This is a genomic window from Gelidibacter sp. (genome assembly GCF_035577925.1).
Classification (GTDB): Bacteria; Bacteroidota; Bacteroidia; order Flavobacteriales; family Flavobacteriaceae; genus Gelidibacter.
Genome location: NZ_DATJCY010000034.1, coordinates 1 through 45,917 on the forward strand (window position 1 = coordinate 1; position 45,917 = coordinate 45,917).

At 36.3% G+C, this 45,917-nt stretch carries 62 protein-coding genes and 1 pseudogene; 45 read left to right on the forward strand and 18 right to left on the reverse strand.

The window, feature by feature from the left end; genetic code table 11:
* From VNJ50_RS00960 to VNJ50_RS00995, 8 genes are all read right to left on the reverse strand, one after another.
* Positions 1-381: DUF4369 domain-containing protein (locus VNJ50_RS00960; RefSeq protein ID WP_325578174.1), on the reverse strand; the 381-nt coding region annotated here is incomplete at its 3' end.
* 46 nt (positions 382-427) lie between these two features.
* Positions 428-811, reverse strand: coding sequence for a DUF3037 domain-containing protein (locus VNJ50_RS00965; protein WP_325578176.1), 384 nt, complete (start codon positions 809-811; stop codon positions 428-430).
* On the reverse strand, positions 801-1,580 hold the full coding sequence (locus VNJ50_RS00970; RefSeq protein WP_325578178.1) for a HipA family kinase: 780 nt from the start codon (positions 1,578-1,580) through the stop codon (positions 801-803). Before VNJ50_RS00970 ends, VNJ50_RS00965 begins: the two co-directional genes overlap by 11 nt.
* A gap of 72 nt (positions 1,581-1,652) precedes the next feature.
* On the reverse strand, positions 1,653-2,441 hold the full coding sequence (locus tag VNJ50_RS00975; protein WP_325578180.1) for a YoaK family protein: 789 nt from the start codon (positions 2,439-2,441) through the stop codon (positions 1,653-1,655).
* Positions 2,442-2,491: 50 nt separating this feature from the next.
* Positions 2,492-3,058, reverse strand: a complete 567-nt coding sequence (locus VNJ50_RS00980) for a GNAT family acetyltransferase (protein ID WP_325578182.1) — start codon at positions 3,056-3,058, stop codon at positions 2,492-2,494.
* Positions 3,055-3,627, reverse strand: a complete 573-nt coding sequence (locus VNJ50_RS00985) for a GNAT family N-acetyltransferase (protein WP_325578184.1) — start codon at positions 3,625-3,627, stop codon at positions 3,055-3,057. The genes VNJ50_RS00980 and VNJ50_RS00985 overlap by 4 nt, the downstream gene beginning before the upstream one ends.
* 120 nt (positions 3,628-3,747) lie before the next feature.
* Entirely contained in the window at positions 3,748-4,452 is a 705-nt protein-coding gene (locus VNJ50_RS00990; protein ID WP_325578186.1) for a hypothetical protein, read from the reverse strand.
* Positions 4,453-4,888: 436 nt separating this feature from the next.
* A complete protein-coding gene (locus VNJ50_RS00995) occupies positions 4,889-5,377 on the reverse strand; it encodes a DIP1984 family protein (RefSeq protein WP_325578188.1) in 489 nt (162 codons plus the stop codon).
* A 289-nt stretch (positions 5,378-5,666) separates the two neighbouring features.
* Between VNJ50_RS00995 and VNJ50_RS01000 the strand changes: the two genes are divergently transcribed.
* Complete coding sequence (locus VNJ50_RS01000; RefSeq protein WP_325578190.1) at positions 5,667-6,572, forward strand: mechanosensitive ion channel family protein; 906 nt, start codon at positions 5,667-5,669, stop codon at positions 6,570-6,572.
* Between the two features lie 563 nt (positions 6,573-7,135).
* On the opposite strand, the gene VNJ50_RS01005 is transcribed toward VNJ50_RS01000, so the two are convergent.
* From VNJ50_RS01005 to VNJ50_RS01015, 3 genes are all read right to left on the reverse strand, one after another.
* A complete protein-coding gene (locus VNJ50_RS01005) occupies positions 7,136-8,341 on the reverse strand; it encodes a class I SAM-dependent rRNA methyltransferase (protein ID WP_325578191.1) in 1,206 nt (401 codons plus the stop codon).
* 118 nt (positions 8,342-8,459) lie between these two features.
* The gene (locus VNJ50_RS01010) at positions 8,460-9,122 is read right to left on the reverse strand and encodes a transglutaminase family protein (protein WP_325578193.1); all 663 of its coding nucleotides are present in this window, start codon (positions 9,120-9,122) and stop codon (positions 8,460-8,462) included.
* A 183-nt stretch (positions 9,123-9,305) separates the two neighbouring features.
* Complete coding sequence (locus VNJ50_RS01015) at positions 9,306-9,722, reverse strand: DoxX family protein (RefSeq protein ID WP_325578195.1); 417 nt, start codon at positions 9,720-9,722, stop codon at positions 9,306-9,308.
* Positions 9,723-10,013: 291 nt separating this feature from the next.
* On the opposite strand from VNJ50_RS01015, the gene VNJ50_RS01020 reads away from it, so the two are divergent.
* A complete protein-coding gene (locus VNJ50_RS01020) occupies positions 10,014-10,508 on the forward strand; it encodes a nuclear transport factor 2 family protein (protein WP_325578197.1) in 495 nt (164 codons plus the stop codon).
* Between the two features lie 2 nt (positions 10,509-10,510).
* Here VNJ50_RS01020 and VNJ50_RS01025 read toward each other — a convergent pair whose 3' ends face one another.
* The 4 genes from VNJ50_RS01025 to VNJ50_RS01040 all read right to left on the reverse strand — a co-directional run bounded on the left by VNJ50_RS01025 (position 10,511) and on the right by VNJ50_RS01040 (position 14,775).
* The gene (locus tag VNJ50_RS01025) at positions 10,511-11,332 is read right to left on the reverse strand and encodes an SDR family oxidoreductase (protein WP_325578199.1); all 822 of its coding nucleotides are present in this window, start codon (positions 11,330-11,332) and stop codon (positions 10,511-10,513) included.
* 69 nt (positions 11,333-11,401) lie between these two features.
* The gene (locus VNJ50_RS01030) at positions 11,402-13,309 is read right to left on the reverse strand and encodes a S9 family peptidase (RefSeq protein WP_325578201.1); all 1,908 of its coding nucleotides are present in this window, start codon (positions 13,307-13,309) and stop codon (positions 11,402-11,404) included.
* Positions 13,310-13,562: 253 nt separating this feature from the next.
* Complete coding sequence (locus VNJ50_RS01035; RefSeq protein ID WP_325578203.1) at positions 13,563-14,231, reverse strand: membrane or secreted protein; 669 nt, start codon at positions 14,229-14,231, stop codon at positions 13,563-13,565.
* Between the two features lie 91 nt (positions 14,232-14,322).
* A complete protein-coding gene (locus VNJ50_RS01040) occupies positions 14,323-14,775 on the reverse strand; it encodes a DUF1569 domain-containing protein (protein WP_325578204.1) in 453 nt (150 codons plus the stop codon).
* Between the two features lie 143 nt (positions 14,776-14,918).
* Here VNJ50_RS01040 and radC point away from each other — a divergent pair, with 143 nt between their 5' ends.
* The 4 genes from radC (at position 14,919) to VNJ50_RS01060 (ending at position 18,651) form a co-directional block, all read left to right on the forward strand.
* Positions 14,919-15,617, forward strand: coding sequence for a RadC family protein (radC, locus tag VNJ50_RS01045; RefSeq protein ID WP_325578206.1), 699 nt, complete (start codon positions 14,919-14,921; stop codon positions 15,615-15,617).
* A 77-nt stretch (positions 15,618-15,694) separates the two neighbouring features.
* A complete protein-coding gene (locus VNJ50_RS01050; protein WP_325578208.1) occupies positions 15,695-16,996 on the forward strand; it encodes a polysaccharide deacetylase family protein in 1,302 nt (433 codons plus the stop codon).
* On the forward strand, positions 16,986-17,675 hold the full coding sequence (locus VNJ50_RS01055; protein ID WP_325578210.1) for a YjjG family noncanonical pyrimidine nucleotidase: 690 nt from the start codon (positions 16,986-16,988) through the stop codon (positions 17,673-17,675). The genes VNJ50_RS01050 and VNJ50_RS01055 overlap by 11 nt, the downstream gene beginning before the upstream one ends.
* Positions 17,676-17,724: 49 nt before the next feature.
* On the forward strand, positions 17,725-18,651 hold the full coding sequence (locus VNJ50_RS01060; RefSeq protein WP_325578212.1) for a hypothetical protein: 927 nt from the start codon (positions 17,725-17,727) through the stop codon (positions 18,649-18,651).
* A gap of 171 nt (positions 18,652-18,822) precedes the next feature.
* On the opposite strand, the gene VNJ50_RS01065 is transcribed toward VNJ50_RS01060, so the two are convergent.
* Entirely contained in the window at positions 18,823-20,103 is a 1,281-nt protein-coding gene (locus tag VNJ50_RS01065) for a replication-associated recombination protein A (protein WP_325578214.1), read from the reverse strand.
* Positions 20,104-20,337: 234 nt separating this feature from the next.
* On the opposite strand from VNJ50_RS01065, the gene VNJ50_RS01070 reads away from it, so the two are divergent.
* Positions 20,338-21,105 carry a rhomboid family intramembrane serine protease gene (locus tag VNJ50_RS01070; protein WP_325578216.1) on the forward strand — a complete coding sequence of 256 codons (768 nt, stop codon included), beginning with the start codon at positions 20,338-20,340 and terminating at the stop codon, positions 21,103-21,105.
* A gap of 36 nt (positions 21,106-21,141) precedes the next feature.
* On the opposite strand, the gene rlmB is transcribed toward VNJ50_RS01070, so the two are convergent.
* Positions 21,142-21,888: a 23S rRNA (guanosine(2251)-2'-O)-methyltransferase RlmB gene (rlmB, locus tag VNJ50_RS01075; RefSeq protein ID WP_325578218.1), complete on the reverse strand. Its 747-nt coding sequence runs from the start codon at positions 21,886-21,888 to the stop codon at positions 21,142-21,144.
* A 166-nt stretch (positions 21,889-22,054) separates the two neighbouring features.
* Positions 22,055-23,740, reverse strand: a complete 1,686-nt coding sequence (locus VNJ50_RS01080) for a ShlB/FhaC/HecB family hemolysin secretion/activation protein (protein WP_325578220.1) — start codon at positions 23,738-23,740, stop codon at positions 22,055-22,057.
* A gap of 174 nt (positions 23,741-23,914) precedes the next feature.
* Here VNJ50_RS01080 and rpsL point away from each other — a divergent pair, with 174 nt between their 5' ends.
* The 38 genes and pseudogenes from rpsL to VNJ50_RS01270 all read left to right on the forward strand — a co-directional run.
* Entirely contained in the window at positions 23,915-24,289 is a 375-nt protein-coding gene (gene rpsL, locus VNJ50_RS01085; protein WP_325449940.1) for a 30S ribosomal protein S12, read from the forward strand.
* Between the two features lie 83 nt (positions 24,290-24,372).
* Positions 24,373-24,849, forward strand: a complete 477-nt coding sequence (rpsG, locus tag VNJ50_RS01090) for a 30S ribosomal protein S7 (RefSeq protein WP_325578222.1) — start codon at positions 24,373-24,375, stop codon at positions 24,847-24,849.
* A 4-nt stretch (positions 24,850-24,853) separates the two neighbouring features.
* Positions 24,854-26,980 (forward strand): elongation factor G, encoded by a 2,127-nt coding sequence (gene fusA, locus VNJ50_RS01095; RefSeq protein ID WP_325578224.1) that lies wholly within the window; start codon positions 24,854-24,856, stop codon positions 26,978-26,980.
* 11 nt (positions 26,981-26,991) lie between these two features.
* Entirely contained in the window at positions 26,992-27,297 is a 306-nt protein-coding gene (rpsJ, locus tag VNJ50_RS01100) for a 30S ribosomal protein S10 (RefSeq protein WP_129018480.1), read from the forward strand.
* Positions 27,298-27,534: 237 nt separating this feature from the next.
* Positions 27,535-28,149 (forward strand): 50S ribosomal protein L3, encoded by a 615-nt coding sequence (rplC, locus tag VNJ50_RS01105; protein ID WP_325578226.1) that lies wholly within the window; start codon positions 27,535-27,537, stop codon positions 28,147-28,149.
* Positions 28,149-28,778, forward strand: a complete 630-nt coding sequence (gene rplD, locus VNJ50_RS01110; protein ID WP_325578228.1) for a 50S ribosomal protein L4 — start codon at positions 28,149-28,151, stop codon at positions 28,776-28,778. Before rplC ends, rplD begins: the two co-directional genes overlap by 1 nt.
* A 6-nt stretch (positions 28,779-28,784) precedes the next feature.
* Entirely contained in the window at positions 28,785-29,075 is a 291-nt protein-coding gene (gene rplW, locus VNJ50_RS01115; RefSeq protein WP_325578230.1) for a 50S ribosomal protein L23, read from the forward strand.
* A 10-nt stretch (positions 29,076-29,085) separates the two neighbouring features.
* Positions 29,086-29,913 carry a 50S ribosomal protein L2 gene (rplB, locus tag VNJ50_RS01120; RefSeq protein ID WP_325578232.1) on the forward strand — a complete coding sequence of 276 codons (828 nt, stop codon included), beginning with the start codon at positions 29,086-29,088 and terminating at the stop codon, positions 29,911-29,913.
* 10 nt (positions 29,914-29,923) lie between these two features.
* Entirely contained in the window at positions 29,924-30,202 is a 279-nt protein-coding gene (gene rpsS / locus VNJ50_RS01125; RefSeq protein ID WP_163517581.1) for a 30S ribosomal protein S19, read from the forward strand.
* An 8-nt stretch (positions 30,203-30,210) separates the two neighbouring features.
* A complete protein-coding gene (rplV, locus tag VNJ50_RS01130) occupies positions 30,211-30,618 on the forward strand; it encodes a 50S ribosomal protein L22 (RefSeq protein WP_325578236.1) in 408 nt (135 codons plus the stop codon).
* Between the two features lie 8 nt (positions 30,619-30,626).
* A complete protein-coding gene (rpsC, locus tag VNJ50_RS01135) occupies positions 30,627-31,361 on the forward strand; it encodes a 30S ribosomal protein S3 (protein WP_325578238.1) in 735 nt (244 codons plus the stop codon).
* Positions 31,362-31,380: 19 nt separating this feature from the next.
* Positions 31,381-31,806 (forward strand): 50S ribosomal protein L16, encoded by a 426-nt coding sequence (gene rplP, locus VNJ50_RS01140; RefSeq protein WP_325578240.1) that lies wholly within the window; start codon positions 31,381-31,383, stop codon positions 31,804-31,806.
* A 13-nt stretch (positions 31,807-31,819) separates the two neighbouring features.
* Positions 31,820-32,011: a 50S ribosomal protein L29 gene (gene rpmC / locus VNJ50_RS01145; RefSeq protein ID WP_325578242.1), complete on the forward strand. Its 192-nt coding sequence runs from the start codon at positions 31,820-31,822 to the stop codon at positions 32,009-32,011.
* Positions 32,012-32,030: 19 nt separating this feature from the next.
* A complete protein-coding gene (rpsQ, locus tag VNJ50_RS01150; RefSeq protein WP_325578243.1) occupies positions 32,031-32,288 on the forward strand; it encodes a 30S ribosomal protein S17 in 258 nt (85 codons plus the stop codon).
* Positions 32,289-32,290: 2 nt separating this feature from the next.
* Positions 32,291-32,659: a 50S ribosomal protein L14 gene (gene rplN, locus VNJ50_RS01155; protein WP_325578245.1), complete on the forward strand. Its 369-nt coding sequence runs from the start codon at positions 32,291-32,293 to the stop codon at positions 32,657-32,659.
* 12 nt (positions 32,660-32,671) lie between these two features.
* Positions 32,672-32,986 (forward strand): 50S ribosomal protein L24, encoded by a 315-nt coding sequence (gene rplX, locus VNJ50_RS01160; protein ID WP_325578247.1) that lies wholly within the window; start codon positions 32,672-32,674, stop codon positions 32,984-32,986.
* A gap of 2 nt (positions 32,987-32,988) precedes the next feature.
* A complete protein-coding gene (gene rplE, locus VNJ50_RS01165) occupies positions 32,989-33,540 on the forward strand; it encodes a 50S ribosomal protein L5 (RefSeq protein WP_325578249.1) in 552 nt (183 codons plus the stop codon).
* 3 nt (positions 33,541-33,543) lie between these two features.
* Positions 33,544-33,813 (forward strand): 30S ribosomal protein S14, encoded by a 270-nt coding sequence (gene rpsN / locus VNJ50_RS01170; RefSeq protein WP_325578251.1) that lies wholly within the window; start codon positions 33,544-33,546, stop codon positions 33,811-33,813.
* Positions 33,814-33,877: 64 nt separating this feature from the next.
* Complete coding sequence (gene rpsH / locus VNJ50_RS01175; protein ID WP_325578253.1) at positions 33,878-34,276, forward strand: 30S ribosomal protein S8; 399 nt, start codon at positions 33,878-33,880, stop codon at positions 34,274-34,276.
* A 12-nt stretch (positions 34,277-34,288) separates the two neighbouring features.
* Positions 34,289-34,831 carry a 50S ribosomal protein L6 gene (rplF, locus tag VNJ50_RS01180; RefSeq protein ID WP_325578255.1) on the forward strand — a complete coding sequence of 181 codons (543 nt, stop codon included), beginning with the start codon at positions 34,289-34,291 and terminating at the stop codon, positions 34,829-34,831.
* Positions 34,832-34,841: 10 nt separating this feature from the next.
* The gene (gene rplR, locus VNJ50_RS01185) at positions 34,842-35,198 is read left to right on the forward strand and encodes a 50S ribosomal protein L18 (protein WP_325578257.1); all 357 of its coding nucleotides are present in this window, start codon (positions 34,842-34,844) and stop codon (positions 35,196-35,198) included.
* A gap of 6 nt (positions 35,199-35,204) precedes the next feature.
* Positions 35,205-35,729, forward strand: coding sequence for a 30S ribosomal protein S5 (gene rpsE, locus VNJ50_RS01190; RefSeq protein WP_325578260.1), 525 nt, complete (start codon positions 35,205-35,207; stop codon positions 35,727-35,729).
* Between the two features lie 11 nt (positions 35,730-35,740).
* Positions 35,741-35,923: a 50S ribosomal protein L30 gene (gene rpmD / locus VNJ50_RS01195; RefSeq protein WP_325578262.1), complete on the forward strand. Its 183-nt coding sequence runs from the start codon at positions 35,741-35,743 to the stop codon at positions 35,921-35,923.
* Between the two features lie 12 nt (positions 35,924-35,935).
* Positions 35,936-36,388 (forward strand): 50S ribosomal protein L15, encoded by a 453-nt coding sequence (rplO, locus tag VNJ50_RS01200; RefSeq protein WP_325578264.1) that lies wholly within the window; start codon positions 35,936-35,938, stop codon positions 36,386-36,388.
* Between the two features lie 13 nt (positions 36,389-36,401).
* On the forward strand, positions 36,402-37,742 hold the full coding sequence (gene secY / locus VNJ50_RS01205; RefSeq protein ID WP_325578266.1) for a preprotein translocase subunit SecY: 1,341 nt from the start codon (positions 36,402-36,404) through the stop codon (positions 37,740-37,742).
* Between the two features lie 86 nt (positions 37,743-37,828).
* A complete protein-coding gene (gene infA, locus VNJ50_RS01210) occupies positions 37,829-38,044 on the forward strand; it encodes a translation initiation factor IF-1 (protein ID WP_013549436.1) in 216 nt (71 codons plus the stop codon).
* A 12-nt stretch (positions 38,045-38,056) separates the two neighbouring features.
* Positions 38,057-38,173: a type B 50S ribosomal protein L36 gene (gene ykgO, locus VNJ50_RS01215; protein ID WP_008269159.1), complete on the forward strand. Its 117-nt coding sequence runs from the start codon at positions 38,057-38,059 to the stop codon at positions 38,171-38,173.
* Positions 38,174-38,175: 2 nt separating this feature from the next.
* On the forward strand, positions 38,176-38,550 hold the full coding sequence (gene rpsM / locus VNJ50_RS01220; protein WP_325578279.1) for a 30S ribosomal protein S13: 375 nt from the start codon (positions 38,176-38,178) through the stop codon (positions 38,548-38,550).
* A gap of 106 nt (positions 38,551-38,656) precedes the next feature.
* Positions 38,657-39,046 (forward strand): 30S ribosomal protein S11, encoded by a 390-nt coding sequence (gene rpsK / locus VNJ50_RS01225; RefSeq protein ID WP_325578280.1) that lies wholly within the window; start codon positions 38,657-38,659, stop codon positions 39,044-39,046.
* Positions 39,047-39,222: 176 nt separating this feature from the next.
* Positions 39,223-39,828: a 30S ribosomal protein S4 gene (gene rpsD / locus VNJ50_RS01230; protein ID WP_325578282.1), complete on the forward strand. Its 606-nt coding sequence runs from the start codon at positions 39,223-39,225 to the stop codon at positions 39,826-39,828.
* Positions 39,829-39,850: 22 nt separating this feature from the next.
* The gene (locus VNJ50_RS01235; RefSeq protein WP_325578284.1) at positions 39,851-40,843 is read left to right on the forward strand and encodes a DNA-directed RNA polymerase subunit alpha; all 993 of its coding nucleotides are present in this window, start codon (positions 39,851-39,853) and stop codon (positions 40,841-40,843) included.
* A 124-nt stretch (positions 40,844-40,967) separates the two neighbouring features.
* On the forward strand, positions 40,968-41,474 hold the full coding sequence (rplQ, locus tag VNJ50_RS01240; protein ID WP_325578286.1) for a 50S ribosomal protein L17: 507 nt from the start codon (positions 40,968-40,970) through the stop codon (positions 41,472-41,474).
* Positions 41,475-41,692: 218 nt separating this feature from the next.
* On the forward strand, positions 41,693-42,796 hold the full coding sequence (carA, locus tag VNJ50_RS01245; RefSeq protein WP_325578288.1) for a glutamine-hydrolyzing carbamoyl-phosphate synthase small subunit: 1,104 nt from the start codon (positions 41,693-41,695) through the stop codon (positions 42,794-42,796).
* Between the two features lie 204 nt (positions 42,797-43,000).
* A complete protein-coding gene (gene eno, locus VNJ50_RS01250; RefSeq protein ID WP_325578290.1) occupies positions 43,001-44,293 on the forward strand; it encodes a phosphopyruvate hydratase in 1,293 nt (430 codons plus the stop codon).
* Positions 44,294-44,359: 66 nt separating this feature from the next.
* Positions 44,360-44,608 carry a type II toxin-antitoxin system Phd/YefM family antitoxin gene (locus tag VNJ50_RS01255; RefSeq protein ID WP_325578292.1) on the forward strand — a complete coding sequence of 83 codons (249 nt, stop codon included), beginning with the start codon at positions 44,360-44,362 and terminating at the stop codon, positions 44,606-44,608.
* Complete coding sequence (locus VNJ50_RS01260; RefSeq protein WP_325578294.1) at positions 44,609-44,869, forward strand: Txe/YoeB family addiction module toxin; 261 nt, start codon at positions 44,609-44,611, stop codon at positions 44,867-44,869.
* Positions 44,868-44,990, forward strand: a pseudogene (locus VNJ50_RS01265) (hypothetical protein); the annotation flags it as partial. The gene VNJ50_RS01260 and the pseudogene VNJ50_RS01265, both read left to right, overlap by 2 nt.
* Before the next feature lie 181 nt (positions 44,991-45,171).
* The coding region (locus VNJ50_RS01270; RefSeq protein WP_414652850.1) for an amidohydrolase family protein at positions 45,172-45,917 on the forward strand (746 nt) is incomplete at its 3' end.

Below are 45,917 nucleotides of genomic sequence, written 5' to 3' on the forward strand. Positions count from 1 at the left end.
TTCATCTAATAAGTCTGTTTGATCTGATCCTGTTACTTTGGCATTAAAAAAGTCTGAATATTCTCCGACAATGGAAATGGGCTTGTTTTCTACAAATAAGTATTTATAATGTTCTATTGGTTTGTTTTCACCATCATAAAAAAACAAGTAAGAAAGAGATGGCAAATCAACTTTTCCGGAAAGTTTAAAACTTTCGTTTATAACATAAGTTGAATCTATATTGGTGTCAATATCTCTATTATAAAGAACTACTTTAGTACTGTCAGGGAAGTTTTTTGCAGTTACCGTAAGTTCAAAACCATCGTTATTGGTTTTTTTATTTTCTTTCGCACAAGAAACAGCTAACAAAATGAGAGTTAATATTGTTATTGTGTTTTTCATAAAACTTATTTTTTTAAATTCAATATTGCGTTGATTTAAATGCCATTTATAAAACAAAAGCATTGAACAATCTTTCCAATTCCTCTTGAGGATCTGTACATAATCCCGAGTGTGTTTTAGAACTTTGTATGATAGTACTTCTTGAAGCGGCCAACCACCTGAACCGATCGGATATTTCAAAATTCCCAATGCAACCGCCTTTTGGATGTCCTTTGCAGATGTCTTCCCATGCTTTGAGATGGGCGTTTAACATGGCAATGTCCAAATCTTCTGAAAAAGCGTCCAATTTCTTTTGATCGATTTTATATTTGACGCCCAGAAATTTTTTTCGTTTTGAAAAAAGAAGCACACCCACATTAAAGAATTCTTCCCGTTCTACTTTAGGGACCACTCTGATAACGGCATATTCGTAAGTGACTTTATCTTGCATCTTGAGCTTCTTTTACCAATGCATCAATCATTGAAAGTTTTGTGTTGAGATATTGAATATAAGCAGTTCGCATTTCATCGGGAGTAAGCGTATCGCCTTCATTTATCAACCATTCTTCTGGGATGTTCGTTATGATATCTTTAATTTTTGACGGCGTCAATGCCAATGTGATTTCTTTTGCAGCCGTTTCCAATTCCGAGGCCTGTGCTAATAAGACATGGTCTTTAATCAGAGGGAAAGTTCTCGTCAAATGATTTTCCCATGTGGGCCAGTTATGATGAAAGTAAAAACTGGCACCATTGTCTATCACCCAAAGTTCTTTGTTCCAAATAAGAATGTTCGGGTTTTTTGGCGTTCGATCAATATTACTAATAATGCTGTCCAGCAAAACCACTTTAGAAGCTAATAAACCATCTATTTGTGTCACCAAAGGATCAAAAGTAATGGCTTGCGATAAAAAATGCAATCCTAAATTTAAGCCGACACTAAATTTCAGTAAATCCTGAATTTCTTCATCGGGTTCGGTTTTGCTGAAGGAATCGTCAAGGTTCATAAACACCAATTCTGGCACTTTTAAACCAATGGCACGCGCCAATTCGCCACCAATAAATTCGGCAACAAGTGCCTTTTTTCCTTGCCCTGCACCACGAAACTTAAGGACGTACATAAAGCCATCATCGGCTTTAACAATGGCTGGCATGGAGCCGCCTTCGCGCAACGGCGTAATATATTGTACCACATTAACGGTGCGAATATCGAGTGTTTTCATAAGAACGAAGGTACTAAAAATGTAAATTGCTCAGACCTCATAAAACAGCTTATTATGACGACTTTCTTTTTGTTATTTTTTACTGGAAAACCTGGTAATAACACGTTTTGTTTCTGGTTTAGTGTTTTTTCTCAAACGATTGTACCGTCTTTTGGCCATTATGAGTCGCAGTCTTAAATCGTCGTAAAATAGACTAATAATCAGAATGGCTGCGGCAATAACAAGTGTATTTAATTTTAATTTCATGGTCGAAAAGAAAAAACCTCCAACTAAACCACCCAGAAAAAAGAAATTAATGATATACAAACGTAGTTTTATGGTAGACCATATTTTTTTTGTGTTGGGATGTGATTTTGGAAACAATAATTGTGAAATCTCAATGCCCAGATCGGTAAACAATCCGGTGAGATGCGTGGTCCTGACTACGGCATTTGAAATTTTCGTAACGAATGAGTTTTGTAATCCCATGGCAAAAAGTAAAGAGCAAACCATGAGTTTAGGATTTTGAAGTTGTTCGAAATTACTCCAAACTGCAAGGCCAATTAAAATCACACTTTCAATAAGTGTTGGCAACACATAAATATTAAGTCTTTTGGTTTCTTTGAACATTTCAATAAGAAAACTGGAGGTGAAAGATCCAAAGAGAAAGGAAAAAATATACAAAAAATAAATGGTTCCTTTCCATATTTGAAAATCGGCCACGTCTCTAATAAACAGTGCAAAATGTCCTGTTACATGTGTGGTGGATTCAAAAAAGGCTAAAAATCCAGTCACATTCACAATACCCGCAATAAAAGAGAGAATTGTGGCAATGTGCAGGTTGTGTTTTAGAGTTCTGCTTTTGCCTTGATGTCTGAACATTTAATTTTGGTTTGATCAAATGTTAACTTACGATTTTATATTGAAAAACCTTATTTAAGGACCGAGTTTTTCATGTCGAAAGCCAATCCGATGTATGTATTGCTGTTAAAATCAAATTCGTCGATAATTTCCCAGCCCAGTTTTTTGGTATGTGCCTTTTCAGATATGACATTTATTTTATTGATGAAAGTGATTGAAATGGGATATTTTTTAAAGAATTCAATCCGCATTTCTTCAAAAAGTTGGTTCAATAAACCTTTGCTTCTGTAAAGTTCATCGATGCAAACCGGACCATATTGAAAACTGTTTTCGGTGGTAATTCGATTCTCATGAAAAGATAATTTAGGAAAACGAGAGGTCATGAAGTTGAAAATTTCCCATTGCTCAAAATATTTCCAATTTCCCGCAAAGGCATAAGCAACAATTTGGTGGTTTTCATTTTCGGCAACAAATACCCCGTTTTGCAGAATTATATCTTCAATTTGCGAAACCGTAAAAGGCGTTGTTACAAATCCTTTTTCGCGTTCTTTTACGTTTAAATTTCGATATAGATATTTTTCCTGAAGAGCTAAAATTCCGGGAATGTCATTGTTATGCCCAATGCGCGTTTGTATCATTCTGGACGTATTTGAAGATGTTCCATCTGTTTGCCCACCAATGTTTTTTGCCCAACGGATTTAAAACCTAATCTTAAATATAGTTTTTTTGCCATTGGGTTTTCTTCATCTACCAGCAAACCGATAGTTTGATGGTTTTGGTGAACATAATGATCAATTACGAATTGCAGTAATTTTGCACCAATGCCTTTGCCTTGTTGGTTGGGATTTACACCTAAAGAGTCAATATAGAATTCACCAGATTGTGTTTCATCCTCTGGATTAAATTCTGTTTTGAAATGTGAATTGATATAACTAGCAATCGGATTTCTAAGTTGATTTAATTGTGATCCATCGTATATATTGACAGCTGCGATAATTTTGCCGTCATCTTCTACTACAAAACAATTTTGATAGGAATACTGATTGTTTTCTTCTTGAACAAAATGCAGCAAAAAATCAATCGCTTTGTTAGAATCATTTTGACCTATAAATTGGTAAACTATGTCTTCCATTGCCAATAGTAAATTTGCGGCAATGGCCGCTGAATCTGCTTTGTCGGCTTTTCTTATTTTTATTGAAGTTGTCATGTTTTACTAATATTTTAGCGTATAGAAGCGATTGTGATAATGAGAAATCCGTTTTCGAGCTCATCAAAAACGGATCTCATCTATGTTTTAATTCACCTTAATAGTGAAGGTCAGAACTTATTATTCCGTTTCATCAATAATATGTTCTACGGCACTTTCTTTGTTTTTTAATGCTCTTTTTTCGCAAGTTTTGCAAAGTTCAGAAATGCCTTTTTGTTCCCATGATTCTTTAACGGTTCCGTTAGAAATTCCTTCTCGACCTTTAATGTGCTGGCAATCTTCAAAAATATGATATTTATTGCCGGCAGTAGTCCAATATACATTGTCGTTATCAAAATTAAGGTCCTTTAAAACGGTGGTTTGCTCATTGATTTCCTTGGTGTATTGCTCAATGGACGGCGGATTGAAATCTACTCCAGAAATTCCCGCAATCAATAAAGCAACGACAGCAATTGAACCTGCAATTCCTTTCGTTTTTCCATTGACATCTTTGTTCATAAAAATAAGAATGACCAAAGGTAAAAATGCCAATACGCCCATAATAGCACCCAATTGATTTTGGATAAAGAACTTGGTTTTGTCTTTTTCGGAGGCGGGATCCAAACGGTTTGCTTTTTTCCAAAGCATGGAGGCAATGATGGATAATGCCAAAATGCCCACTATAACAACGATGAGCCATACCAAAGTATCATCATGGATGAGTTTGAAAATGGCAAAGATTTGTCCGGCGATGGCAATGATCCACGCTAGAAATGCAAAAAGGCGTAACTGTTTTGCTTTCCCTTTACTTTCAGGACTAGCTTCAAATACTTTTTGTTCTGACATAATTTTGTTTTTTTGGTTGTTGCTGTTGGTTAGATATTAGGATTTTAAGAGTATTATATAAAAATAGATTGCTTTAAAACCCTGTATTTTGCATAAACATCAAATATAATATAAGTTCAACTATTTTGAAATACTATGCATTCATTTTCAGCATATTTTAAACCTTTTTGATTAGTGATAAAACAAGGGTATGGATTGCGTTTTATTAGCGCAGTAGATTTATTGGGATTGGTATTAAAATTAAAAATTATGGTCGGTCAGTACCTGGTAGTAAATTTTACGTTTTACTGATGTAATTGGTAATTGGTAATGGGGCCTAAATTATACGTTTTTGCCACACCCCAAGTGGCCCATAGGTGATAGCGTTTTCAATTTGCCCCGAAAACCTATCAGGAAAAAGGGCTGGTACTCGCCCCGACCAATTTTGTATTAATACTTAATCTTTTAATTCAGTGAGCCAATTAATTTCTTGTATTTTACTGTCAATTTCTCTAAAAGCTCTTCCAGTTTGATCCATTTCAATTTGAAGGTTTTTAATGCTGATGGTGGCTTTAAGATTGGTTTCTCCCGTATTATAAATTTGAGCGGCTTGTCTTATATTTCTTAGTTTTTCAGAAAGCATTTTCAATGAATCTCTCTTGGCAAGTGCTTCATAAAGCAATCCTTCACCTTCAACAATGGTGTCGTTATTTGTCTTATTTATTCGAACAATAATCAATTCCAAATCTTGGATTGCTTTCCTTAATTGAGCCAGTAATACGATAGGATCTTCTTGGGGTTGCTTGTCATCAGATACGATCAATACAGGTTTTATTCTGTTTTGAAGGTGTTCTATTTTTTTTAGAAGATCTGCTCGCAGCAAAAGGCCTTCAGCAAGTTTCATCTTTTTGTTTTCTCTGGATTCGTTTGTTATTTCCTCTGCCATTTCCTAACTTTTCTAATGATGATACAACTTAAGTAATTTGTTGTAAAATAAAGAAATTACTTTTAGATGTCATCGAAAATACATTTTTAATTTTGCTCAATTCCATCCATATCGTAAATGTGTTTTCTACAGTAGATGCTGATGAGCAAAGTTTATTTGCTTTTGTAGGATCTTCTTTTTAGGTAAATTGCAATATATAAGATATTCAAAAAGTCTTAATTATTCTATCAATATGTCTTAATTTCGTAAATCTCAATTGAAATATATAATGATGAAAAGTCAAAGTAAAATGCGTGGGATTATAATTTATGTTATCGTGGCGGTATTGCTAATTACCATGCATTATGTGTTGGAACTTGAGTTTTTTCAGAAATGGAATAAATTAGTGCCTTTCCTACAGAAATTAAGCTTGAGTCTATTTTTGATTTCACTTATTTTTCTGGTCAGCAAAATTATTGAGCGTGTCATTCATGCACAAGCACGGACGGAAGGCGATAAATATAATTTACTGCGAATCATTAGGTTTCTTACCATTGTGTTCAGTCTTATCGTGGTGGTTTCCTTTTTGTTTAAGAGTTTGTATGCGGCTGCTCTTAGTGTCGGATTATTTTCATTGGTTGTTGGTTTTGCTTTACAAGCGCCCATCACTTCTTTTATTGCGTGGGTTTATCTGATTTTTAGACGCTCTTATTTGGTGGGCGATCGGATTCAGATAAAAGGCATTCGTGGCGATGTTGTAGAAATAAGTTATCTCGATACTTCAATTTTGGAATGTAGTGGTGATTATTTGGGCAATGATAGAATGAGTGGAAGAATTATCCGTTTTCCCAATAGTTTGATCTTGAATGAGGAAGTTATTAACTATTCAGGGCCGCAAGTTCCATTTATTTGGGATGAAACCGCTCTTCAGGTTTTATATACCAGCGATTTGGAATTCGTGGAAAAATGTCTGTTGGAAGCCGCAAGACAGGACTTTCAAAAACGTTATCCAAAACGCATTGGTAAAATGGATACACTATGGAAACCAGAAGTTTATTTTAGGGTAAACGTTAGAGCTTGGCTGGAAGCTGTGATTTCTTATCCTGTTGAACCACAAGACACTACAGGTAAAAGAAAACGTATTTTAAAACATGCCTTAATGTTGCTCAACGAGTCGCCAGATAAGGTCCAGTTTCCCGATACGCCAAAACGTTAATTAGAATAGTGGATTATTTTTGACACGTCCCGATAGCTATCGGGATCACGGATTTCCAATGATTTTCTTTGCGTCTTTGCGAGAATAAGAACGCTGATGACGCTGATTTAATTGATTGTCACTGATTTTCTCGAGTTTATCTCAATTTACTTGACTTCGACTTCAATTTTAACTTTCACAGATTGTTTCTTCGCGTCTTTGCGACTTGGCGAGAATAAGAACGCTGATGACGCTGATTTGATTGATTTACACTGAATTTTGTCGGTATATCTCAATTTACTTGACTTCCTCTTCAACTTCAATTTTAACTTTCACAGATTGTTTCTTTGCGACTTGGCGTCTTTGCGAGAATAAGAACGCTGATGACGCTGATTTAATTGATTGTCATTGATTTTTTCGGATATATCTCAATTTACTTGACTTCGACTTCGACTTCAATTTTAACTTTCACAGATTGTTTCTTCGCGTCTTTGCGAGAATATGAATGCTGATTTAATTGATTGTCACTGATTTTCTGGAGTTTATCTCAATTTACTTGACTTCGACTTCAATTTCACGAAGTGCTAGCTTCCTTTCTGATAAAAGATGGTTTTTAAATAATTACTTTCAGGAAAGGTGATGGGATGGTCATCATCATGTAAAGTATAATGTAAATATTTCCAGCCATGAGATGTTGTAATTTTTGCGTTTTGATGTATTTTTTCAAAGTCTTCCAAACTGATCCGGCTAGAGCATGATCCTAAAATTAATATGCCTTTTGGTGCGACGAGTTCTTTTCCCAAACGTGCCAAACGTTCATATTGCTTGGAAGCGCTAACCACCTCACTGGCTTGTTTAGCGAATGACGGCGGATCAATAACAACAATATCAAATTGTGCTTTTTGTTGGATTAATTCATTCAATGCCATAAAAGCATCGTCGGCCATTGGCGTCCATTTTGAAATAGCCATTTGGTTGAGTGCAATGTTTTCAGAAGCCACTTCCATAGCCTGTGGGCTAATGTCTATTGAGGTCAGTGATTTGGCATTTCCTTTTAACGCATGTATTCCAAAACCTCCAACATAGCTAAACACATCTAAAACTCTCTTTCCTTTGGCATGTTGCTGAACCCACAATCTGTTGGGACGTTGATCCAGAAAGAAACCTGTTTTGTGTCCAGATTGCGTATAGGCGTAAAATTTTACACCGTATTCTTCAAAAGCTACTTTTTCGGAAGAAAGTGCGGTGCCAATAATATCACCTTCTTGATATGGGAACGTATTGTTTTGCGCTATTTTTCGGCTAAATCTTATGATGATGGTTTCAAGATAAAATTGACTTTTTATTTCTTCGATCAGCACCTCCAGATAAGGTTTCCAAATTTCAGAGTAAATTTTTAGAACGCCTATGTTCGTGTAAACATCAAGGATGAGGCCTGGAAAACCATCATTTTCACCATGAATTCCACGATAACCTGTAACGCCTTTATCCATTAAATTTATTCTTTTTGAATAGGCAGATTTAAGTTGTGATGTCCAGAAATCGGTTGTGAGTTGCAGTCGATTGCCTTTAAAAATAATTTTTATACGGATAATCTCTTTGGGATCCCATAATCCAAAGGCAAAAGGTTTGTTTGTTCTTTGATCAAAGATGACACATAAACTTCCTGGTGCAGGATTATGGTCTGGAACTTTATCAATACTTTGCTCAAAAATCCAAGGATGACCTTGTTTTACTGCGCGTTCCGCAGTTTTGTTTAATTTAATTGCAATCGTTTTTGGCACTTTCATCGGTTGGATTTCTGATTGCAAAAGTAGTGAAAAATAGAGAGTTTAAAGATCGGAATTGGTGGTCTTCGAGGTTTTTGATAGAAAAAGAAAGGGATTAGTTTTTATGTCATTATGCTTGTTATATTTTTTTGAGGTCTAAAATCATTCCTAATTCAAAGTCACCAGTTTGTAATGGTGGGTAGGTGGTTTTCATTAAATCAAACATATAGGCTAATGGAACATGGTCAAAACCGCCATAATCTTCTAAATATTCCATGAACTTTATGTTGCCCGAACAATCATAAGCTTGAAATAAGGAATCCTCAATACCATCAAATTCCAGTGGTCTGACATTTAGTTTTTCGCATAATGTTTTATTAAATGCCGGTGTAGCTTTTACCCATTTATCGTTTAAAAACATTTCAACATAACCGTGGGGTACAAGGACATCATTGCCAAACTTCTCAATGATATCGTCAACGGCAATATGGTTTTTAACTTTAGCCAAACCCAATCGAGCAGGGATGTTTTTTGCACGTAATATACTGATGAGCAGGATGGCTTTATCCAAACAATGGCCTGATGGACGTTTACTAATCTTGGAAGCTCGCCAGTCGTTTTCAATTAAACTGAATCGATACGGGTTATATGGCCAGGTATCACGAATATAATAATATGCTTTTAGGGCAAAATCGAGCGGCGTGTCATCAGAAATGTTGTTTTCAATAGTCTTAATTAGGTTTTGAATGGCATCAGATGAAAAGTCAAAATTAGTATTCTCGTCTAAATAGGTCGTTTGCATGGTTGTTTAATAGATGTTGTTTGTCTAGTATCTTTTTTGAAAAAAGTACATTAATAATGGTATAAAACTTATTTGTTGTTAAAACTATTCTCACGAGAAAAGTCATTTTCTATATGTTGGTCGAATTAAATTTCAATAATTTACTTCGAGAGAAGAAATAAAAGAATGATACTTGAGTTATTTTCAAATGACCTGATCTAATTCCAAATACTTTTCTTTCATCGTGCTTAATGCAAACGCACCAGCCGATGCAATAAAAACAGAATAATCGAACGTACCTTTTATGCCAATTGAAAAGGTCATGGATAATGCGAAAATCAGTAAAAGAAACCCGCTTAATTTGGCGAACAGTTCTGTTTTAAATCCGATCAACAAAAAGAAGGCAAATAAAATTTCGGCTGTTGTTGCAATGATCGCCAGTGTTGGAACTAATGAAGTCGGAAACCACGGATTTATGACTTCGGTATATTGTACAAAATTACCCCAATTGCCCCAAACAGAAGCTTCTGCACTCCATATTCCAAAACGATCGGCAACTGCTGAAAGGAATCCTGCTGAAATGGCTAATCTCAAAAAGAGTTTGATGATTGTTTTTGTCATGTTTTTCTGATGGTTTTATTGGTTTTTTTGAAGTGTTTTCTTAGATTATTTTGAACAGTAATCGTTTTCAAAGAACCTCTTGAGCTATTAAAGGTAAAACAATTTATAGCATTATATCGGTAAAATCTAATTTTTATAGCGTTTAAAACTATCACGTGATTTAGCGATTAGAACTTAAATGTAGGATGTTTAGCTTGACCAATATGTTGAATTAATCAATGTTTTATTGGATCGCGCATCGGTCATAAAACTAATTTATTGTAGATTTGCTTCGTATTAAAAACATAAAAAATGTATAGAATTAAATTATTGCCCATTCTTTTTAGTTTATTGTTAGGTGTGTCACTTGTTGGTTGTGGTTCAGGAAAAAGAGCAAAAAATCAAATTACGGATAGGGATAAGGCCATTATAAAAGCACAACGTTTTAGCGATATTGCAGATAGTTATTTACGCTATTTAAATGAAAAAGATGTGGATCGGATTTTGTCGTTATATGCTGATAATGCTACAATTGAAAATCCTGTTGGCAGTGATGTTTTATTGGGAAAAGTGTCGCTTCGTGTATTTTATACGAATGCCGTTTTAAAAAATTTATTGGCTACAAAAACGGGAGAAGTTCGAGTTGCCGGAAATGAAGTTGCTTTCCCATATCAATTGCGAAAAAATGTTGATGGCGTTCCGATGATGATCGATGTTATTGATATTTTTGTTTTTGATGATACCGATAAAATCATTTCCATGCGATCATTTTGGGGACCTTTTAATGAAAAACCCGCCAACGAATAATCTTATTTTAATAAATCCTGTATCTTGAAATTTGGATCGATAACTTCTTGTGTGACTTCTGTTGGATGGAAAAAATCTTTGGAGGCAGATGAGTAATAGGTTCTTACAATGCCTTTTTTTTCATAATATCCTACACGCACATCGCGCGTAGGTGTGTTATCCAAAAGTATGTCAATAGCTGTATCTGCTATAGTTTTTGTGCTAACAGCATCTTTCACATGATTAGCTCTAACGGCGTCCATCATTTTTTCGGTAGCAACGGTATTGGGATATAATCTATAAAGTTGAATGTTCTGAACGGCTTCTTTTTGGAGTTCTTTTTCAATATGAAACAGACCGGAAGCAAGTCCCATTTTGGCAACGCCATAACCAAGTGATCCACTCATTACTTTAAGTGCAGCTTGTGAAACAACAGTCAGGATTTTTAAATTGTTGTTTTTCTCACTTCGGAATCGGGAAGCTAAGTAATGGGCAATTTGGTAAGGTGCTTTCATATCAAACTCAATGAGTTTCCAAATAGCGTCAAAAGCACTATCTAATGAATGGCTTTGCCAAGTGCCGGCATTATTTATAAAGAAATCAAGGCGATTGTGGGTGTTGTAAATACTTTCAACCAACTCTTTTATTGCATCTATATTAGTAATATCCGCTTGTTTGATGGCAACTTTTCCACCTTGTTGAAGTAGGCTTTTTTGTGCGTTCTCCAACTTCTCTAATGTTCGAGCCACTAAATAAACATGGGCACCTTTAGAAGCCAAGGCCGAAGCGATGGCAAAACCTATGCCTTCGCTTCCACCTGTTATTATGGCTACTTTGTTGTTCATTTTTAAAGTTTTGTGTTCAATTTAAGTAAGGAATGATTTGACGATCCCTTACTTAAATCAAATGGTTTTTTAAAGCGTTTCCTTGAGCCACTTAAAAAACTCATGTTGCCAAACCAAGGCATTTTGAGGCTTTAAGATCCAGTGATTTTCTTCAGGAAAATATAGCAATTTGCTTTTTATTCCCAACAATTGCGCTGCCTGAAAAGCGCTTAAACCTTGCTCAATCGGAACGCGATAATCTTTGCCACCTTGGATAATTAGCATTGGAGTATCCCAATCAGAAATCTTGGTGATCGGATTAAACTCATGATAGGCTTTTTGGGCTAAGACGTTGTTTTTGTCCCAATACGAACCTCCGAAATCATTGTTTACAAAAAATAGTTCTTCGGTGGTGCCGTACATTGTACGTGTATCAAAAACACCATCGTGCGAGATAAAAGTTTTAAAACGTTTGTTATGGATTCCTGCCAAGTAAAAAACAGAATACCCACCAAAACTGGCGCCAACAGCTGCCAATCGGTTTTTATCCACATAAGGTTCCTTTGCAAGATCATCAATAGCCGATAAATAATCGTCCATCACTTGGCCGCCCCAATCTTTGCTGATGGCTGCGTTCCATTCTACACCATGACCGGGCATGCCACGTCGGTTGGGTGCCACTACAATATAGCCTTGTGAAGCCATTAATTGAAAATTCCAACGGTAAGAATAAAACTGCGATAATGCCGATTGCGGCCCACCTTGCGCATATAATAAAGTTGGATATTTTTTGGAAGCATCAAAATTAGGAGGTAAAATAACCCAAACCAACATTTGTTTGCCATCGGTTGTAGTGACGTAGCGTTTTTCCACTTTAGGCATGGCAATGCTATTATAAAGCTCGTCGTTGATGCTCGTTAATTTTGTAAAGCTTCTATTTTTTAGATTAAAACTATAAATTTCCGCAGCATGGTTCATGTCCGTTCTGGTGACCAAAAGCGTATTGTTTTTTTCAACAATAATACTTGCGATGTCAAACTGACCTTCAGAAAGTTGTTCTACCACGGGAGCGATGCGTTTTTTTCCAGGATGGTTGACTCTAAAAAGTTGAACGGTTCCATCAACTGGAGCAGTAAAATAAATGTGGTTTCCTGTGTTATCCCATAAAAAACTGTTGACAGTACCGTCCCAATTAGCAGTTAGATTTTGCTGAATGCCATCGCTTAAAACAACAATGTCATTCTTATCACTTTCATTGCCATCGGTTTTCATTTGCAACCATGCCAAAGATCCTTTTGAAGAAAATGCAGGATTGGTATCATAACCTTTATTGTTTTCCGAAATATTTTCAGTCGTTTTTGAATCTAAATTATATTTGTAAATATCGGTATTGGTGCTTGTGGCGTAAGCTTTGCCTTTGAGTTTTTTGCTAACATAGTAAATGCTTTTACTGTCGGGCGACCAGATATAATCTTCATCGCCACCAAAAGGACGTTGCGGCGTATGGTAAGGTTCATTGGGCATGATGTCGATGCCGGTTTCATCTTCAGCTTCCGTTTTTTTATAAAACAAGTGGTTGTAACTCCCATCTTGCCAAGTGTCCCAGTGACGAATATCTAAATCTGAATAAATATAAACATCTGACTTTGCCAAGTTTTTATAAACATCAGCGCCTTTGATATCTTCAATATGGACTTCTTTATGGAACAATTTGTAACTTCCATCTGGCGCAATATTTTTGTCTTTGGTTTTGACGTTTTCCTTTGCGATTTCGGTGGCTATACCTCCAGTTACAGGCATTTTATAATATTTGGAATCGAAATTGTCATTTTCAATATTTGGAGTTTTTAATTCGTAAAAAAGTGTTGAGCCATCGTCATTTAATCCCAAAACACTTAAGCGTTGTACTTGCCATAAGAGTTCTGGGGTCATTTTTTGCTGCGCCATAGTTATGCTGCCTGTCAAGATTAAACTTATAATTAAGAGGTTTTTTTTCATGTGTGCTATTTTTTTATAATTAAAACGATGAAGCAGAAATTATTTGTAATAGTTTTTTAATAAAAAAATGGATTTTAAGGGATTGCAATCATCGCAATATTCAGAATGTAAATTTAAACTTTTACTTTTGGATAGCCCTATAATTAGTAGAAATACATCCTTATTAGTTTACTTTTCTAGATGCATTCAATAGTTTTGACTTCAGTTTTTTTGAGGTTTTGTATTAAGATAACGAAATTTAGAAATCAAGAAATCAGTTTCTTAAGCTCCAAATTTCGTGTATGGGATCGCCTTTGCTTGAAAGTCCCGAATGGTGCCAATGACCATCAATCAAATCATAATTAAATTTCAGGACGGCGCCAACTCGGGTTTGGTCTCTTGAAAAGAATTCTATGGTTTCGGTGTACTCGCCGTTTATAGTAGTGTACGTGCCGCCTCCTGTACCCATAAATTGTTTGGTTTCTGTGTTATAGGCAATCCATTGAAAACGTGTTCCTGATAAAATCTTCATTGTTTTGCGTGGTCCGTCTGTATTTCTCAATTGGGTTTCACCATTGGTAACTCGACCTGACATTAACCAAGCGCCGCCCAGCTTGCCAGGTTGACCATCATCAATTCTATTAAAACGAATTTTATCTTTACCAAGTGTAAATGTGTTATTGCCAATTGAAATTTCAGAATTCATTTCTGTGCCAACGTTTTCAGGATGTTCAGTGTCAAACTCAAGTTTTTCGGTTAGCGTATTGTTTGATAGTGTCCAAGATCCGCCATTCGTGCTTAGGAAATGTCCTGTTTTAGAATTGTAGATGGTTTTCGATTGATAATGTTCGGAAAAGATATACACGGTTTTAAGTTCTTCGCCCGAATCTAATTTATGATAGCTTTCCCAGGCGCCAACAAGGTTTTGCGCTTTTGATGCCATTGTTAATGCGCAGCAAAAGATTAATAGTGCCATTGTATTTTTCATGATTTTATGAGTTATAGGTTGATTTTGTTTTTAAATGTTTTTACTGTTAAACGCCAAACTGTCTCAAATGATGGTCTAAATGTTTGTATTGCATTTTGCCCCATTCGTCGGTTTTAAAATTCCCAAAAAATGGATGTTTGGGCCAATAGATGTTTAATGCTTTATTATGAAACTCGGTAATTATAATTTTTAATTGTTCACGTTCAACATTCAGATCATAATGACCTGTAATTTTATAATCCTTTGAGGTAGATACGTTTTCGGGCCATGGTTTGTCATTGTACATAATGGGTTTATAGAGTTTAAGAAGCATTTTTTTAAAAAAACCAACCTCGTCCGAAAGTTGAATTTTTCCACAGGCCATCAATAATGGCATTTGACAATGTTTGACCATTTGTGCCACATCCATTTGTCCCCAAATAGGTTTGGAGTTTTCCTTTAATTGGTCTATTCGTATTAAAATGTCTTTATGCGTTTTTTGGTCAAAAAGCGTTTGCATTTGTTGATTATAAATATATTGGCATATAAAATTACACTATATTATCTGTTGTTTGATAATTAATGCCTATTTTTTGACTTCATAAAATTACGATTGTGCGATTATCACTAATTTTATGACCCATTAAAATATTTAGCACGACTATGTCAGAAAAGCAGAATTCGTTTTCCATAAAAAATTGGTCAGAAGCCGATCGGCCTCGTGAAAAATTAATGGATAAAGGAAAAGCCGCGTTAAGTGATGCCGAGTTAGTGGCCATTTTGATAGGTTCTGGAAATCGTCAAGAAAGTGCCGTCCAATTATGTAAGCGTATTTTGGCAAGTGCGGACCACAATTTGGGGACTTTAGGAAAAATGTCTATCGCACAACTTATGGATTTTAAAGGAATTGGCGAAGCAAAGGCGATTACCATTGTAGCCGCATTAGAACTTGGAAGACGCCGAAGGGCAGGAGAAACCTTGCAATTGGATAAAATTACTTCGAGCCAATCTGCTTTTGAGTTGATGCAACCCATAATTGGTGAGTTGCCGCACGAAGAGTTTTGGATTATCTATTTGAACAATTCCAATAAGGTCATTCATAAAAGTCAATTGAGCAAGGGCGGAATTACAGGCACCTTGGTTGATGTCCGATTAGTATTTAAAACGGCCTTTGAAGTTGGTGCCGTTGGTCTAATACTTACCCATAATCATCCCTCAGGAACACTGAATCCTAGTGATGCCGATAAGCAAATTACCAAAAAATTGAAAATTGGTGGAGAAAGTTTGGATATAAAAGTTTTAGATCACCTAATAATTACCGAAAATGCATACTTTAGTTTTGCGGATGAAGGCCTGATGTAGATATCCAAGAATCATCTACAAAATTCAAATACAACAGAGCTTTTGACCAACTTATATTTTAGAATATCAAATACTGAATGTTACTAGTATATACCCATAAAATAACGCCAAGATTAACGTATGCCTTTAAGCATATTGTTTTACGGATTTTGAATGTTCCGGTGAGCTTCACAACTAAAGTTGAAGAGTTTATTGCCCATGATAGTATGAAGATTTCTTATACCAAACACCTTCTTAGCAGTGAGTTGTTTATACGAAGTCATGATTTGTTATTTGAGCAAGGATTGTCCGATGTAGATATTAATGTTCAGGATTGGGATACTACAAAATGTTTTTTTGCAACGTCTGATAAAAGTAGTTTGCCTTTTGATATTTTTGCGGCAACTTTTTATCTGTTAAGTCGATATGAGGAATATCTTCCACAAGTAAAAGATGGTTATGGCCGTTTTTTGGCTTCCGAAAGCTTGGCTTATAAAGAAAATTTTTTGCACCAACCTGTTGTAGATATTTGGGCATATAAGTTTAGAGAGGTGCTAAAAAAGCACTTTCCCGATTTTGAGTTTCCTACAAGAAGTTATAATATCCAACCGGTTATTGACGTTCCTGTGGCCTATTATTTTAAGGAAAAAGGTGTCATGAGGACGATTGGAGAAACCTTTAACGACGTGTTTACTTTAAAATTAAAACAGTTATATAGAAGATACCAATCGTTGGCCGGATTTAAACGTGATCCTTATGATACTTTCAAATGGATTGTGACAAAACAAAAACAGACGGCAAATAAATTTATTGTTTTTTTCTTGATAGGCGAATATTCTACTTACGACAAAAACATCAACATCAATAACAAAAGGTTTGCATCGCTTATTAAAGATGTAGGCGATTACTGTAAGATCGGTTTAAAAGTATCTTATTTGGCATTGGATAATATGGAAATGCTTAAAACTGAAAAGCGAAAAATGGAGGCCACAACAAATTATCCTTTGGAAGCTTCAAGACATTCGTTTTCTAAGCTCAATTTGCCCGAAACATATCGCAATCTGATAGAATTGGAAATCAAGCAAGATTTTACAATGGGCTATATCAATTATTTGGGATTCAGGGCAGGGACCTGCACACCTTTTCAATTTTATGATCTGGATTATGAAGTGCAAACACCTTTGCAAATCAATCCGTTTCATGTGGTCGATTATGCCTTGTTGAAGCGACAGTCGTTATTGGATAAAAAACAAGATTTGCAACGATTAATCCAAGAGGTGAAAAATGTTGACGGCACGTTTGTTCCGGTATTTCATAATTATGCATTTAGTGATTTCGATCGCTGGAAAGGATTTAGGGAGCTTTTTAAAATGATATTAGATTCAGTAAATGAAGATTAAAACAATAAAACACGTATTTTTTGATTTAGATCATACGCTTTGGGATTTTGATAAAAATTCGGCATTAACGTTTGATAAAATTTTTAAAATTCATGATGTTGAAGTCAATTTAAAGCTTTTCCTTGAAGTCTATGAGCCGATTAACCTTCATTATTGGAAGCTTTATGGCAGTGAGAAAATTGACAAAATGTCCTTGCGGCATGGTCGACTTAGAGATGCATTTATTGAAATTGGTTATTCGGTAGATGAGGTTCTTATTCGAGATTTGGCTGTAGATTATATAAAATATCTTTCCAGTTTCAGCCATCTGTTTGATGGTACAATTGAGTTGTTGGAATATTTACAGCCCAAATACCAATTGCATATCATTACCAACGGATTTGAAGAAGCGCAATTAAAAAAGATGAATTCTTCGGCAATTACTCCTTATTTTAATACCGTTACAAATGCTGATGCAGTGGGCGTTAAAAAACCAAATCCGATAATTTTTGACCATGCGCTAACAATTGCCAATGCCAAGCCTAATGAGAGTATTATGATTGGCGATAATTATGAAGCAGATATTTTAGGGGCATTAAATGTTGGGTATGATGCCATTTTTTTTAATTACCGCAATGATGAAACTGAACTTCATATCAAGCAAATAAAGCATTTATCACAACTTAAAAAATACCTGTAAAGATTAAATATATTATCTTTACTGCTTAATATATTTATCCCAATACCTTATGAAATCCATTCTCAGTTTATGCACTTTCTTAATTTTGTTTAATATTAAAGGCGTTTCACAACAAAGTATCAATACTTATAAATATGTCATCGTTCCAGCCTCTTTTAATTTTTTGAATGAACCCGATCAATATCAATTAAATTCCTTGACCAAGTTTTTATTTGATAAAATTGGATTTACCACATTGATGGCCGACTCAGAATTTCCTGACGACCTTAATGCTAACCGATGCCTTGGGTTATATGTTGATGTTGAAAAACATAAGGCATTTTTAAACACCAAATTACAAGTGCATTTAAAGGATTGCAATAATCGGATTGTATTATCTTCAGAAATTGGAGAGTCCAGAGAAAAACAATATGATAAAGTTTATAATTTGGCAATAAGAGATGCTTTTAAAAGTTTTGATAATTTGAATTACAGCTATCAACCTAGTGCAACGATTGCGCCAGAAAGCACAGCTACAGCAGGAGCGGTAGCCAATGCATTGCAGGCACAGGATGAGATTGACCGTTTGAAAATGGAAGTAGAGCTATTAAGAGAAAAACAACAATTAAAAGCCGAGTTGGAAAAACAGACTTTGGTAGAAAAGGAAAAAGTACAATCCAAACCAGAAAATCCTCAGACTAAAGAAGTCAAAGTGGTTCAAGAGGCGGCTAAGTTAACACCGGCAAAAACTGTTAAGAAAGACACTAAATCTGATGAAAATGCGCAAACTTTAACAGCAACTCCTGTCGAAAATGGATATACTATTACCGATGATTCATCCAAAGTATTGTATCATTTGGTGTTTTCTGGAAAGGAAGATGTTTATATTGTTAAAGGCCAAGATGCGATTGTTTATAAATTGAACAACAGCTGGATCCTTTCAACCGCCAACGATTCAGGAGTATCGATGAAAACACTAAAAGTGAAATTTGACTAATATATAAAATTGCTCAATAAATAAATTCCCCGATGAAATTATTCTTGTCGGGGTTTTTTATTCTTGAAAATTCTGATGACATCTTTTTTTTTCTCTGTATCATCCGTCATTGTTCACTAGTCTATATTCTACCCTCTATTTCCTACCCACTACTCTCTAATCACTACCCACTTAATACCCATATTTATCCTTCCAACGTTGTTTTAAAAACTCGCGTTGTGCATTTTCTCTGGCGTTATTTCCAGGGCTATAAAGTTGCGTGTTTCTAATTTCGTCAGGAAGAAACTCTTGTGGTGCAAAGTTGTTTTCGTAGTGGTGGGCATATTGATAATCGTCGCCATAACCTAACTCTTTCATAAGTTTGGTTGGAGCATTTCGGATGGATAAAGGCACAGATAAATCACCAGTTTGCTTTACCAATTGTTGTGCTTTTCCAATAGCTTCATAGGCAGCGTTGCTTTTTGGAGACGTTGCCAAATAAGTGGCGCATTGGCTTAAAATTATTCGAGATTCTGGATGGCCAATTACAGAAACCGCCTGAAACGTGGTATTGGCCATCACTAATGCCGTCGGATTAGCATTTCCTATATCTTCACTTGCCAAAATAAGCAAACGTCGCGCAATAAATTTGACATCCTCACCACCTTCAATCATTCGCGCCAACCAATATACTGCACCATTGGGATCACTTCCGCGTATCGATTTGATAAACGCCGAAATAATATCATAATGCTGTTCACCGGTTTTGTCGTAGCGTACCGTGTTGCTTTGGATTTTTTCAAGCACGGCATCATTGGTTATGACAATGTTTTCATTTTCGGCGTAAGAGGTAATAATCAGTTCAAAAATATTCAAAAGTTTACGGGCATCACCACCCGAAAGCCGTAACAAAGCTTCCGTTTCTTTCAGTTGGATATGGCGTTTAGAGAGGATTTCATCTTCGGTAATGGCACGATTTAGCAAAGCTTCCAAGTCTTTTTTGTCAAAAGAATTGAGCACATAAACTTGTGAACGGGAAAGTAGCGCAGGGATAACTTCAAAACTTGGATTTTCTGTGGTGGCGCCGATCAGAGTTACCCAGCCTTTTTCAACGGCTTCCAATAAAGAATCTTGTTGGGATTTGCTAAATCTGTGGATTTCATCAATAAACAATAACGGGTTTTTGGCAGTGAATAAGCCACCACTGTTTTTGGCCTTATCGATCACTTCCCGGATGTCCTTAACCCCCGAATTGATAGCACTCAATTTGTAAAACGGTCGGTTGGACTCATTCGCAATAATATTTGCCAAGGTCGTTTTTCCGGTTCCTGGAGGACCCCAAAAAATCATGGAGGGAATAATTCCGTTTTTTATGTGTTGCGTCAAAACCCCATGATCGCCAATTAAATGGGATTGACTCAAATAATCTTTTAAGTATTTAGGCCTTAAACGTTCTGCCAATGGTGCATTCATAAAACAAAATTACATCAATTCCTTTGAAAACTGGAATCTCTATCCATAATTTTAGTTAGATGTCATTGGTAAAAGTAACATGGGTTTTGATCTTAGTAAATGATCTATAAAGCGTTTCGAAATGAATATAATCTATTTGAGACTGACGAAATTAATTTTTAAGCATCACTATGACAATTTTTCATATTTCTAATAAATGGTGACTAATTTGATAAGAAACCTTTAAATTTGACTATGGGCAATCAACAAAATTTTAGATATTCAACCGGCGTTGTAGCGTATCCCATCTTCTTTTTGATGCTCATTTGGGTTGTATTTTGGCTACAAGTCCGTTTTTTTCCTGTCATAAAAACCTGGGGTATTGTTCCACAAACATTGACTGGATTACGGGGTATTGTATTCAGCCCGTTCATCCATTCTGATATGGAGCATATTTATCATAATAGCATTCCTTTAGTGGTTTTGACTATGGCCTTGTTTTATTTTTACCGTCCTATTGCTTGGAAAGTATTACTCTATGGTATTTTGCTTTCGGGATTGATTACATGGGTTATCGGAAGACCAGCCAACCATATCGGTGCCAGTGGTCTTATTTATGTCTTGGTCAGTTTTATCTTTTTTAAGGGCATTTTTGCCAAACATTATCGATTGATAGCTTTATCCTTAATGATTATTTTTCTTTATGGAAGTATGATTTGGTATGTTTTTCCCATTAAGGACGGTATGTCTTGGGAAGGGCATTTGGGTGGACTGATCACTGGGTTTTTGTTTGCGCTAATTTTCAAGAAAACTATTGCGAAACCCGAACGTTATGTATGGCAAGAACCGACTTATAATGAAGATGATGATCCGTTTTTAAAGCATTTTGATGAAAATGGAAACTTTATTGAAAATTTAGAACCTGAAGTTGAAAATGAATTTGAAACAGAGGTTGAACTTGAAGAAAAACGAATACCTCCAAAGTATAATTATATATACAAGGAAAATCGAGAAGATCAATAATTGATTACAGATCTATATTCTTAATTTCCCTAATCCCTAATCCCTAATTGCCATCCTCTGTCGCACCACTTCGTACAAAAACGCGCCGCAAGCTACTGAAACGTTCAACGATTCGATATCGCCCAAAATTGGTAATTTGGCTTTGTCATCAACAATTTTTAAGATGGATGGGTTGATGCCTTTTCCTTCCGATCCCATAATAATGGCACATGGTTCGGTAAAATCCACATCGTAAAGATTTTGGTCTGTTTTTTCGGTAGCGGCAATTACTCTAATGCCCGAAGACTGCATATAAAAAACGGCGTCTTTGATATGATCAACTTTACAGATAGGAATTTTGAAAATCGCACCCGCACTGGTTTTAATGGTATCACCATTAACGGGAGCACCTCCTTTTTTCTGAATGATAATTCCTGAAACACCAGTACATTCGGCAGTACGGATAATGGCACCAAAATTACGAACATCGCTCAGTTGATCCAGTAACAGAAATAAAGGTGTTTTGCCAGATTCTAAAACGTTGGTCACTAATTCTTCCAATGGATAAAAGCTGATAGGTGCAATTTGTGCCACCACGCCTTGATGGTTTTTCTGGGTCAATCGGTTGAGCTTTTCAATAGGAACATAAGAAGAGTTTAAGCGTTCTTTGTGTAAAAGCTGCTCAAGTTCAGTAAATAATTCGCCGCGTAATCCTTTTTGTAAAAAGATTTTATCAATGTTTTCACCAGATTTAATAGCTTCAATGACCGCCCTGATTCCAAAAATAGTTGTTTCGTGTTCCATGGCAGCAAAGGTATAAATAAACCTTAATAGTTTCGTAAAGGTTTGTTCTAGAATATTTAATTTACTGTAGTATGATAATCTATCTGTTGATACTGGAATTATTCAGGTAAATGCGAATAATATTAACTGGAGATTTCTAGAGAGAGATACATGGGGAATTGCTGGTTTAAAACCTCGCCGTAAGACTGATGTGCATCTTAGAATTTGATAATTTGATAGCTTGGTTTTCTACACTTCCATTGCTGTAGTTTAATTTTAAAAGTCCTGCTTGAGTGAGGATTCCAAAGCCAAAACCAAAGCCAAGAAGTTTGCTTTTAATGTCTAGGATTTGGTTTTCGTAATATGCTACATCAAAAATGGAATTGACATATAGACTATTGGTCACTTTATAGCGGTATTCGGTGTTAAAAACGCCAAACAGATTTGCCGTTAGGCTATTTTCCTCAAAGCCTCTTATGGAATTGATGCCACCAAAACGAAACAATTCATTTTCCACAAAATTATCCGAATTTAAAACGGCAGCACTTACATTTCCATAAATACTATTCCGATGGTTGAGGTTAAAAATTTTGAATGTATTGAGATGAAACTTGGATTGTGATTGACTGCTGTTTTCCATAGAGCGTTTTCCTGTTCCAGCTGAAATGTCAAACATAAAGTTAACGGGAAATAGTGGATCATGAGATTGCTGCTCAAGATGGTTGTAATTTATGTTAAAAAATGTCGATTTAAGATCTTGGATGGATGTAATTGTGTTGTCTAGCAGATTGGTGGATGTGAGTGCATCAATGCCCAAAGCTATACCGTTTGATGGATTAATTTGAAAGTCTAATTTAGCAAACTGTGATGTGGTAACAAAAGAGCTGTCTTTTTTAAAAATATTTAAACCTAATTGTACGCCAATTGGTGAGCCAAATAGATAAGGTAATCTGGTTTTTACATCAAAGGTTTTTTGCGAGCTTTCATCACTTTTATAAAGCAGCCTGAACGATTCGCCATAATTTAGATTATTGATGAGGTTCAGGTTGAGGTATCCGTCAAATTCAATTTTACTGGTTTCGGTATTGGTGGCAAAACCTATAAATCCGTCGAAGGTATTGCTTTTTTGTTTTTCAAGATATAAATAGAGTAGCGTGGAATCTTTTGCAAAAAGGACTTCGGGATCTTTAATTTGGGAAGCAAATTGTAAATTCTCTAAAGTTCTGGTTTTTTGTTTGATTGCTTTTAGGTTAAAAGTTTGTTTTCTTTTAATTTTCAAGTAGCGCTTTATAAATGATGTGGGAAATTTTTCATAACCTTTCACAAGGATCGCATCAATGGTTCTTGGTCGATTTTTTTCAATTTTTAAATCGACATATAAAATTCCTTTCTCTTTTTTGATATTTGTGAGTTGCAATGATGAAAAGGGATCGCCAGCGTTTGAAATTTCTGAGTTTAATGTTTTAAGGGCAATTTCTAATTTGGGAACTTCAATTTCAAAATAATTTTCAGTAATGGTATTGGATATTATTTTCAGTAGGTTTTTGTCGAGACTAGCATCATAATGGATGATTGCCTTGGTATATTGCTGACCTAAATGGAAAACTGCAACAAATGAAGAGTCGTTAACCTTATTAAGCACCGTCAATTCACTTTCGATATAGCCCAAAATAGAAATATTTTTGGCAATAATTCTGGTTTCTTGCTCCAACGAATTGAAGTCGTTGAATTGCTGTTGATAATCTAAAGTTTTAAGAATATTGGTTTCTCCTTCATTTTGGCCTATGGCTGTCAGGTGCAGGGATTGGGCGAATAGACCTGAGAAAGAGATGTATCCGAAAAATAATAAAAAGAAGCTTATTTTTGAGGTCATTTGAAACTAAAACATCTCCAAAGCTAACAGAAAAATTTATCTAAAAATATCTACAGCAGTAAATAATTGACTAAAGATTTAAAAATTAATCACTTTACATTTGAAAAAAAAGAATTTATTTCTATCTTTGCACCCCTCAAAAGCGAGGAGTAAAACAAATTTATATAGAAATATATGCCAACAATTTCACAATTAGTACGAAAAGGAAGAGCCAAAATAACCAAGAAGAGTAAATCGGCTGCTTTAGATTCGTGTCCACAAAGACGTGGTGTGTGTACTCGTGTTTATACTACGACACCTAAAAAACCTAACTCAGCAATGCGTAAGGTGGCAAGGGTGCGTTTGACAAACGGAAACGAGGTTAACGCATACATCGGCGGTGAGGGTCACAACCTACAAGAGCACTCGATAGTATTGGTTAGAGGTGGAAGGGTAAAAGATTTGCCGGGAGTTAGATATCACATTGTACGTGGTGCCTTAGATACCGCAGGTGTTACAGGTAGAACGCAACGTCGATCTAAATACGGAACAAAACGCCCTAAGAAGTAAAAACAAGTTAGAGGTTAGGTGTTAACAGGTTGAAATAAATGCCTTTGACAGATAATCAATGACAAAAAACTCAAAAAGAAGACATGAGAAAAAGAGCAGCAAAAAAGAGACCGCTTTTACCAGATCCACGTTTTAACGATCAGTTAGTAACTCGTTTCGTTAATATGATGATGTGGGATGGGAAGAAGTCTGTAGCTTTTAAAGTATTCTACGATGCGATTGATATTGTAGAAGCAAAGAAAACAGACGAAGAAAAATCAGCTTTGGATACATGGAAAGATGCTTTATCTAACGTAATGCCTCACGTAGAAGTGCGGAGCCGTCGTGTTGGAGGTGCTACCTTCCAGATCCCAATGCAGATTCGTCCAGATCGTAAAGTATCAACCGCTATGAAATGGTTGATTACTTACTCAAGAAAAAGAAATGAAAAATCCATGCCGGCAAAACTTGCTGCTGAAATTTTAGCAGCTGCAAAAGAAGAAGGTGCTGCCGTTAAAAAGCGTATGGATACTCATAAAATGGCAGAAGCTAACAAAGCATTCTCGCACTTTAGATTCTAATACAATGGCAAGAGATTTAAAACTTACAAGAAATATAGGAATTGCAGCTCACATCGATGCTGGAAAAACAACAACTACAGAGCGTATTTTGTTTTATACCGGTGTTAACCATAAGTTAGGTGAAACTCACGAAGGATCATCAACAATGGACTGGATGGAACAAGAAGCGGAAAGAGGTATTACAATTACTTCGGCTGCAACTACTTGTGACTGGGTTTTTCCAAAAGAAAATGGAGAGCCAACAGAAGATGCGCAAAGTTATCACTTTAATATTATCGATACTCCAGGTCACGTGGACTTTACCGTAGAGGTAAACCGTTCATTACGTGTGCTTGATGGGTTGGTGTTCTTGTTTAGTGCAGTTGATGGTGTTGAGCCACAATCTGAAACTAACTGGAGATTAGCAGATAACTATAAAGTGCCAAGAATTGGATTTGTTAACAAAATGGACCGTCAAGGTGCTAACTTTTTAGAAGTTAACAAACAAGTTAAAGAAATGCTAGGGTCTAACGCCGTGCCAATTGTATTGCCTATAGGTGATGAGGCCGATTTTAAAGGTGTTGTTGACTTAGTAAGAAATAGAGCCATTGTTTGGCATGATGAGAACTTTGGTTCTACGTATGACGTAGTGCCTATTCCGGAAGAAATGAAGGAAGAAGTTCGTGAGTTCAGAGCTTTATTAATTGAGGAAGTAGCGAGTTACGACGAAAACTTATTAGAAAAGTTCATGGAAGATGAAAGTTCTATTACAGAAGAAGAAGTACACGCTGCGTTAAGAGCTGCTGTTATGGATATGGCTATTATACCTATGGTATGTGGGTCATCCTTCAAAAACAAAGGTGTTCAGTTTTTGTTGGATGCTGTTTGTCGTTATTTGCCATCTCCAATGGATAGGGATAGCGTTGTGGGGACAAACCCTGAGACAGGTGCTGAAGAAAGACGTAAGCCAGATGTTAAGGAGCCTTTCGCTGCTTTGGCATTTAAGATCGCTACCGATCCTTTCGTAGGTCGTTTAGCCTTCTTCCGTGTGTATTCTGGTCGTTTGGATGCTGGTTCGTATATATTAAACAGCCGTTCGGCTAAAAAAGAACGTATTTCTCGTATCTATCAAATGCACTCTAACAAACAAAATGCGTTAGATTATATTGAAGCTGGAGATATTGGGGCAGCAGTAGGATTTAAAGACATTAAGACAGGGGATACCATGTCTGATGAAAAACACCCTATCGTATTGGAATCTATGGAATTCCCGGATCCAGTTATCGGTATTGCTGTTGAGCCTAAAACTAAAGCTGACGTTGATAAATTGGGTATGGCTTTGTCTAAATTGGCAGAAGAAGATCCGACGTTTACAGCGCGTACAGATGAAGCTTCAGGACAGACAATTATTTCTGGAATGGGTGAGCTTCACTTAGATATTATTGTAGATCGTTTAAGACGTGAGTTTAAGGTTGAGGTTAACCAAGGTGCGCCTCAAGTTGAGTATAAAGAAGCTATTACACAGTCGGCAGAACACAGAGAGGTTTACAAGAAACAATCAGGTGGTCGTGGTAAATTCGCGGATATCGTATTTACATTGTCGCCTGCTGATGAAGGAAAAACTGGCTTAGAATTTATCTCAGAAATTAAAGGCGGTAACGTTCCTAAAGAGTTTATACCTTCTATTGAAAAAGGATTTAGATTGGCTATGGTCAATGGACCTTTGGCAGGCTACGAAGTAGACGCTATGAAAGTTACATTGACGGATGGTTCATACCACGATGTGGATTCTGACCAATTATCATTTGAGTTGGCTGCGAAAATCGGATTTAGAAATGCTGCTAAAGCTGCTAAAGCCGTTATCATGGAGCCTATCATGAAAATTGAAGTAATCACACCGGAAGAAAATATGGGTGATATTGTTGGTGATTTGAACCGAAGAAGAGGACAAGTAAATGACATGGGAGACAGAGCTGGAGCAAAAACAGTTAAAGCTACGGTGCCATTGTCAGAAATGTTTGGATATGTTACAACATTAAGAACATTGTCATCAGGTCGTGCAACATCAACTATGGAATTTTCACATTATGCCGAGACCCCTTCTAATATTTCTGAAGAAGTGATTAAAGCAGCTAAAGGCGTTGAAGCTTAAATTTTAAGAAAATGAGTCAAAAAATTAGAATAAAACTAAAATCTTACGATCACAGTTTAGTGGACAAATCTGCTGACAAGATTGTAAAAACAGTAAAAAGCACTGGAGCTGTAGTAACGGGACCAATTCCATTACCAACGCACAAGAAAATTTTCACTGTATTACGTTCTCCACACGTTAACAAGAAAGCTAGAGAGCAGTTCCAATTAAGTTCTTACAAAAGACTTTTGGATATTTATAGCTCTTCATCAAAAACAATTGATGCTTTGATGAAGCTTGAGTTACCAAGTGGTGTAGAAGTAGAGATTAAAGTATAATCCCATACCTGCGAAGGCAGGTGTCTCAAGGCCAAATGGCAATTGCTTCTTGACTGACAGACTCCCTCTTTTGCGAGGTACATGTCCTAAGCTGCGTGCGAAGGAAAAACGGTAAAAAATACATTCAGGGCTGAAGTATTTTTGGCCCTGAATTTTTTAAATACCATAGCGGTGTCGCCGGCGGCATTACGTACAACATTTAAGTAGTAGTTTAATAATAATCAATAAATAATAATTATGTCTGGGTTAATTGGAAAAAAAATCGGTATGACCAGCATCTTCGATGAAAATGGAAAAAACATTCCATGTACAGTTCTCGAGGTTGGTCCATGTATCGTTACCCAAGTCAGAACCGAAGAGGTTGACGGGTATAGTGCTCTTCAACTTGGTTTCGATGACAAGACAGAGAAAAGCGCCACAAAAGCTGAAGCAGGTCATGCTAAGAAAGCTGGTACTTCTGTTAAAAGAAAAGTCGTTGAATTCCGAGGATTTGAAGAAAGTTACAAATTAGGTGATACCATCACTGTAGATCACTTTATTGAAGGTGAATACGTTGATGTTACGGGTACATCTAAAGGAAAAGGATTCCAAGGGGTTGTAAAACGTCATGGATTTGCTGGTTCTGAAAGAACACACGGTCAACAAAGTATGTTGAGATCACCGGGTTCAGTAGGAGCAGCTTCTTATCCTGGTAGGATATTCAAAGGTATCAAGATGGGTGGCCGTATGGGCGGTGAAAGAGTGAATGTTGAAAATTTAAAAGTTTACAAAGTAGTTCCTGAAAAGAACTTACTTGTGGTTAAAGGTTGTGTTCCTGGCCATAAAAACTCTTATGTAATTATTCAGAAATAATGAAAGTAGCAGTTGTAGATATAAACGGAAAAAGCACAGGTAGAGAGGTTGAACTTTCTGCAGATGTGTTTGCTATTGAGCCTAATAACCATGCGGTTTACTTAGATGTTAAGCAATATCTTGCTAATCAACGTCAAGGTACGCATAAGGCTAAAGAAAGAGCTGAAGTGTCGGGAAGTACACGTAAGATCAAAAAACAAAAAGGAACTGGTACTGCTCGTGCAGGATCTATCAAGTCTGGTGTTTTTACAGGAGGTGGACGTATTTTTGGTCCAAGACCAAGAAACTACAGCTTCAAATTGAACAAAGGTCTTAAGCGTTTAGCACGTAAATCGGCCTTGACAATGAAAGCTAAAGACAATTCTATTGTGGTTATGGAAGACTTCAATTTTGATACTCCAAAAACCAAAAACTTCACTAACGTATTGAAAGCGTTGGGTGTTGAGAACAAAAAAACTTTGTTTGTGTTGGGCGGGTCAAATAATAATGTATATTTGTCCTCACGTAATTTAAAAAGTTCTGAAGTTGTAACAAATTCGGAATTAAGCACTTACAAAATTTTGAATGCAAATAAATTAGTCCTTCTTGAAAGTTCGATAGAAGGAATTGAATCGAATTTAAGTAAATAAGGAAACATGAGTATCTTAATTAAACCTATTATTACCGAAAAAGCAACTATGAATAGTGAGTTGAACAACTGTTATAGTTTCCAGGTAAATACGAAGGCGAACAAGGTTGAAATCAAAAAAGCGGTGGAAGCTGCTTATGGCGTTTCCGTTGAAAAAGTTCGTACTATAAATGTCCGTCCAGATAGAAGAACCCGTCACACTAAGACAGGTATTCAGCATGGTAAAACAAATGCTGTTAAAAAAGCAATTGTACAACTGGCGGAAGGTGAAACGATTGATTTATACACTAACATGTAATTAGACAAGAATGTCAGTAAGAAAATTAAAACCAATCACATCAGCGCAGCGATTTAGAGTAGTAAATGGGTTTGACGCCATTACTACTGACAAGCCGGAGAAGAGTTTACTCGCTCCGAACACGCGATCTGGTGGTAGAAACAGTCAGGGAAAAATGACCATGCGCCAAATTGGTGGAGGTCATAAAAGAAGATATCGTATTATCGATTTCAAACGTAACAAAGCGGGTATTCCTGCAGAGGTTGCATCTATCGAGTATGATCCTAACAGAACTGCGTTTATTGCGCTTTTGAACTATCAAGATGGTGAAAAGCGTTATATCATTGCCCAAGCGGGATTGCAAGTAGGACAGAAATTAGTTTCTGGTGCTGAAGGTGTTGCTCCTGAAATTGGAAATGCAATGGCTTTAAAATACATTCCACTAGGTACTATTATTTCATGTATTGAATTACGTCCTGGTCAAGGAGCTATCATGGCAAGAAGTGCTGGTGCGTTTGCCCAGCTTATGGCGAGAGATGGTAAGTTTGCTTCGGTGAAATTGCCTTCTGGTGAAACCCGTTTGATTCTTGTAGAATGTATGGCTACTATTGGAGCTGTGTCTAACCATGACCATCAATTGATTGTATCTGGTAAAGCAGGTAGAACAAGATGGTTAGGAAGACGACCAAGAGTACGACCTGTAGTTATGAACCCGATCGATCACCCAATGGGTGGTGGTGAAGGTAAAGCTTCAGGAGGTCATCCAAGATCAAGAAATGGTATTCCAGCTAAAGGTTATAGAACCCGAAGCAAGACCAAAGCAAGTAACAAGTATATTGTAGAACGTAGAAAGAAATAATTGATATAATATGGCACGTTCATTAAAAAAGGGACCTTACATCCATTATAAATTGAGTAAAAAAGTTGAAGAGAATGTGGCTTCAAACAAAAAAACGGTAATCAAAACATGGTCAAGAGCCTCAATGATTTCACCTGATTTTGTTGGACAAACAATTGCTGTTCACAATGGCCGTCAATTTGTACCAGTTTATATAACTGAGAATATGGTAGGGCACAAATTAGGAGAGTTTTCACCAACACGATCGTTTAGAGGTCACGCTGGTGCTAAAAATAAAGGTAAAAAATAAGTAGAGCTATGGGAAGTCGTAAAAAACAAATGGCAGACGCTATTAAGGAAGAAAAAAAGCACATTGCTTTTGCAAAGCTTAATAACTGTCCTACATCGCCTAGAAAAATGCGCTTAGTGGCGGATTTGGTTAGAGGACAAAAGGCAGAAATGGCTCTTAATATCTTAAGATTTAATCCAAAAGAGGCATCACGACGTTTAGAAAAGCTGGTACTGTCAGCGATTGCCAACTGGCAAGCCAAAAACGAGGATGCAAGTATTGAAGATGCAGAGTTGTACGTAAAAGAGATTCGAGTTGATGGTGGAGCAATGTTGAAAAGATTGCGTCCAGCACCACAAGGTCGTGCACACAGAATTAGAAAACGTTCCAACCACGTTACAGTGGTTATAGGAGCAAACAATAACACACAAGCTTAAATAGAGATATGGGACAAAAGACAAATCCGATCGGAAATCGTTTAGGAATTATCAGAGGATGGGAGTCTAACTGGTATGGTGGCAATGATTATGGAGATAAACTTGCTGAAGACGATAAGATTAGAAAATATGTTCACGCTCGTTTATCTAAAGCAAGTGTGTCAAGAGTAATTATTGAGCGTACGCTTAAACTTGTAACCGTTACTATCACTACGGCAAGACCTGGTATCATTATCGGGAAAGGTGGCCAAGAGGTAGACAAGTTGAAAGAAGAGCTTAAGAAAATTACAGATAAGGAAGTTCAACTGAACATCTTTGAGATCAAGAGACCAGAATTGGATGCGTTTTTAGTTGCATCTAGCGTTGCTCGTCAAATCGAGAATCGTATTTCTTACAGACGTGCCATCAAAATGGCAATTGCTGCAACAATGCGTATGAACGCAGAAGGAATCAAGATCCAGATTAGTGGTCGTTTGAACGGTGCTGAGATGGCGCGTTCTGAGCACTACAAAGAAGGAAGAATTCCATTATCTACTTTTAGAGCCGATATTGACTATGCTTTAGTTGAGGCACATACTACTTACGGTAGATTAGGTGTTAAAGTTTGGATCATGAAAGGTGAAGTTTATGGTAAAAGAGATCTTTCTCCGTTAGTTGGTTTATCCAAAAAACAAGGAGGCAAATCAGGATCTGAAGCGCCAAAACGAGGTGGGAACGCTAATAAGTCCCGTCGTAGAAAGTAATTTTTAAAGTAAAAGAAAAATGTTACAACCTAGAAAGACAAAATTCCGTAAGCAGCATAAAGGCCGCATGAAAGGAAATAGCGGTAGAGGACATGAACTTTCAAATGGAACGTTCGGTATTAAATCGGTACACGAAACGGGCATGTTTTTAACATCTCGTCAAATTGAAGCAGCTCGTATTGCAGCTACACGTTATATGAAAAGAGAAGGGCAACTTTGGATTAAAATATTTCCGGACAAGCCTATTACCAAAAAACCTCTTGAAGTGCGTATGGGTAAAGGTAAAGGTGCTGTAGAATATTGGGTGGCAAGAGTTAGGCCAGGTAGAGTGATGTTTGAAGTAGGAGGCGTGCCATTGGACGTTGCAAAAGAAGCATTACGTTTGGCAGCTCAAAAGTTACCTGTTAAAACAAAATTCTTAATCGCTAGAGATTACGGAGCTTAATATAATTGATATTATGAAGCAATCAGAAATTAAACAGCTTTCTACAGCTGAATTACAAGAAAAGTTAGGTGAAACTAAAAAGAGTTATGCTGAGCTGAACATGGCACATGCTATTTCTCCATTAGAAAATCCAATTCAATTGCGCAACGTAAGACGTTCAGTAGCAAGAATTGCAACCGAATTAACTAAAAGAGAACTACAATAATTTGTATTCCCGCGGAAAGATGGAAAAAAGAAACTTAAGAAAAGAACGTATAGGAGTAGTAACTAGTAACAAAATGATGAAATCCATCGTTGTTGCAGAAGTTAAGAAAGTAAAGCATCCTATGTATGGAAAATTCGTGTTGAAAACGAAAAAATACGTTGCCCACGACGAAACAAATGACTGTAACATTGGAGATACTGTAAGGATTATGGAAACACGACCTTTATCAAAATCTAAATGTTGGAGATTGGTAGAAATAATTGAAAGAGCGAAATAATTATGTTACAACAAGAATCAAGATTAAAAGTAGCTGATAACACAGGAGCAAAAGAAGTTTTGACCATTCGTGTTTTAGGTGGTACCAATAGAAGATATGCTTCTTTAGGAGATAAGATTGTTGTTTCTGTTAAAGATGCAACGCCTAACGGTAGCGTGAAAAAAGGAGCTGTTTCTACAGCTGTTGTTGTACGTACCAAGAAAGAGGTAAGACGTCCTGATGGATCTTATATCAGATTTGATGATAACGCTTGCGTGCTTTTAAACCCGCAAGGTGAAATGAGAGGCACACGTGTTTTTGGACCAGTAGCAAGAGAACTTCGTGATAAACAATTCATGAAAATTGTATCATTAGCACCTGAAGTGTTGTAAAACCAGATAAAGATGACAACAAAATTTAAAATTAAATCGGGAGATACAGTACAAATTATTGCCGGAGACCATAAAGGTGTTGAAGGTAAAGTTGTAAAGGTCTTAAAAGAAAAAAACAAAGTGATCGTTGAAGGCGTGAACATGGTTAAGAAACATACGAAGCCAAGTGCACAAAGTCCTCAAGGTGGCATTGTTGAGAAAGAAGCACCGATCCATATTTCCAACGTTTCTCTTTTGAACAAAAAAGGCGAAACTACAAGAGTCGGATATAGAATGGAAGGTGATAAAAAAGTGAGATTTTCTAAAAAATCAAATGAAGTAATTTAGTTATGGCCTATATTCCAAGATTAAAACAAGAGTACCAGGACAAAGTTGTTTCTGCTCTTACAGAAGAATTCGGATATAAAAACGTAATGCAAGTACCTAAACTTAAAAAGATAGTGATATCTAAAGGTGTAGGTGCAGCGGTTGCGGATAAAAAATTGGTGGATCATGCTGTGGAAGAATTGACCAAAATTTCTGGTCAGAAAGCTGTTCCAACACTTTCCAAAAAGGATATCGCATCGTTTAAATTACGTAAAGGGATGCCGGTAGGTGCCAGAGTAACTTTGCGCGGTGAGCAAATGTATGAGTTTTTGGACCGCTTGGTCACAGCAGCTTTACCACGTGTAAGAGACTTTAACGGTATCAAAGCAACAGGTTTTGACGGTAGAGGTAATTATAACCTTGGTGTTACTGAGCAAATTATATTCCCTGAAATAGATATTGATAAAATCAACAATATTTCTGGAATGGATATTACCTTTGTAACTTCTGCTGACACAGATAAAGAAGCAAAATCGCTATTAACAGAATTAGGTTTACCTTTTCAAAAGAATTAAGATATGGCTAAAGAATCAATGAAAGCCCGTGAGGTGAAAAGACAAAGAATTGTAGATAAGTATGCTGAAAAACGTAAAGCTTTGAAAGAAGCTGGCGATTATGAAGCACTACAAAAGCTACCAAGAAATGCATCACCTGTACGTTTGCATAACCGTTGTAAATTGACCGGAAGACCAAGAGGGTACATTCGTACTTTCGGAATTTCTCGTGTTACATTCCGTGAAATGGCAAACCAAGGGTTGATACCAGGTGTAAGAAAAGCAAGCTGGTAATAAAGAGTATAAACTGGACATAGGTTTGGGGAGAACCAAAAACCACGTCCGCAATTTAATATAAATGAATACAGATCCAATCGCAGATTATCTAACTAGAATTAGAAATGCAGTAAAAGCCAACCATCGTGTTGTTGAAATTCCTGCATCAAATCTGAAAAAAGAAATTACTAAAATATTATTCGATCAAGGATATATTTTAAGTTACAAGTTTGATGACTCTACCGTACAGGGTTCTATTAAAATAGCACTTAAGTACAACAAAGAAACCAAAGAACCGGTGATCAGAGAAATTCAAAGAATCAGTAAACCAGGTTTACGTAAATACGCAGGCTCGCAAGAAATGCCAAGAATCCTTAACGGACTTGGGATTGCCATCGTTTCAACTTCTTATGGAGTGATGACAGGAAAGCAAGCGCAGAATAAAAAAGTTGGTGGTGAATTATTATGCTACGTTTACTAAAAAAGGGAAAATATGTCAAGAATAGGAAATAATCCAGTAGCAATCCCTCAAGGGGTTACCATAGACGTCAAAGACAATGTAGTTACCGTTAAAGGTAAATTAGGTGAATTGAGCCAAACGTTCTCAAACGTTGAAATTACTGTTGAAGATGGACAAGTGTTAGTGGCACGCCCATCAGATAGTAAAGAAGCAAGAACTAACCATGGTCTATACCGATCATTGGTAAGAAATATGGTCCTCGGAGTTTCTGAAGGTTGGACCAAACAATTGGAATTGGTAGGAGTAGGTTATAGAGCGACAAACCAAGGTCAGAGATTAGATTTGGCTTTAGGTTTTTCCCATAATATTGTTTTGGAAGTAGCACCTGAAGTAAAGGTGGAAACAATCTCTGAAAAAGGAAAAAATCCAATCGTTAAGTTAACTTCCCATGACAAACAACTGGTAGGTCAGGTTGCTGCGAAAATCCGTAGCTACAGAAAACCAGAGCCTTACAAAGGAAAAGGAATTAAGTTTGTAGGAGAAGAATTAAGAAGAAAAGCAGGTAAATCAGCATAATCGTTTAATTATGGCATTGACAAAAAATCAAAGAAGATTAAGAATTAAAAACAGAATTCGTAAGGTAGTTTCTGGAACAGAAGCAAGACCACGATTGGCTGTGTTTAGAAGCAATAAAGAAATTTATGCTCAAATAATAGACGATGTAACTGGTAATACTATTAGTGCTGCATCTTCAAGAGATAAAGACATTAGTTCAGCGAAAGGAACCAAGATGGAAATTGCCAACCTAGTTGGTAAAGCCCTTGGCGAAAAAGCATTGAAAGCTGGTGTTGAAACTATTGCTTTTGATAGAGGAGGATATCTATATCACGGAAGAGTAAAATCATTGGCAGAAGGTGCTAGAGAAGCAGGACTAAAATTTTAAGACATTATGTATCAAAAATATAAAAACGTAGAACTAGTAAAACCAAGTGGTTTAGATCTTAAAGATCACCTAATTGGTGTGCAAAGAGTTACTAAAGTTACTAAGGGAGGTAGAGCTTTTGGTTTTTCAGCCATTGTTGTGGTTGGAGATGAAGCTGGTGTAGTAGGACATGGTTTAGGCAAATCTAAAGATGTGGCCACCGCTATTGCAAAAGGTATTGAAGATGCCAAGAAAAACTTAGTGAGAATTCCGATTTTCAAAAAAACATTACCTCACGAACAAAAAGGTAAATACGGTGGTGCTCGTGTAAATATAATTCCTGCTTGTGAAGGTACGGGAGTTATTGCCGGTGGTGCTGTAAGAACTGTTTTGGAGGCTGTTGGAGTGCATGATGTACTTTCAAAATCTCAAGGATCATCAAACCCTCATAACGTTGTAAAAGCAACTTTTGATGCGTTGTTGAACCTTAGAGATCCAGGCACTGTAGCTAGAGATAGAGGAATTTCACTTGAAAAAGTATTTAACGGTTAATCAATACAATAATGGCAAAGATTAAAGTAAAAAAAGTAAAAAGTGCTATCAACCGTACGCTGAGACAGAAGCGAATTTTAGAATCTTTAGGATTGCATAAAATGAATCAGGTTGTTGAGCATGATGACACGCCAAGTATCCTTGGAATGATTAATAAAGTTCAACATTTAGTTTCTGTAGAAGAGACAAAATAATACAGCATAAGAATGGATTTAAGTAATTTAAAACCGGCTGAAGGGTCAGTTAAAAATCAAGGTAAAAGAGTAGGTAGAGGACAAGGTTCTGGTAAAGGTGGTACTGCAACACGCGGTCACAAAGGTGCCAAATCCCGTTCAGGTTACTCTAAGAAAATAGGTTTTGAAGGAGGGCAAATGCCACTTCAGAGACGTGTGCCTAAATTTGGATTTAATAATATCAACCGTGTAGAATATCAAGGTGTGAACTTGGATAAGTTACAAGCGTTGGTAGATGATAAGATCATTACAGATACTGTTGATTTGAATGATCTACTTGAACTAGGTATTGTTCACAAGAATGATCTTGTTAAAATCTTGGGTCGTGGTGAACTGAAATCAAAATTGAAGGTAACTGCTCATAAATTTACTGCTTCAGCAAAAGCTGCTATTGAAGCTGCAGGAGGAGAAGCTGTAACTTTATAAGACCATTTAGAGGATGAAATTTATAGAGACTTTAAAAAATGTTTGGAAAATAACAGAACTAAAAGATAGAATCATGCTTACGCTTGGTCTTCTTTTAGTTTATCGTTTTGGTGCTCAAGTCGTTTTACCAGGTATCGATGCAAGTCAGTTAGGTGCTTTGGCCGATAGTACGGACCAAGGTATTTTAGGACTTCTTAATGCGTTTACCGGTGGAGCCTTTGCTAATGCTTCGGTATTTGCATTGGGGATCATGCCTTACATTTCGGCGTCAATTGTAGTTCAGTTAATGGGAATTGCCATACCATATCTTCAAAAATTACAGAAGGATGGTGCCAGTGGCCAAAAGAAAATAACACAAATTACACGATGGTTGACTATTGGTATCTGTTTGGTTCAAGCTCCTGGATATTTAGCCAGTTTACCTGCGTTAGGCATTCCTTCAAGTGCATTTTTATTGGGCACAGGGACTATGTTTTACGTGTCGTCAGTAATTATATTGATTACCGGTTGTGTTTTTGCAATGTGGCTTGGTGAGAAAATTACTGATAAAGGTATCGGTAACGGTATTTCCTTATTGATTATGGTTGGTATTATTGCTAGAATGCCAGAATCATTTCTTCAAAACTTTGCTTCAAGAATGGAAGGAAGTGGTGGGTTAATGATGATTTTAATCGAATTGGTAATTTGGTTTGTGATCATCCTATTGTCAATCATGTTGGTTATGGCTGTTCGTAAAATAGCAGTTCAATATGCACGTCGTACCGCTTCTGGTGGTTATGAGAAAAACGTATTTGGATCTCGACAGTTTTTACCTTTAAAATTGAACGCATCTGGAGTTATGCCAATTATCTTTGCACAAGCCATTATGTTTGTACCTACTTTAATTGGTAAAGGATTGGGTGACGGTGCTGTTGGACAATGGTTACAATCTAATTTCTCCGATATATTTGGTTTGTGGTACAATGTTGTATTTGCGTTATTGATTATCGTTTTTACGTATTTCTATACAGCCATTACGGTGCCAACCAATAAAATGGCAGATGATCTAAAACGTAGCGGTGGTTTTATTCCAGGCATTAGGCCAGGAACCGAAACTTCAGAATACTTAGATAAGATAATGTCACAAATAACCTTACCTGGTTCTATCTTTTTAGCACTTATTGCTGTGTTCCCAGCAATTGTAGTTAAGTTGATGGGGGTTCAGCAAGGATGGGCATTGTTTTTTGGAGGTACGTCCTTATTGATTATGGTTGGTGTTGCAATAGATACTATGCAGCAGGTCAATTCGTACTTGTTGAACAAGCACTACGATGGTTTGATGAAAACCGGGAAAAACAGAAAAGCTATAGCTTAACTTTAGGATAGTGGTTAGAGGTTAGTGGCTCTAATTATGTAAAAGGAAAGACTACCATCTATCTACTAATAACTAAAAATAATAAAATGGCAAAACAATCAGCAATAGAACAAGACGGATCAATCATAGAAGCATTATCTAATGCTATGTTCCGTGTTGAACTTGAAAATGGACACGTTGTAACTGCGCATATCTCTGGTAAGATGCGTATGCACTATATCAAATTGTTACCAGGGGACAAAGTAAAATTGGAAATGAGCCCTTATGATCTATCTAAGGCTCGCATAACTTATAGGTATTAATAATATAAACAGATGAAAGTAAGAGCATCAGTTAAAAAACGAAGCGCAGACTGTAAACTAGTGCGCAGAAAAGGTAGACTTTATGTCATTAACAAAAAGAATCCTAGATTCAAACAAAGACAAGGATAATTATGGCAAGAATTGCAGGTGTTGATATACCAAAACAGAAAAGAGGAGTCGTTTCCTTAACTTACATCTACGGGATAGGTGCAAGCAGAGCAAAAGCAATTTTAGCACAAGCTAAAGTTGATGAAAACACAAAAGTTCAAGATTGGACAGATGACGAAATAAGTGGTATTCGTGAGGCTGTTGGTGCTTTTACTATTGAGGGAGAATTGCGTTCAGAAATTCAAATAAACATCAAACGTTTGATGGATATTGGATGTTACAGAGGTATCCGTCATAGGGCAGGTCTTCCATTAAGAGGTCAGCGTACCAAAAACAATTCGAGAACTCGAAAAGGTAGAAGAAAAACTGTTGCTAACAAGAAAAAAGTAACTAAATAATAACAAGACATTAGTCATTAGTGATTAGAGCGTTAGATGAATCTGCCTGAAATGTAAAAGTCTAGGATTCTAACAACTAAAAGCTAACAACTAGAAACTAAAAATTATGGCAAAGTCAAGTACAAAAGTTAAAAAACGTAAAGTTATTGTTGAAGCTACTGGAGAGGCACATATTGCAGCTTCATTCAACAATATCATTATTTCTTTGACAAACAAAAAAGGTGATGTGGTTTCTTGGTCATCAGCAGGAAAAATGGGCTTTAGAGGCTCTAAAAAGAACACTCCTTATGCTGCTCAAGTAGCTGCTGAGGATGCTGCTGCTGTTGCTAAAGAAGCAGGGTTGAAAAAGGTAAAAGTGTTTGTTAAAGGACCTGGTAACGGTAGAGAATCTGCTATCCGTTCCATCCACAATGCTGGGATTGAAGTAACAGAAATCGTTGATATTACTCCACTGCCGCACAACGGTTGTCGTCCTCCAAAACGTAGACGTGTATAATTTATAATATGTATTTAATTAATATCAATCATTTTATATGGTTGATATTAATTTTTTATATGTAAATTTGCAAACTGAAAAAAAATATTAACAAGTATTAAAAACGAGAGATCAACGTTTGTCGAAGGATAGATTAAGACCTTAATTCACAAACACTCTCAAAATCAAATTTTAAAATGGCAAGATATACTGGTCCTAAAACTAAAATAGCACGTCGCTTTGGTGAAGCTATTTTCGGAGATGACAAAGCTTTCGAGAAAAGAAACTATCCTCCTGGTCAACACGGTGCAAACAAACGTCGTGGAAAAAAATCTGAATACTCTATTCAATTGATGGAGAAACAAAAAGCTAAATATACCTATGGTATTTTAGAAAAGCAATTCAGAAACATGTTCAAAAGAGCAACTGCTGCAGCTGGTATTACTGGTGAAGTGTTGCTACAATTGTGTGAGTCGCGTTTAGATAACGTGGTTTATAGAATGGGATTGTCGCCATCTCGTAGTGGTGCACGTCAATTGGTTTCACACAGACACGTTACCGTTAATGGTGATATCGTTAACATCCCTTCTTATCAATTAAAAGCTGGTGATGTTGTTGCCATTAGAGAAAAATCTAAATCTCTTGAAATTATTCAAAATTCATTGTCTAACTCAACACATGTTTATGAGTGGATAACTTGGAATAATGAAACTAAAGAAGGAACATTTGTTTCTGTTCCTGCAAGAGTCCAAATTCCAGAAAATATCAACGAACAATTTATCGTTGAATTATATTCTAAATAATAACCTGATACAAAACACAAATATGGCAATATTAAATTTTCAAAAGCCCGACAAAGTGATTATGATTGATTCAACTCCTTTTGAAGGGAAGTTTGAATTCAGACCTCTAGAGCCTGGCTATGGATTGACTGTAGGTAATGCTTTAAGAAGAGTTTTGTTGTCTTCTTTGGAAGGTTTTGCGATTACATCTGTAAGAATTGAAGGTGTAGATCATGAGTTTTCTACAATTGCTGGTGTAGTTGAAGATGTTACTGAAATTGTATTAAACTTAAAACAAGTTAACTTTAAGCGTCAAATTGACGAAATTGATAACGAAACTGTTACAATTTCTATTTCAGGACAAGAACAAATTACAGCCGGTGATTTCCAGAAATTTATTTCTGGATTTGAAGTGCTTAATAAAGATCTGGTTATCTGTAATTTGGACCCTAAGGTGAGCATCAACATGGAGTTGACCATTGAAAAAGGTAGAGGATACGTTCCAGCAGAAGAAAATAAAAAAGCATCTGCACCAATCGGAACTATCTTTACAGATTCAATTTTTACACCAATCAGAAATGTTAAGTACGGTATTGAAAACTTCCGTGTTGAACAAAAAACAGACTACGAAAAACTAGTTTTTGAAATCATCACTGACGGTTCGATCAACCCAAAAGATGCACTGACAGAAGCTGCTAAGATTTTAATCCACCACTTCATGTTATTCTCCGATGAACGTATCACGTTAGAAGCAGATGAAATTGCTCAGACTGAAACTTATGATGAAGAGTCACTTCACATGAGACAACTATTGAAAACCAAATTGGTTGATTTAGATCTTTCAGTGCGTGCGCTTAACTGTTTGAAAGCTGCCGAAGTTGATACTTTAGGAGATTTGGTAGCCTATAACAAAAATGATTTGATGAAATTCAGAAACTTCGGTAAAAAATCCCTAACTGAGCTTGAAGAGCTTGTAGGTGTTAAAGGCCTTAGCTTCGGAATGGATTTAAGCAAGTACAAATTAGATAAAGACTAGAAAATACTAGATTGTAGATTTACAATTGATGATTTCTGATTTTTTCAAAATAAACTATTATTAACGACTCATAGTTTGCTCTCCGGACGGATATGAAGCAAGATGATGTCAAATTCAAAATGTCATGAGACACGGAAAGAAATTTAACCATTTAAGTCGTAAAACGGCACACAGAAAATCAATGTTGGCTAATATGGCTTGTTCTTTAATTGAGCACAAGCGCATCAACACAACGGTTGCTAAAGCCAAAGCTTTACAACAATTTGTTGAGCCAATGATTACAAAGTCTAAAGAAGACACGACGCACAACAGACGTATTGTTTATAGCCGTTTGAGACAAAAAGAAGTGGTAGCTGAATTGTTCAGAGATGTTGCACCAAAAGTAGGCGATCGTCCAGGAGGATACACACGTATCATCAAATTAGGAAATCGTTTGGGTGATAATGCTGATATGGCAATGATCGAATTGGTAGATTACAACGAAATCTACAATGCCGATAAGCAACCTAAAAAGAAAACTACTCGTAGAGGTCGTTCTAAAAAATCGGATGCTGTTGTTGATACAACTGCCGCCGCTGCTACAACTGCTCCAGTTGTTGATAAAAAAGCAACCAACGAAGAGGAAGAATAAATGGGTAATCATTTATAATATAAAAAAGGATATACGTTTTAGTTTATCCTTTTTTTTATGCAATTTTGCAAAACTTTTAACCCTGTCTTGACCAATAAGCTTTCTAAAACGACCTGACCTGCAAGGTTTCAAAAACCTTGTAGGTCTAAAATTGTCTGAATGCTTGTAGGTCTAACAGAGCTAAAACAATTACAACTAAACCAGTAATATTTATTATTTTGAAATATACTAATAGACATAAAGCCATCATTCTTCTTGCAGATGGCACCATTTTTCATGGTAAATCAATCGGAAAGCAAGGCTCCGCATTTGGAGAAGTTTGCTTCAATACCGGTGCCACCGGCTATCAGGAGGTCATTACGGATCCTTCATATTTTGGACAGTTAATGGTGGCTACCAATGCACATTTGGGAAGTTATGGTGTTAAGGACGATGAAGTAGAATCTGATACTATTCAAATCGCAGGATTGGTCTGTAAGAATTTTAGCTATAATTATTCGCGACCCGGAGCTGATGGTTCGTTGGAGGAATTCTTCAATAAATTTAATCTACTTGCCATTTCAGATGTGGATACCCGTGCATTAGTGAGCTATATTCGTGATCATGGCGCTATGAATGCAGTCATTTCTACAGAAGTTGATAATATTGAAGGATTAAAAAAGCAATTAGCAGAAGTTCCAAAAATGAAAGGCTTGGAATTGGCATCAAAAGTGAGCACAAAAGAACCTTATTTCGTTGGAGATGAAAATGCTACCTATCGTGTTGCTGCTTTAGATTTGGGAATCAAAAGGAATATTCTCCGCAATTTGGCAAATAAAGATGTCTATATTAAAGTATTTCCATACAATGCCACTTTTGATGAAATGAATGCTTTTAAACCCGACGGATTTTTTCTTTCAAATGGCCCTGGAGATCCAGAACCGTTAAAAGATGTGATTAGTTTAACACAAGAGATCATCAAACGCAATTTGCCACTTTTTGGAATTTGTCTTGGTCATCAAATTATTGGTTTGGCCAATGGCATTTCAACCTATAAAATGAATAATGGGCACAGAGGTATCAATCATCCTGTGAAGAATTTGATTACTGGTAAAGGAGAGATCACTTCTCAAAATCATGGTTTTGCACTCAATAGAGAGGAAACAGAAAACCATCCAGATATTGAAATTACACATGTCCATCTCAATGATAATACCGTTGCTGGTCTGCGTATGAAATCAAAAAATGTGTTTTCAGTACAATACCATCCTGAATCAAGTCCGGGACCGCATGATGCGTCTTACTTATTTGATCAGTTTATAGAAAATATCAAAAACAAATAGTGCTAAAACCTCAAAAAAACAATGTCTTTTTTGAGGTTTTCTTATAGCGCAAACATTATCGCTGCTTTAAAATGTAATTCCGAAAGCCAATACGAGTTTAGCGGAAGTATTTTGTAAATTAGCATAAAGATGAAGGTGTTTTTAAGAGCAATCTTTATTACTTCACCCGAAAAAAACAGAAATTAACATATAAATAATATAACAATGAGTATCATCATTAACATTCATGCAAGACAAATTTTTGATTCACGTGGTAATCCAACTGTTGAAGTAGATGTCATTACCGAAAACGGTGTTATGGGACGCGCTGCGGTGCCTTCTGGAGCTTCAACCGGAGAACATGAAGCTGTAGAGCTTAGAGATGGTGGAAAAGCATTAATGGGTAAAGGTGTGCTTAATGCCGTAGAAAATGTCAATACCATCATTGCCCAAGCACTTTTGGGAACTTCAATATTTGAGCAAAATAAAATAGACCAACTCATGATTGATTTGGACGGTACGCCAAACAAATCAAAACTTGGCGCCAATGCTATTTTAGGAGTTTCATTAGCGGTAGCAAAAGCTGCAGCCAATGAGTTGGGCATGCCGTTGTACAGATATGTGGGTGGTGTTTCGGCCAACACGCTTCCAGTGCCGATGATGAATATTATCAACGGCGGTTCACATTCTGATGCGCCTATTGCATTTCAAGAATTTATGATTATGCCGGTTAAGGCAAAGAATTTTACGCATGCCATGCAAATGGGAACAGAAATTTTTCACCATTTAAAAAATGTATTGCACGATAGAGGTTTAAGTACCGCTGTAGGTGATGAAGGTGGATTTGCACCAACGCTTGAAGGCGGAACGGAAGATGCTTTGGATACCATTAAAAAAGCAGTTGAAAAAGCTGGTTATACTTTAGGCGATGATGTGATGATTGCTTTAGATTGTGCTGCAGCAGAATTTTATGTGGACGGAAAATACGATTACACCAAGTTTGAAGGTGCTTCTGGGAAAGTAAGAACAAGTGCCGAGCAAGCCGATTATTTGGCAGAATTGACAGCAAAATACCCTATTATTTCTATTGAAGATGGTATGGACGAAAACGATTGGGAAGGTTGGAAATATCTGACCGAAAAAATTGGTAACAAAGTTCAATTGGTAGGCGACGATTTGTTTGTGACCAATGTAGAACGTTTGTCAAGAGGTATTGAAAACGGAATTGCCAATTCAATTTTGATCAAAGTGAACCAAATTGGGACGTTGACCGAAACTATTGCTGCTGTAAATATGGCGCATAATGCGGGTTATACCTCAGTGATGTCACACAGATCTGGAGAAACTGAAGATTATACCATTGCCGATTTGGCGGTGGCTTTAAACTGCGGACAGATCAAAACAGGCTCGGCATCACGAAGCGATCGTATGTCAAAATACAACCAATTGTTGCGCATTGAGGAGGAATTGGATAATGTGGCTTATTTTCCTGGAGTGAATGCTTTTAAGGTAAAGTAAAAAGTGATTTGATATTTAACGATACGCAAACGTACACAATTAAGTACTTTTGCGTATCTTTGTTTTATGGAAACAGTAAATTATACAGAGTTTCGTTCCAATCTAAAGCATTGGTTTGATAAGGTGATTAATGATGTGAGTGACATCGTTATCAAACGAAAAAACGGAAAGGACCTTGTTCTAATTTCTTTGGACGAGTACAATTCTTTAAAAGAAACGACCTATTTGATGACAGGTAAAAACAGAGATGTACTGTTGGAATCCATTAAGGAATTGGAAGCTGGAAACGGTGTTCATAACAAGTTGATTGAATAGATGCAATTAATTTGGTCCTCTTCTTCTTGGGAAGATTATTTGTATTGGCAGAAAGTGGATAGGAAAATTCTGAAACGCATCAACGAACTGATAAAAAGTTGCAGTAGAACACCTTTTGAAGGTATTGGAAAACCAGAAGCCTTAAAAGGCGGTTTGCAAGGTTATTGGTCGAGGCGAATTACATCAGAACATAGATTGGTATATAAATACGAAAATCATTCCTTATTGATTGCCGCTTGTCGTTATCATTACGAAAAATAAGAAAGCTTCAGCATCACGAAGTGACCGTATGTCAAAATACAACCAATTGTTGCGTATTGAGGAAGAATTGGACCATGTGGCTTATTTTCCTGGAGTGAATGCTTTTAAGGTAGAAAAGTAAGCTTAAAAATTTAATATTTAAAAACCCAAGTGTTCTGCATTTGGGTTTTTTTTGTGTCTAATTTTAATGTTATTGAAATATGGCATTAAATACCTTGTGATTTTTCTGATGATTTCAATGGATAAAATCCTACTTTGGTCTTTTGATAAAAAGTAAACTTTGTAAATCTAATAATCTTCGCATGAAAAAATTGCTTATAATACTGTCATTAAGCTTTCAAGTTTTATTTTCCTTTTCGCAAGCGGTTGAAAATAAAGGACAGGATATGGTCATCAAAAATATTTCTGTCATTACTATGACTTCTGAAACTATACTTAAAAATCAAGATGTTGTTATAAAAAATGGTAAAATAAGTTCCATTTCCACTAGTAAAAAATCTAACTATAAAGATATGTTGGTCATTGATGGCAAAGGTAAATACATCATGCCTTCACTTGCAGATGCCCATGTACATTTTCCTGAAAATGACACTGAAATGGAGCGAATGATGGCATTTTATCTAATTAATGGGGTTACAAAATTACGTTCTTTGCGTGGCGATTGGAAACATTTAGATTGGCGTAATACCTATAACAATAAAAACGCGATGTATCCAAAACTATATCTTTCACCACCGCCAATAAGTCGCCAACATGATTTTACCGCAGCAGAAATAGAAGATTATGTAAAAACCTCAAAAGAAAGCGGTTTTGATTTTATTAAAATCCTAAGCATAAAAGATCAAGCCACTTTTATGGGATTTGATGAATTAAGCAAAAAGTATGAGTTGCCAATCGCTGGACACTTTCCTGCTAATGTGCCTGATGAACTCATTTTTAATTCAAATTATACCTCTTTTGAGCATTTAGGTGGTTTAAGTGGATATCCTAATAGTTTGGAAGATAGATTGCAACACATCAAAGAAACCAATACATTTATTTGCCCAAC

What these genes read in the sequence shown, in the direction of transcription:
- VNJ50_RS01020 (WP_325578197.1), top strand. Translation starts at nt 10,014, where the DNA reads ATGTATAGAATTAAATTATTGCCCATTCTTTTTAGTTTATTGTTAGGT.
- VNJ50_RS01050 (WP_325578208.1), top strand. Translation starts at nt 15,695, where the DNA reads ATGTTACTAGTATATACCCATAAAATAACGCCAAGATTAACGTATGCC.
- rpsQ (WP_325578243.1), top strand. Translation starts at nt 32,031, where the DNA reads ATGGAAAAAAGAAACTTAAGAAAAGAACGTATAGGAGTAGTAACTAGT.
- rpsE (WP_325578260.1), top strand. Translation starts at nt 35,205, where the DNA reads ATGTATCAAAAATATAAAAACGTAGAACTAGTAAAACCAAGTGGTTTA.
- rplR (WP_325578257.1), top strand. Translation starts at nt 34,842, where the DNA reads ATGGCATTGACAAAAAATCAAAGAAGATTAAGAATTAAAAACAGAATT.
- ykgO (WP_008269159.1), top strand. Translation starts at nt 38,057, where the DNA reads ATGAAAGTAAGAGCATCAGTTAAAAAACGAAGCGCAGACTGTAAACTA.
- VNJ50_RS01060 (WP_325578212.1), top strand. Translation starts at nt 17,725, where the DNA reads ATGAAATCCATTCTCAGTTTATGCACTTTCTTAATTTTGTTTAATATT.
- rpsK (WP_325578280.1), top strand. Translation starts at nt 38,657, where the DNA reads ATGGCAAAGTCAAGTACAAAAGTTAAAAAACGTAAAGTTATTGTTGAA.
- VNJ50_RS00975 (WP_325578180.1), bottom strand. Translation starts at nt 2,441, where the DNA reads ATGTTCAGACATCAAGGCAAAAGCAGAACTCTAAAACACAACCTGCAC.
- eno (WP_325578290.1), top strand. Translation starts at nt 43,001, where the DNA reads ATGAGTATCATCATTAACATTCATGCAAGACAAATTTTTGATTCACGT.
- rplD (WP_325578228.1), top strand. Translation starts at nt 28,149, where the DNA reads ATGAAAGTAGCAGTTGTAGATATAAACGGAAAAAGCACAGGTAGAGAG.
- secY (WP_325578266.1), top strand. Translation starts at nt 36,402, where the DNA reads ATGAAATTTATAGAGACTTTAAAAAATGTTTGGAAAATAACAGAACTA.
- rpmD (WP_325578262.1), top strand. Translation starts at nt 35,741, where the DNA reads ATGGCAAAGATTAAAGTAAAAAAAGTAAAAAGTGCTATCAACCGTACG.
- rpmC (WP_325578242.1), top strand. Translation starts at nt 31,820, where the DNA reads ATGAAGCAATCAGAAATTAAACAGCTTTCTACAGCTGAATTACAAGAA.
- VNJ50_RS01025 (WP_325578199.1), bottom strand. Translation starts at nt 11,332, where the DNA reads ATGAACAACAAAGTAGCCATAATAACAGGTGGAAGCGAAGGCATAGGT.
- VNJ50_RS01035 (WP_325578203.1), bottom strand. Translation starts at nt 14,231, where the DNA reads ATGGCATCAAAAGCGCAAAACCTTGTTGGCGCCTGGGAAAGCTATCAT.
- VNJ50_RS01005 (WP_325578191.1), bottom strand. Translation starts at nt 8,341, where the DNA reads ATGAAAGTGCCAAAAACGATTGCAATTAAATTAAACAAAACTGCGGAA.
- VNJ50_RS01235 (WP_325578284.1), top strand. Translation starts at nt 39,851, where the DNA reads ATGGCAATATTAAATTTTCAAAAGCCCGACAAAGTGATTATGATTGAT.
- fusA (WP_325578224.1), top strand. Translation starts at nt 24,854, where the DNA reads ATGGCAAGAGATTTAAAACTTACAAGAAATATAGGAATTGCAGCTCAC.
- rplC (WP_325578226.1), top strand. Translation starts at nt 27,535, where the DNA reads ATGTCTGGGTTAATTGGAAAAAAAATCGGTATGACCAGCATCTTCGAT.
- rplV (WP_325578236.1), top strand. Translation starts at nt 30,211, where the DNA reads ATGGGAAGTCGTAAAAAACAAATGGCAGACGCTATTAAGGAAGAAAAA.
- rpsJ (WP_129018480.1), top strand. Translation starts at nt 26,992, where the DNA reads ATGAGTCAAAAAATTAGAATAAAACTAAAATCTTACGATCACAGTTTA.
- VNJ50_RS01260 (WP_325578294.1), top strand. Translation starts at nt 44,609, where the DNA reads ATGCAATTAATTTGGTCCTCTTCTTCTTGGGAAGATTATTTGTATTGG.
- VNJ50_RS00985 (WP_325578184.1), bottom strand. Translation starts at nt 3,627, where the DNA reads ATGACAACTTCAATAAAAATAAGAAAAGCCGACAAAGCAGATTCAGCG.
- VNJ50_RS01065 (WP_325578214.1), bottom strand. Translation starts at nt 20,103, where the DNA reads ATGAATGCACCATTGGCAGAACGTTTAAGGCCTAAATACTTAAAAGAT.
- VNJ50_RS01080 (WP_325578220.1), bottom strand. Translation starts at nt 23,740, where the DNA reads ATGACCTCAAAAATAAGCTTCTTTTTATTATTTTTCGGATACATCTCT.
- rplF (WP_325578255.1), top strand. Translation starts at nt 34,289, where the DNA reads ATGTCAAGAATAGGAAATAATCCAGTAGCAATCCCTCAAGGGGTTACC.
- VNJ50_RS00980 (WP_325578182.1), bottom strand. Translation starts at nt 3,058, where the DNA reads ATGATACAAACGCGCATTGGGCATAACAATGACATTCCCGGAATTTTA.
- rplW (WP_325578230.1), top strand. Translation starts at nt 28,785, where the DNA reads ATGAGTATCTTAATTAAACCTATTATTACCGAAAAAGCAACTATGAAT.
- rpsH (WP_325578253.1), top strand. Translation starts at nt 33,878, where the DNA reads ATGAATACAGATCCAATCGCAGATTATCTAACTAGAATTAGAAATGCA.
- rplB (WP_325578232.1), top strand. Translation starts at nt 29,086, where the DNA reads ATGTCAGTAAGAAAATTAAAACCAATCACATCAGCGCAGCGATTTAGA.
- VNJ50_RS01015 (WP_325578195.1), bottom strand. Translation starts at nt 9,722, where the DNA reads ATGACAAAAACAATCATCAAACTCTTTTTGAGATTAGCCATTTCAGCA.
- VNJ50_RS00970 (WP_325578178.1), bottom strand. Translation starts at nt 1,580, where the DNA reads ATGAAAACACTCGATATTCGCACCGTTAATGTGGTACAATATATTACG.
- VNJ50_RS01030 (WP_325578201.1), bottom strand. Translation starts at nt 13,309, where the DNA reads ATGAAAAAAAACCTCTTAATTATAAGTTTAATCTTGACAGGCAGCATA.
- VNJ50_RS01010 (WP_325578193.1), bottom strand. Translation starts at nt 9,122, where the DNA reads ATGCAAACGACCTATTTAGACGAGAATACTAATTTTGACTTTTCATCT.
- rpsL (WP_325449940.1), top strand. Translation starts at nt 23,915, where the DNA reads ATGCCAACAATTTCACAATTAGTACGAAAAGGAAGAGCCAAAATAACC.
- rplO (WP_325578264.1), top strand. Translation starts at nt 35,936, where the DNA reads ATGGATTTAAGTAATTTAAAACCGGCTGAAGGGTCAGTTAAAAATCAA.
- rpsD (WP_325578282.1), top strand. Translation starts at nt 39,223, where the DNA reads ATGGCAAGATATACTGGTCCTAAAACTAAAATAGCACGTCGCTTTGGT.
- rlmB (WP_325578218.1), bottom strand. Translation starts at nt 21,888, where the DNA reads ATGGAACACGAAACAACTATTTTTGGAATCAGGGCGGTCATTGAAGCT.
- VNJ50_RS00965 (WP_325578176.1), bottom strand. Translation starts at nt 811, where the DNA reads ATGCAAGATAAAGTCACTTACGAATATGCCGTTATCAGAGTGGTCCCT.
- rpsS (WP_163517581.1), top strand. Translation starts at nt 29,924, where the DNA reads ATGGCACGTTCATTAAAAAAGGGACCTTACATCCATTATAAATTGAGT.
- VNJ50_RS01070 (WP_325578216.1), top strand. Translation starts at nt 20,338, where the DNA reads ATGGGCAATCAACAAAATTTTAGATATTCAACCGGCGTTGTAGCGTAT.
- rpsC (WP_325578238.1), top strand. Translation starts at nt 30,627, where the DNA reads ATGGGACAAAAGACAAATCCGATCGGAAATCGTTTAGGAATTATCAGA.
- VNJ50_RS00995 (WP_325578188.1), bottom strand. Translation starts at nt 5,377, where the DNA reads ATGGCAGAGGAAATAACAAACGAATCCAGAGAAAACAAAAAGATGAAA.
- rplQ (WP_325578286.1), top strand. Translation starts at nt 40,968, where the DNA reads ATGAGACACGGAAAGAAATTTAACCATTTAAGTCGTAAAACGGCACAC.
- VNJ50_RS01255 (WP_325578292.1), top strand. Translation starts at nt 44,360, where the DNA reads ATGGAAACAGTAAATTATACAGAGTTTCGTTCCAATCTAAAGCATTGG.
- rplE (WP_325578249.1), top strand. Translation starts at nt 32,989, where the DNA reads ATGGCCTATATTCCAAGATTAAAACAAGAGTACCAGGACAAAGTTGTT.
- VNJ50_RS01000 (WP_325578190.1), top strand. Translation starts at nt 5,667, where the DNA reads ATGCGTGGGATTATAATTTATGTTATCGTGGCGGTATTGCTAATTACC.
- rpsN (WP_325578251.1), top strand. Translation starts at nt 33,544, where the DNA reads ATGGCTAAAGAATCAATGAAAGCCCGTGAGGTGAAAAGACAAAGAATT.
- rplX (WP_325578247.1), top strand. Translation starts at nt 32,672, where the DNA reads ATGACAACAAAATTTAAAATTAAATCGGGAGATACAGTACAAATTATT.
- VNJ50_RS00990 (WP_325578186.1), bottom strand. Translation starts at nt 4,452, where the DNA reads ATGTCAGAACAAAAAGTATTTGAAGCTAGTCCTGAAAGTAAAGGGAAA.
- rpsG (WP_325578222.1), top strand. Translation starts at nt 24,373, where the DNA reads ATGAGAAAAAGAGCAGCAAAAAAGAGACCGCTTTTACCAGATCCACGT.
- VNJ50_RS01055 (WP_325578210.1), top strand. Translation starts at nt 16,986, where the DNA reads ATGAAGATTAAAACAATAAAACACGTATTTTTTGATTTAGATCATACG.
- radC (WP_325578206.1), top strand. Translation starts at nt 14,919, where the DNA reads ATGTCAGAAAAGCAGAATTCGTTTTCCATAAAAAATTGGTCAGAAGCC.
- rplN (WP_325578245.1), top strand. Translation starts at nt 32,291, where the DNA reads ATGTTACAACAAGAATCAAGATTAAAAGTAGCTGATAACACAGGAGCA.
- rpsM (WP_325578279.1), top strand. Translation starts at nt 38,176, where the DNA reads ATGGCAAGAATTGCAGGTGTTGATATACCAAAACAGAAAAGAGGAGTC.
- infA (WP_013549436.1), top strand. Translation starts at nt 37,829, where the DNA reads ATGGCAAAACAATCAGCAATAGAACAAGACGGATCAATCATAGAAGCA.
- rplP (WP_325578240.1), top strand. Translation starts at nt 31,381, where the DNA reads ATGTTACAACCTAGAAAGACAAAATTCCGTAAGCAGCATAAAGGCCGC.
- VNJ50_RS01040 (WP_325578204.1), bottom strand. Translation starts at nt 14,775, where the DNA reads ATGCAAACGCTTTTTGACCAAAAAACGCATAAAGACATTTTAATACGA.